Here is a 54,495-nt window from a genome sequence, read left to right as displayed (position 1 = left end):
CTTGCCGCAGCGGCGCCGCCCCGTCCCGGCACAGCGCGATCACGTTGCCCCGGGTAATGCCGTTGAAGCAGAAATGGTCGCGCGAGGTGAACACCGTGCCATCTTTCACCCAGAACAGGTTGGTCGCATTGCAGCTTGCCACGAAGCCGCGATGGTCAAGCATGATCGCCTCGTCCGCCCCTGTGTCCATCACGTCGAGCAGCGCGCGGATGTAATTCAACCGGCTGTGGGTGTTGAGATGCATGTCGAAGATCTCGGGCGGCGAGGTGCGGATCGAGGACATCGCAAGCGCCAGCGGCCGCGCCGCGGCCGGGCGCCGTTTGAACTCGGCGGTGACCGCGATGGTGGACCTGCCAGTCGTGAAGCGCGGATCCTGATTGATTGTCGCCTTGCGCCCGCGCGTCACCATCAGGCGCAGATGCGCCCCGTCCTCCATCCCGTTGGCGCGCAGGAGCTCCCTCAGGCTGGCGGTCAGTTCCGCGCGTGTCATGCCGATGTCGATGCGCAATGCGGCGGCGCCTTGATAAAGGCGATCGAGATGGGCTTCGAGAAACAGCAGCGCGCCCCTGTGCAGGCGCAGGCCTTCCCAAACCCCGTCACCCAGCCCGAACCCGGCGTCGAACAGCGAAACCTGCGCTTCCCGCGCCGGCACCAGCTGGCCGTCGAGCAGCGCAAGCACGGCGTCGTTGCGGGGATCGGGGGTAAAGTCCTGACTGCCGGGCATAGGCTGGTTTCTCTCGCGGTTTTCGGCCCGGGGTCTATCGGTCATTCAGGCGCGGAACAATCCGGCGTGCGTGCGGTGCGTGATGAAACGGGCACTGAACGGCTCGTAATGCAGGGATCAACGGCCGCCCGGCAAAGCTCGCGGGGGGCTCCTAAATGACGGTCGGGAATGGCCGGGTATGGCAAAACTGGGCGTTCGGGAAACCGTCCACGTACGACGGCTACGCCTATCGCTTCTTCTGGGGCGTGGGCTTCACCGATTACCAGATCCGCGCATGGCTGTGCGCCTTTCCGGTGGTGCTCTTCATGGCGCCTTTCGGCAGCTATATCATGCACAAGCTCAACGTCGAATGGATGCTGCGCGGGATCGTGGCGCTCAACATTTTCCAGATGTTCTGCCTCAACCTTAAAAGCCCGTGCTGGGAGAAACTCTTCCGGTCTACCGGCTTTTGCACCGCGCTATTCGCAATCTTCTGGTTTTCGCGCTCGCATCGCACGGCAGACTGAAAGAAAATAGCTGGGTTTCGGATCAAGCCCGGGACGGGGGAAAGTGCGAATGGGAGAGCGCCTTGTAACCTTAGCAACCCCCACCAGCGAAAGGCACCGCGACACCCTCTCGCGAAAGACCCGACCGATGAAGAAGATTCTCCTTCTGGCGACCACTCATATCGCCGTGCTTGCCTTGGGCTTTGGTCTCGGGGTCTATTTCCTCCCCATCCTCGTCGCCCAGCGCGCGCCCGATGCTGCCGCGCTCGCCCGTGCGGCGAAGAACGCGACCTACACCGCAACCTTCAAGAAAGACCTGCCGGGCAGCGACGCGGTGCACTGGGGCACGGGCACAATTAGCGTGACTCAGCAGCGGATCGTCCATCAGGGAGAGCTTGCACCGGGACCGGACTACAGGATCTACCTCGCGCCCACCTATGTCGACACCGACGAAGGATTCCGCGCAATCAAGGCGCAGTCGGTGCCATTGGGCGCGATCAAGAGCTACCATGGCTTCATCACGCAAGTGCCCGCCGGGGTCGACATCGAAAAGTACAACACGGTGGTGATCTGGTGCGAGGCTTTCGGCAAGCTCATCACCGCGGGGAAATACAGGTAACGCTATACCCAGTCCCGAACTTGACCCGCTCACGCGCGATCCTGAAACCAGCTGCGCAGCTATTGCGCTCCTCAACCCGACACCTGACATTCCGCTGTCGATCAGAGCCGGTCATTCGTGACTGGCAGGTTGAGCGTCAAGCGTTACCAAAAGCCGTCGTTCAGTTTCCGCGATCGCGCAACGGCCGGTGTTCGCTAGCATTCAGAACAGCGGCTTTCGTCGCTTGGGCGCCGGCGAGAGGCAGCGATACGTGAAGTCTCGTAGGCCTTCGGTGGACCAGTTGCGGCCCGACCTACCTCGGCCGCGCCTGACGTAACCGATAGAAGATCCCGCTCTCGTCATATCCGGTCAGTTCCAGCACTCCGCTCACCGTGAACACGCGCGTCTCGCTGGTTGGGAAGGCCGTATCGGCATAGACCTCGATGAACTGGTTGGGCGCAGCATGGAAGTGGAAGGGGCAGCCGGGGGGATAGCCGAGCAACACGAAATGCTTCTGGGTGCGCCCCGCGGAAAGCGGCATCATCCACCCGGCAACAGTGATACGCTTGCCGGCGAGCGCCTTCACCTGTGGTGTGAATTTCGGCTTGGAAACGATGAAGCCCTTGGCATCGGTGCGCGTGGTCTCGCCGGTCGCTTCAAGCACCTTCCACGATACCCCGCCCTTTGGCGTTGCGGCGGGCTTCCACACGTCCTCGACCGCGCGGCCGGCTTTGTAGTCGGGGGCCTGCCTTTCGGCATAGGTTCGCACGGCTGCATCGATAAGAGCCGGGCTGCGCTTGGTTCCCTGTACTGCGGCAGCAATCGTATGGCCCACGTTGACGCTGATCACCGCAGCAAGCATCAGCAGGGTCGCCTTCCAGCTCATTTCGGCAAGATCCTTTCGGTTCATCGTCAACTGGCCCGCGCGAGCACACGGGCGGGATCGAGGCGGTAAACGGCAAGCGCGGGGATCAGCGCGGCGAGTGCGCCAATGCCGACAACCGCAGCCGCCAGCACCGCTTCGGCAGGCAGCGGAGTCCAGGCGGCGAGACCGAGTTCGGCCAGCGCCGGGAAGTTCGCGCGAGCGAGCATGATCAGCCCGTGCGCCGTGATCCACCCCAGCCCAGTCCCGACCAGCGCGGTCAGCACGCCTTCGAGCAGCACGGTGCCGAACACCTGCGCGCGGCTCGCACCCATGACGCGCAACAGCGCGAGATCGCCCTCACGGCTGCGCACCATCCCGACCAGCGCGACCAGAATCGCAAGGCCGCCGGTCGCCGCCAGCAGCCAAGCGAACACCCTGAGGCCTTCAAGGCTCGCGCCAAGCAGGTCGAGCAGCCGCGCAGTCTCGGTCGCGGGAACGGCGGCCTGCAACGCGCTCTGGCGGTTGATCATCGTCGGCACCCGCATCGCGCCGGCGGCACTGCGATAGGTGACGAGCAACGCGGTCAACTCGGATTCGAGCGACTCCCGCCCGGTCGCCATCTTGTGTTCGTGGTGATCGTGCTCTTCACCATCCTCGTGGCGCTCACCCGTCTGGTGATGCTCGTCGATCCCATGGACCTGCCACACGCTTTCGACGCTTGTGAGGATCAGGCGATCCGCCACGCCGCCGGTCGGGGCAAGGATGCCCACGGTCGTGAATGGCGCATGATCGTGGCCCTGTTCTTGGCCTTCTTCCTCGACGAGCCCGTGGCTGCCGATGAACTTCTGCCCGACTTCGGCCCCCGTCGCGCGCGCGACCTCCGCGCCGAGCACCGCTTCCATCGGCGCGTCAAAGCTGCGGCCTCTGGCGGTCGTGAGGCCGTAGAGCGCCGCGAACCCGGCATCCGTGCCGACAATCCGGTAGCCACGGAAGTTGTCACCCAGCGCCAGCGGCACCACCCGCGCAACGCTGGGATCGCGTTCAAGCGCAATGCGCGCTTCGAGCGGGATGTTGCCGGTCGGCTGGTCGACATGGAAGATACTCGAGAGGATCAGCTGCAACGGCGATCCCTTGGCGCCGACCACCAGATCCACGCCTTGCGCATCGCGGTCAAACCGCTCGCTGGCCTGCGCGCTCACCTGCACCAGCAACACCAGCATCGCGACCGCGATGGCGAGCAGCAGCAGATTGAGTGCGGTAGTCAGCGGCCGGTCGCGCAGATAGGCGAGAGCGAGGCCGATCATACCGCGAGCTGCCCTTCTTGCAATGTCAGGGTGCGCGGAAAATGCGGCCGTAGGCGATCGTCGTGCGTGGCAACGATCAGGGTCGCACCGGTCTCCTCGGCAAGCTCGATTAACAGTGCGGCCACCCGCGTGGCATTGCCGTGATCGAGCGCCGAGGTCGGCTCGTCAGCGACGAGGATCGCAGGGCGCACCACGAGCGCGCGGGCGATGGCGGCGCGCTGCGCTTCGCCTTGGCTGAGCTGGTGCGGGCGCGCGTCGGCGCGGTGAACGATGCCAAGCCGATCAAGCATGCGGTCGATAGCGGGCTTGTCGGTGCTCCCGGTTTGAAGCTTTTGGGCGAGCGTGAGGTTGGCGCGCAGGCTCAGCGCCGAGACAAGCCGCAGGGTCTGGAATACAATCCCGAAATGGCGGCGGCGCAGGGTGTCAGCCGCCGTGGTGGAGCGCGAAGAGACCATTGTCGCGCCGTCCAGCGTGACCACGCCATGATCCGGACGTTGAAGCCCGCAAAGACAGTTGAGCAGCGTTGACTTGCCCGATCCCGACGGCCCTAGCAGTAGCAGGCGCTCGCCCGGTGCGGCGTTGAAGTTTACGCCCGAAAGGACGTCGCGGCCCGCATAGGCCTTGGCTAAGTCGCGAACGGCGATATCCATGGGCTTACTTGAAGACGGACTTGTCCTCGAAACCGATCGGGCCGTTGCCGTCATCGGCTTCCCACGCCTTGGACTCGCGCTGTTCCTTGCGTTCGGCGTCGGGCGTATCGCGATCGCTTCGGGGGGCAGGTTTACCGCTGTCGGTTGGCGCTTTCTGCGGCGAACGCTGATCGGGTTCGACCGCGGGTCCGGTCGGATAGCGCACGAAGGGGTTGTAGCGGTGCATGCCCGGCAAACCGTCGAGATCGCAGGCCGATACCGGGGCCGCAAGGGTTAGCGCAGCGATCCCGAGGGATGCCGAAACGAGATGGTTGATGCGGTGTGGGGTGAGCATGATTGAATGATATACCATACCATGAATCGAGTCCACAATACCAGGTCATGGTCATTCTGAGGCAGGGTGACGATGATCCCGCATCGCCATCCAATGGCCGAACAGCAGCAACGTAGCACCGGCAACCGTCATCTCCTGTTCGAACACCTCGCCCTCTACGAACAACCCGCTTAACAGCAGAGCGAAGGCGGCGGCCACCAGCGCAATCCGTCCAGGCTCCGGTGTTCCGCGTAACAATACGGGGCCGCTCACCAGCATGACTGGCAGTATCAAAGCAGCGTGCACCCATTCATTATGGCGCAACGCCTCGGGCAAGGCGGCATGCATCACCATCGGCAGGCTCGCCAGCAACCATGGAAGCGCGATGCAGTGCATGAGGCACAGGGTCGACAGCCCCTATGCCAAGTCGGTGCATTCGTCTGTCTCCGGTCGTTGCGTAGCTAGCCATTGGTCGGTGATGCCCTTGCGTGATGTTACAATATCACATAAGTGCAGCGCGGTGGTTTGCAACAACCAAAGTTTCGAGGCTTCATGATGCGCAAAGATGGCGACGCCCGCCTGCCCGCCACAGCGCTTTCCGGCTTTCTCGGGGCCGGAAAATCCACGCTCCTCGACCCCATCCTTGCCAATTGCGGGGGCAAACGCGGGGCAGCGACCGAAACCCCCTCTCGCCCGCATGCGCCCGTACCGCAATGAGCGGGCAGGAGGTCTTTTTCGCCGACCCCGATTTTGCCGCGCGTTACAGCGAGGGGCCGCCGCGCTTTGTGCCGGGCCACCACGATATGCTGCGGATGGCTACGATGCTGCTGGCAGAGGACGCGCCTCGCGATGCCGCAGTGCTGGTCGTGGGTGTTGGCGGAGGAATCGAGGTGCGACACTTTGCCGAAGCTCACGCGGGATGGCGTTTCGCCGGCGTCGACCCTTCGGCGCAGATGTTGGCGGTGGCGCGGAGCATGCTTGCCGAGCAAGCCTGGCGCTGCGATCTGATTGAGGGCACCGTCGAAGCGGCTTCGCTGGGCCCCTTCGATGCCGCCTCTTGCCTTCTGACGCTCCACTTGATCCCGGACGGCGCCAAGCTCGCCACGCTGCGAGCGATCCGCGCGCGCCTGCGACCGGGTGCGCCGTTCGTGATCGTCGATCATTGCCTCGACAAGGCCGATCCGCAATTCGAGCGCAGGCTTGATCGCTACGCCCGCTTCGCACTCGACTCCGGCGCACCGCCCGAGGACGTCAGGCGGGCCTGCGAGGGCATCCGCCAATCCGTCCCCATGATCAGCCGCGCGCGCGAAGAGGCGCTGCTGGAGCAGTCCGGGTTTCGCGACGCCGAGATTTTCTACGCTGGCCTGCTGTGGACCGGATGGACGGCCCGCGCGTGACCAGGAACAGGTCCAGAGCAACGGCGCTGATGTTGCCCGCAGTCGCATGTGCGATGCCCCTCGCGGCCCAGGACGTCCCGGCGGAGCTTGCGCCTGCGGCGCCAACGCCCGCGCCTGCATCGACCGAAACCTATCCGCGCGCCTTTTTTGACCGCTTCTACCCTCAGACCGCGCTCGAACTGCTGCAACGCGTGCCGGGCTTCAGCCTTGATGCCGGGGCCGAATTGCGCGGCTTTGCAGGCGCGGCGGGCAATGTGCTGGTCGATGGCGAGCGGCCGACGATCAAGTCGGGCGGGCTCGAGGATTTCCTTCGCCGCATCCCGGCCAATGCGGTCGAGCGGATCGAAGTGACCCGCGGCGCTCAGCGTGCCGGGGAAACTGCCGGGCAAAGCCTCGTCGCCAACGTCATCCGCAAGCCGCAGAGCTTTGCGGGCACTTGGTCGGGCGAGCTCGAACGCAACCCTGCCGGCCTTGTCTATCCCCGCGGCGAAGTATCGTTCACCGCGCCGCTCGGAGCGTGGTCGACCACTACCAAGGTCAACGCTTTCTGGGAACAGTTCACCTTCGACAATATTGATCGCATCCGCCGCGATGCTGCGGCGGCGCTGGTCTCATTCGACGAGGAAACGCTACCCTCGACCTTGCGCGATGCCTTCATCGCCACCGAGGCGCAACGCTTGGTGGCGGGCGGGACGCTGACCATCAATGCCCGCTTCGGCAACAGCCGCTTCTATCAGGAGACAGGCCGTGACGGTTTTCTGGGTCGTCTGCCCGATGGCGGTCCGGCCGACCGGCGCAGCGACATCCGCTTCGATTCCGAGTTCTGGGCGGGCGAATTGAGCGCCGATTGGACCGGCAGGGTCTCGCAAGGCTGGGTGCTCAAGCTGCTGGCGCTCGGCTCATTCGAGGATGGCGAGCAGAGTTCCGCCAATGTCGTGGCCGAGCCGCCGGGGGCTGCGCCCGTGATCAACCGCTTCGCTTCGCAAGATCTGCCGATCGAGGTGCTGACCCGCGCCACCATCGGCAAGCTCGAAGGCAGCCTGCGGCCCGAATTCGGGATCGAGACGGCCTACAACCGGCTGGACTCACGCATCGCGCTCGAAGTCGAGGATGCGAGCGGCGTGCGGCCCATCGCTCTGCCCGCGTCGGACGTAAGGGTGGCCGAAGTGCGGGGCGAGACCTTCGGCAACCTGGTCTGGGTTGTCGCCCCGCGCTGGACGGTGGAGGCGGGGCTCGCGGCGGAGCTTTCGAAGCTCACCGTCAGCGGCGATGCGGCGGGGGGCAACGAGTTCTTTTTCGTGAAGCCTTCGCTGGCGGTGACCTTTCAATCCTCTGACGCGCTGCAACTGCGCGCCGCGCTGCGTCGCTCCGTCGGACAGCTCGATTTCGGAGATTTCGCCGCCTCCGCCAACGCCGAGGATGATCGCTTGCTGGCGGGCAATCCCGATCTCGGCCCCGACAAGACCTGGCGCGCCAGCCTCACGGGCGACCTTCGGCTGAAGGGCGGCTACGCGCTCAACGTGCAGGCTTTCCACGAATGGCGCACGGATGTGCTCGAACAGATTGTCCTGCCAAGCGGGGTTCCCGGCCTCGCCAATGCCGGTTCGGCGCGGGTGTGGGGCATCGAAAGCGAGGCGGCGGTGCCGTTGACCGGCCTTATCAAGGGCGGGCTTCTGGAAGTGTCGGCCGACTTCCGCGATGCGGCTTTCACCGATCCGATCAGCGGACAAAGCCGCGTGGTCACCGATCTCACCAACCCCGAAATCACCATCGATTTCCGGCAGGACCTGACCGAAGCGCGCATCGCTTGGGGCGGGCGCTACGAGCCAGCATTGCGCACCACCACCTTCTTCGCCAATGAGGAAATCATCGACCGGCGCGGACGGCGTCTGACCGCCTTTGTCGAGACCACGCGCTTTTTCGGCGTAAAAATGCAGCTCGAAGTCCGCAATATCGGCCAGACCCGCTTCCCGCGCGACCGCCAGCTCTTCGCGCCGGATCGCAGCGGGGCCTTTATCGGCTCGGAGGAGCTCGACCGAGAACGCGGCGAATTCGTGAAGTTTACGATTTCGGACCAATTCTGACGAGCGCGCTCGGCGTGGATCAGAAGCCCGCGGTCGGCAGAGCGATGGTCACCACCGGGTCACCCGCCTCAACCAAAGGGCCGGTGATATGGTAAAGCGCTTAGCCGTTGACCGGAGAGAACAGCCGCTCAACCTCCTTGCCGTATAGTCACATATCCTGCCGACAAGCTCGCCCTTGGCCAACATGCGCGGGAGCGGGCAGCTCTCGGGATCGAGCTCAGGTCCCGCTGATGATCGCAGGTGGATGGAAAGGTGAATGGCGGTTTCTCCTCCAACGTCCGGAGCAGAGATCGCCAATGATACACGATGACATGGCCAATTCCCTGCGCTAATGGCGCTTCCGCAATGACCAGCCTTCGCGCCTTGACCCGCAGAAATGCCCGGCTGACGCTGGTGCTGCTGGCGCTTGTGCTCGCAGTGAAGGCACTGGTGCCGGCGGGCTTCATGGTCGCGCCAGCGGGCGAGCGGTTTCTGACGGTGACGATCTGTTCGGACGCCACCGGCGTGCCCAAGCAAATGCAGATCGCCATCCCCGACAAGCCTGACGCTGGCGGCGATCATGCCGAGGCCGCCGACAAGGGCCAGCCATGCGCATTCTCCGGGCTTGGCCATGCGCTGCTGAGCGGCGCCGATCCGGCCCTGTTGGCCGCTGCACTCGCTTTCATTCTGCTGATCTGGCTGGCGCCGCTGCCGGCCCTGCCCACCCGCGACATCCTGTTTCTGCGGCCGCCCCTGCGCGGACCGCCGACTCTTTTCGTCTGATCGCTGCGGTTCGCGACCTAGCCTGACCGGCTGACCCGCGAACCGTAATAGCTCATCGATCCGGCGTGTCCGGATCGCTGGCGCTGTGCCCTCGCAGGGCCATGCGCCGACGGAAATTCAGGATAAAACCATGCAATTCAATACCGTAAAGCGCGCTCTGCTAGGCGCGACCATGCTTGCCGCCAGCGCAGGCGCTTTCCACGCACCCTTGCAGGCCCAAGGCATCGGCCAGCGGCAGGACGAGATCATCGTCACCGCCAGCCTTCAGGGCACCCCCACCGCACCCACCCCGGAAGCCGCCCGGCAGGAGCTGGAGCGCGTCCCCGGCGCCACCGGCCTGGTCGAGGACGAGGGCTTTGCCGATATCTTCGCGCAATCGATCGGCGATGTGCTGGAACTGACCCCCGGCGTCTTCGCCGACACCAGCGCCCAGCGCGAAAGTCGCATTTCGGTGCGCGGCTCGGGCCTCAATTCCAGCTTCGAGCGTCGCGGGCTCACGGTGCTGCGCGACGGGGTGCCAATCAGCCGCGCATCGGGCGCGACCGAGTTTCAGGAGGTCGACCCGCTGACCGTGCGCTATCTTGAGGTGTACAAGGGTGCCAACGGCCTGCGCTTCGGCGCGGCGTCACTGGGGGGCGCAGTAAACATCGTTAGCCCCACTGGCCGCACCGCGCGTGCTCCAATCGTCCTGCGCGCCGAGGGCGGCAGTTTCTCGACTTTCCGCGCCAATGCCTCCCTCGCGGGCAAGAGCAGCGATGTTGATTACTGGGGCGGCGTCACCGGCCTCACTAGCGACGGCTATCGCGAACACAGCGAAGTGCGCAGCCTCTATGGCCACGCGAACCTTGGTTGGCGGGTGTCCGACACTGTCGAAACGCGCTTTTACGCCACGGCTCTGTCGGACAATTTCGAGCTGGCGGGCTCGCTTCGGCTGGCCGATGCGTTCGCCAATCCGCGCGCGGCGGGCCGACCTGTGACAGCGGGGCCCGTGGTGATCGATCCCGGCCCGGTCGCGGATGATTGGGACCGCAATCTTGATGTCTACCGCATCTCCAACCTGACTGTCATCGACCTTGGCGGCGCCAATCTGGAACTGGGTGCCTGGTATTCGCGCCGCAATCTCGATCATGCGATTACCCGCTTTGCCGGAATCATCGTGCAGGGCGAGGACGAGGTCGGGGCATCGGCGCGGGTGTCTGGCGCATTGCCCTTCCTCGCCGATCAAAGCCGCTGGCAGCTGGTCGTAATCTATGCATCGGCGAGCAACGACGCCAAGACCTTCGCCAACAACTCGGGTGAGCGCGGCGCACTCCGCACCCGCTCGGATCAAGATGCGGACACGCTGACGGTCTATGGTCAGGCCGATTTGGGCCTTACTGACACCGTCACAGTGATCGCTGGCGGGCAATATGCGCGGGCGACCCGCGATGTGACCGCGATCCTCAATGCCGTTACGGGCCGCGGGGCGTATGACCAGTTCAACCCGCGCGTCGGACTACTGGTGGATGCAGGCGCGGACATCCAGTTCTTCGGCAATATCAGCCGCAGCTTTGAGGCCCCCAGCCTTGCCGACCTCACTAGCGGCGGGGCCTTCCCCTTCGCGCCGCTCGACCCACAGCGCGCAACCGTGTTCGAAGTGGGCACGCGCGGGCAGGCGGGGATCGTCTCATGGGATATTGCGCTGTACCGCGCGGAGCTCGAGAACGAGTTTCTCGACCTTGCCGTGCCGGGCGCGCGCGGGCTGGTGACGGTCACCGCCAATGCTGATCAGACGGTGCATCAAGGCCTCGAATTCGGGATCGACCTGCGCCCGTTCAAGGAGGCGCTTGAAGCCAAGGGGCAAGCCCTGCGGTTGAGCGCGGCCTATACCCTCAACGACTTCAGCTTCGATGGAGATGCGGTCTATGGCGACAACCAGTTGGCGGGCGTTCCCCGCCATGTGCTGATTGCCGAGGCGCGGTTCGACAAGGTCGACCGGTTCTACCTCTCCACCACCCTGCGCTGGATTCCGGACGGTCCGTGGGCCGACTACGCCAACACCGAAAGAGCGCCCGGCTACGAGACCGTCCAGATCACCGCCGGGGTGACCCTGACCGAAGGCATAGAGCTGTTCGGATCGGTCGAGAACCTGTTCGATACGGTGTTCATCTCCAACGTCACCACCAACGCCAACCAGCGCCTTACCAACGAGGCGATCTACACCCCCGGACAAGGGCGCGCCGTGTTCGGCGGCCTGCGTGCGAAGTTCTGAGGGAGGCTGCGATGAGCGTGAAGACCAAGACCGCGCGCTGGTCATACTCCAAGCACCAGTGGCTGGGGCTGATCGGCGGGATCAGCCTCCTGGTGTGGGGCCTCTCCGGCCTCACCCATATTGCGATGGTCCTGTTCGGCCCGCAGCAGGCACAGTTCATGCCGCCTGCTGCGTCGGTCGAACTCGAAGGGGCGCGGCCGATTGCAGAGACTTTGGCGCAGCAGGGTATCGGTGAGGCGGTGGCGGTGAAAACCGTTCCCGCCGCAGGTGGCGGCGTGCTGTGGCAGGTGACCGGCGATCCACTGACCGCGCGGCGCTACTTCCGCCCCGACAATGGGAGCGAGGTCGCAGGCGGTGACCGGGCGCAGGCCGAGTTTCTCGCCCGGCATTACCTCGCCACGGACCGCGCGATAACCTCGGCCAAGCTCCAAACGGAGTTTGATGCTGACTATCCGTGGGTCAATCGCCTGCTCCCGGTGTGGAAGTTGGAATTCTCTGGGGACGACGGGTTAACCGCCTACGTCCACACGGAGACTTCCAGTCTGGCAGCGGTGAACAACACCACCAAGAACCGCCTGCAATCGGTGTTCCGCGCGCTGCATACATGGGAGTGGGTGCCGCCGGGGATGGACTGGCTGCGAGTGGTAGTGATCGCTCTGATGGTCGGGAGCCTGCTGGCGCTCGGCCTCACCGGGATTGCCATGCTGGTGACGGTGCGTCGCAAGAAGCGCCTGCCGGGCGCGCGGGGCTGGCACCGGATCGCGGGCTATGTTCTGGCGCTGCCGCTGATCATGTTCTCGGCTTCGGGGATCTACCACCTGATCCAGTCGGCCATGGTTCCGCCGCAGAGCAATCTCGCGATGGGCAAGCCGGTGAATGTCGCGAGCGGGAAGTGGCCGATCGAGGCCGACTGGTCGCTGATCGCCAAGGAGCGCGATATCGCCTCGGTCGCCTTGGTCGAGGGGGCGGCGGGCCAGCCGCTCTATCGCATCGGCCTTGCGCCGCCCAAGGGCAGCATGGGCAGAGGCGAGCATGACCATGGCCCGGCCAAGGCTCCAGCGGAACATGGCATGGAAGGGCACGATCATGCGGCAATGATGGCCGCACAGGCTGCGGCCAAGGTGCCGACCACCGACGCTGAAATCCGCGAGGCACGGTTCGCCGGGATCAAGCCGGATGGCCCGGCGATCTACCTCGAAGCGGCGACCGGCAAGTTGGTGGCATCAGGGGACAAAGACCTCGCCCGCGCCATCGCCCGGCGCTTCACCGGCGCGCCCGACAGTGCCGTGACAGGGGTGGAGCTGGTCACCCGCTTCAGCCACGAATACGACTTCCGCAACAAGCGTCTGCCGGTGTGGCGGGTCGACTATGGGGCGCCGATCAGCGCCAGCCTGTTCGTGGATACCGGCGCAGGCGTGCTGGTTGATCGTGTGGCCGATAGAGAGAAGCCCGAGCGCTTGGTGTTCAGCTTCATCCATAAGTGGAACTTCCTCTTCCCGGTCGGGCGGCTCGCGCAGAACGTGCTGGTCGGTGCCTTCGCCATCGCGCTGATCGGCTTCATGGCGGTGCTGGGGTTGCGGATGGACCTCGTCCGCCGCCTTCGCGTGCGCCGTGATGGCCAGGGGCGGGAGGAACAATCAGGCACTGCATTCATCCACAAGTGAGACGCCGCACCCGGTCTGCCGCCATTCGCAACGGTCTTATGCGAATGGCGGCATTGGCGTCGATTTGAGAATGTCAGCTTTAGGCGACCAAACGGCTTAAGCCGACAAGCCGCTTTCAGGGCCACTTATGACCGCACCTGGGTGGAAACTTGCCGACCCGCGTGACACAGCGACGACCGGACCAGATTCAGCCCGCGTCAAACTCAAGGCGATGCTCAAGTGCAGCAAGGATTAAGCGGGCGCCTACATTGCGTGATGGCGGGCGATGGTCGCTTCGTCGAGTTTCAGGAAGCGCGCTGCATTGTTGTAGAGGATGTCGCGTTTCTGATCAGCGGTGAGGAACGGCGCGTCTTCGATCACCGCGATGCCGCGCTCCATCGTTTCCGGCCAAACCATCTGGTCGGAGCCGAACATGATGCGCTTGCCAAAGCCTGCATCGACCAGCGCGCCAAGGTAGCGGTAGAACGCGGGGCGCGGCTGTGTGTAAACAATCACGCCGGTATCGAGATAGACCTGCGGATGCGCGTAAAGCAGCGCCAGCGTGTCATCGAGCATCGGGAAACCGGCGTGCATGACATTCACGCGCAGCTTGGGGTGGCGCACCAGCACATCTTCCAGCAGCAACGGGCTCGACAGCCGCGCGCGGTAGCCCATGCCCGGCATGTAGGCGATGCCCGGAGGCCCCGGCCCCATGTGGATCGCCACCGGAATGTCGTTGGCTTCGGCAGCGGCCCATAGCGGCTCAAGCCGCGGGTCATCGGGAGCGATGCCTTCATATTGGAAGCCGAGTTCGCCCAGCACCGCGATGCGCCCATCCTGCTTGAGCTGGCCGAGTTCCGTCGCGAAATCGTCGGGGATGGGAAGATCGGGGGTGAGGCTCGGCATCACGCGATCAGGCGCGGCAGCGGCCCACGCCGACAGGATTTTGACCCGCCCGCTCACCACGCCGATGACGTTGTTACGCTCCATCACGTCGAGTGATCGGCGCATGACTTCTTCGGTGGTTTCGGGCGACCAGATCGGGTCAGCGCAAGGCGGGTTCTTGAAGGGAGTGATGAAGTTAGCGATCGTCGGCAGGCCGGTGTCCCAGGTCGGCATAGGGTCGATGGGAACGCACATCGCCATTGGCGGCGGGCCCTGATCGTCAGCGGCGAGCGCATGGACGTGCATGTCGATGATCGGCTCGCGCGCCGATGCGGCCGAGGAAATCATGATCGTCAGCGGCAATGCCAAACAACCGATCAACCTGAGAATGAGAATGCCTTCCTGCACGATTACCCCCCAAACCTCGGCCCACGCGCACGCTCGTGGCACAAGCCGATACCGCCCCCTTTACCCGTCGCGCCATTGGCACTGGATAATGATACCGTGTAGCCTCTTGTCCGGCGAGACACGCAAATGGCAAATGAATAATCGCATGGCGGAAAGCTGGGCCAAGCTCGAAGGCCATAAAAATTGCCTCTCACCTAATCGGCGTGGGTCAAAGTCTCGTGAAAGATATTCCAGTCGGACACGCCGCGCGGTCTGACCCGCTCGATAATCAGCTGCTGGCTGTGGGGCAGTTGCAGCCCCATGCGATGATGGAAGTGATGGAAACCAACCTCGAAGGTATCGAAGACGCGCTCGGTCGCCAACGGATTGGTGCAGATCCCCTGCATGTCGCCGGTCAGCAGTTGCTGCGACAAAAGCTCCATGGCCGCAACATAGCGGCTCGCCTGCCGGGCATAGACATCAACGCCTTGGTTCCAGGCAATCTCAGCTGAATGCAAGGCGGACGCGAGCGCATATTGCGCATGATGACCATTGTCGCGGCAGGTTTCCTGCGTCAGCCCGTCAACCCAGCGCACGGGGTGCGACCAGAAGGCACTGATATTGCCGCCATCGCCATCAATCGGGGGCGGCATGCTGTCTGATTGCAGATAGAAATAGGCCGCGCTGCGCCGTTCCAGTCGCGCGACGCCCAAATCGAATGCGGCGCGGTCTTCGTTGAAAACCGCGATGGCGAGCAAGGCGTTAACCTGGGTCAGATCGACATTGCCGTTCCAAGCGCTGGCCTGCATCAGATGCGGGTAGAAGCTGCGCCGGAACATCGCCTGCAAGGCCGTTGTCCGGCGCGCTGACCAACGCGGATGTTGCCGCATGATCTCCGCAGCCTCCCCCAGCAAGGACCCGAGCCACCCAGCTTGCAGCTTGTCCTGATCGGTCCCGCCAGTGAAACCGGAGAACCCAGCCCAACCATCAATCAGACGAAGCGCCTCCCGGCCATGCCGCTCCGATGCGGTTAGGCGCCAGACAAGCGCATGGGCATAAGTACTGATCGCAAGGCGCTTGGACGCTTCGGCCTCCGCATCAACGCGCGGGTCGATGTCCCCGATCGCGGTCATCTGCGGAACCGCGAGGTCCGACACCTCGTGCAGAGCGCTGGTCCACGGTTCCCGGCCAAGCATGACTTGCGCCGCAATATGGTCGAGACGCTCGGCACTGTTCATGGCGCCGGGGTGGACGAAGCCCCCATCCGCCCGTGCACCGATGGGCTGGACCAACAACAGCAGCGCGATTGAAGCACACCCGATGCGTGCAACTATGCCGCGCATCCTCGCCTTGTCGTGAGAATGCGATGACACGTGGCGTCCCCTCCAAACATGCCAACCTATCCCAGGCGGGACCTAAGAGGAGGATAGTGCCGCAGAGCACCTGCAGCTGCAACAATGCGCTGCCCATAACTCAAGGCTGTGCCTACGCGCTTCCCGAGATGCTGCGATCCTGAAGCCGGCGGACGTTGTCGAATGCGCGCTGGGATCGACGGTGTCATTATGGTTCGGAGGGGTGCTTTCCCCAATTGCCGGGACAAGCAGAGGGTGACATTTCTACCCGTTGTCAGTGGCTAGATCGCCGCATGGTCAACAACAGGGTTGGATGCAACGCCAATGAGGACTGTTCATCTTGCAGCGCAGGTAGCCTGTGTCAGAAAACAAGAACCAGCACGCCAAGCCAGAAGATCGTGCTGAAAGCGATCGCGATCATGATGCCCGAACCATGAGGGAGGCGCGTTACGCGGGATCTGGATCTGGGCCTGGCACTTGTCGCAAGATGCGGGGCGATAGTGGCCATGACGACCGAACCTCCGAAAGACGTTCGTCGCGTTAACTAATCTATATTACATTATCAACCTGCCATTATGACGAGGACGCTTTGCCTCAGCATAGCCCGACCTGCTCGTAAGGCAGACATTGTTGTTGCAAGTCAGCATCTTGTGGTCGCGAAAAACCACAGAGACAGGCGAAAATCAGCGCATCCGGTCAACCTGCGTCGCACCCGAACGCTCTGAAAATCCGATGCTTTCTATGCGCCCGTGATCTAGCTCCGGATATCCATAGATGACCGGATATGATCGACCACATAAGCGTGCAGCGCATGCTCGAAGCGTACGCCGAGGCGCCTGTTTTTGCTCCACATGACGGTCGCACCAATAGGGCCGATCGATCCGATGCGGATCGTCACCCGATCCCCTTGTGAATGCAGGCCGAGTTCATCGTATATCTGGCATCCGTCCTTCGAAAGATCATGAATTGTAACGGTGCTGGCGCCCTTGGCGGTTCGAAGCCGGCCAATGATGGATACGTCATGCCGCTCGGCCGACCGTTCGATGATCGGCCGTTCCGCCTCCGCTTGTGGACCTGCAGGTATCGTTGCATCCGTCTGGTTGGTCGCGGAGGAATCTTGTTCGGAAAGCAGCTCCCTCATTGCTGGCATCACCACATCAGCCGCACCGAGCTTGATCGGAGATTTAGCGTCCAGCCAGCAAGCCCACACCTCTCCCTTGCGGACAACGAAGAACAGACTGTCGTGGTCGTTTGCCATCGTATCTCACGCTAGACGAGACAGAGCCGAACTGACGGCTGGACTGTGACAGGACATTGCCTTTTCTGGCCTTTTCTCCGAAGCGCACTTTTGCGTAGCGGGTGAAAGTTTGTCCCAAAGGGTTGGCGGAGCAGGAGTCCGCCCAGAAAATACCTTATAGATCTGATTAAAATATCATTTTCTTACAGAAATAAGTGCTATTCCCACAAATCTTACCACACCTTGCTCAACTCTATCGCTGGAACGTGGCTTCGCTTTGGTTGCAGAATGCATCCTTAATGGCAGTCAAAGCTACCCCAGTGCCTTCAACGTGCCATATCTCTGGACGCGCTTTGATGTGCTTGATGACCACCGCGATAAGCTGGCCGATTGAAACTCCTTGCGGAAGCTCACACACGTAGGCCAGTTCTGGATCAGCCCACCCCGCTAGCCGGTCACGGCCAAGAATGCCCCGTATGTAGCCGTTGCAAATCAGGCGATTGACGTGCGCCTCGTCTACATCGCAGCTCTGCAAAACGTCGCCTGCCGTGGCAAAACTCACTCCCGCCTTTAGCGGCTCACCTTGAATAGATAGCACCCCGGCGAAAAGCACCGGTAGGATGCGCAAGCTTGTTGTTCCAGAAATCAGCACCATCGCCCCCTGTCGCCCCAACGCACGGCAAGCCCCTCGCCAACCAATTGCGCACCTATCGAGCGCCCTGAACGCGTCACCTTCACCAGCGTTCGCCCGTAGCGGTCCACCCCTTGCGAATGCAGCTCGAAACGCCCGGCGTTCATCAAAGCGGCTAGGCGATAAGTCGCCGCCTGTCCCAGCCTTGCTTCTGCCGTGCATCGCGGTTTGTTTACCTCTGGCGCGTCTATGTCCGCCAGCCGGTATTTGATGCGGTTATGCCAGAAGGTGTCCCCGTCCACCACGCATGTAACGCGCCTCCCTTTGCCGCAGATCGGAAAGCTCGGCTCATCCACCACAAGGGCGAGCGCAAACATTAGTTCAATCATGGTGCGCCCCCAATGTCAGCAAGCCTCAATACCCCGCTCACCCATGCCGTTACCTTGCCCTGCTGTATGCCGGAGAAGCCAAGCCATCGGCAAGGTCCGCATCTGGGAACGCGCTCACGAACGCCTGAGCTGTTTCGACATTGCGAAAATAGAATGCCGCCGTGCTGCAAGCCAAGCCGGGCGCACTGTGGCAGGCAAAATTCGCGGCTGGGACATTCGCCCTAAGCCAAGCCATCATTCTATCGAGCATGGTCCCAAGTCCTGTATCCGGCACGCGGATTTTTACCCGGACCGGAAAGGCCAATTCGTCCCGCTTCGCCTGCCGAATCGAATGCTGCGTCATTGGCAGAACATGAATGGAACAAACGTTGGTCGCAAGCCCCTCGCGCGCGCGAGAAAAACGGTGTTAGCATTTGAATGCAGGAATTGGACCGGTTTACGTCTGGGCAACCATAGAGCTTTGGTCATCCCCCTATAGCTCATGAAAACACGTTCTCTGCTGTGCCGCACTCTAGAGTGGCCGGGAGCTGACACGGGGTTGCAAGTTTTGATTGCAAAGTTGGATTCCTGACGCTAGCACACGCTCAACACGGCCGACCCCCACATCTTCGGATGTGCGCGGGTCGGTTTTCGTTTGTGCATGATGTTCGTTGGAAAAGCCTTATGCCTGAGGCCTACAATAAGACATTTCTGACAATCGATCAGCAAATCGCGAAACTAAAGAGCCGCCTTTTGCCGATCGACGATGACGCGGATGCCTCTGCCAAACTAGAGCATTATGGCTACTACCGGTTAAGCGGATATTGGCATTGTCTCCGCAAGTTTGACCTACTCAGCGGGGCCGCCCTAGACGATTTCAGAGAGGGAACAACCCTATCCCACGCAATCGAATTGCTCGAATTCGACTGCCGATTGCGAGCAGCCTTCCAAGGCGCAGCAGAAAAGATCGAAATCGCTTTACGGGTCCAAATCGCCATTTTGCTTGGCGCACAGGACCCGTGGGCACACCGTCAACCGGATAAGCTTTATAGCGGTTTCACTAGCCGTATCGATCCTAGGACAGGAACCATTCCTTACAACGAATGGATCTCCAAACTCGACCAGCACGAAGCGCGCTCAAAAGAGCAGTTTGCCGTTCATTTTCGTGAAAAATATCTTCAGCCTCCGCCGATTTGGGTCAGCATAGAGCTGTGGGATTTTGGCATGTTGTCCCGCTTGATAGGTGGGCTAACTGTCACAGACCAAAAAGCGCTAGGACAGAAGTATGGCCTTGCACGAAGGGAGTTACTCCCAAGCTGGGTCCGCTCGATAAATCACATTCGGAATGTGGCGGCACACCACTCACGTCTCTGGAATCGTTCGCCTGCAGACCAACCAGTGCCGCCAAAAGCTGGCGAGCTTCCCGAGCTTGATCATCTTGCGAACGACAACTTCGCCCTTGTCCGGCTATATGGGATTGCTGCGCCGATGCAGTATCTCCTGAGGCAGATCGATCCTAGTGCAGCATCAGAATGGGCGGAGAAGCTTAAACTTTTGATGCCAGAGTTCCCCGCTATTCCGGGAGTTCCTGTCACACAAACAGGTTTTCCGACCGGCTGGGAACAATTGGCACTCTGGAACTAAACCGCCTTCAAATTTTGCGACCGTCCCCAACGCTGCCGATAATTGCGCCGCCAGGCTTCAGCAGCTCTAAGCCCGGACAATTCGCTGGGATGGTCAGCCCCTTGTTGAATCAGCTAAATTGTTAGACTCAATGCTCGTTCTTTGTCATTCATCCTCCAAGCTGATGCGGAGTGTCGCACAGTGAACAGGAGGGGTTTTCGATGAAAAGGTCGCTTTCGGCGCTTGCCGCCATATCTTTGCTCACAACGCCAGCTTTAGCTCAGGAAGCCCAGCCGGTCGCCGCGCCGCAGGCAATTCAGCCAGTATCTACGGCCAACGCTGTCCTTCGCGCCGGAACCCCGATCCAGCTTCGCATGATGGAAGAAATCACAACTGAGAAGAAGGCAGCGAAAGTCGGTCAACGCTTCATGCTGGAGGTTGCTGAGCCTGTTGAAGTGAACGGCGTGGAGGTGGTTCCGGCTGGGACGCCAGCGTGGGCCGAAATCACTGAGGTTCGCAATAAGGGTATGTGGGGTAAGTCCGGCAAACTAACTGCGCGCTTGCTCTACATCCGCGTCAACGGGCGACAAATTCGGCTCACCGGTTCATTTGACGACAAGGGCGTGACGGGCACCGCTGGCGTTATCGGCGCGGTCGCCTTGGTTCCTGTCGTCGGCTTTTTCGTTACCGGAACCAGTGCCGTCCTCCCCAAAGGTGGGGCAGTTGGCGGGTTCATTGATGAGGATGTTCAACTCGCTATTGCCAATACCGAACCGGCCCCGATGCAGGTTGGAGGAACGCAAGCGCCAATGAACGTTAACCCAGCTACCGCCAATCCAGACCCCGAGTAATTACCCCGCATTGAAACGATCGAGGGAGGCTAGCGGACCACGCGGCCTCCTTTTTTCGTTGGTTGGCCTAGTTTCTCCATTCGCCTCCATCGCTTGCCGATATGGGGCGGCGCCAGAACAAGCTCAGCCGCTACTGCCGGGTCGTCGCCCTTCGTGAGATAACTCCCCAGCCGCTCTAGGTTCTGCCCACAAAGGTCCGGGCTTGTCAAAGCGCGCTTGGAGAGCAAACGGAAAAGGGCCGCACATGCAAGCGCGGCCCTTCCCATTTCAGCAGGCGCTTAATGCTCAGAACTTGCCGAGCAGCGTCAGAATGCCCTGATTGCGGCTAACGTTAACCCCAGTGTCGAAGCCGAACAGAGCAGGGCTGCCGTAGTCGGAATAGCGGTATTCCAGACGGACCGCATAGTTACTCCCAAGATCGATCTCGCCGCCAGCGCCAATGCGGAAGCCGTCGAAATCGGTTGAGGTGGCGACTTCGCCCGTGCCGTCGTCATATTCGACTTCAATCGAAGCGTTGGTGTAGCCCGCCTTGACATAGAGCAGACCATTCTTGCCGGGGCGGAATCCGAGACGGCCACCGACGTAAAGGTCGCGCCCTGCATTAAGGGAAGCCCGGTCACCTTCAACGTCAATGTCGGTGACGGAAATGCCAAGGCTTGAGTCAGTGTATTCAGCTTCTACGCCGACCACGAGACCGCTCGCGGTTTCGTAGTCATAGCCAGCGGTAAGGCCAAACATCACGTCCTCATCGCTGCTAGAGAAGCCGTCGATTTCGGTCTCAACACTGTCAACGCCCACGATTGCGCCCGCCACGAATTTGCCGCCTGCGGTGCTTTCGTCTTGCGCCATTGCAGGAGCAGCAAGCGCAAAGCTGCTCACAGCCAAACCAACGAAAAATGGCTTCATAAACAGACCCTTTCTATGCCAAAATCGGCGGTGGGCCCGTGATCGAGCTACATAGATGTAACAATAACACAGATTAGAAACGGAGAGGTTCTGTCGCAATAATGGCCCGTCTCACGCGGCCAGCTCTGGCCCGCCAAACGGCGCAGACCATTGCTTCCCAGCACACAAGTTTTGCGTCCGCCCCCACCGCTTGCCGACAATCGTCCCGCCCGGTTTGAGCAGCCCCACACCTAACTCCGCAGCCACCACTCTATCACTGCTCTTGGTGAGATAATTCCCCAACCGCTCTAGGTTCTCCCGGTAAAGGCCCGGGCTTGTCCAAGCGCAATTGAGGCTCCCGCCCACTGGCCTAACCCGGCTCACGCCTTTGCAATATTGTCCGCCTGCCGCCTTGATCCAGCGCCGCGTGAGATAGCCAAGTTTCCAGCCGCGCGGCCAATGCATGGCGATGTGAACGTGCGCGCCGTGACGCGTCCCAATCTCCCGAACCCAAACCGCCGCAAAGCTCCCGCCTCTTGCCCGCGCATATCGGCGCGGAAGATTCAGCAACCGGCCCACGAATGCAGCCCCGTCCCGGTCGGCAATGCCCGCCAATTCGTAATCGACAATCCAGTGACGGGTGAGCGGCATTCCAGCCAGATCGGCATAGGCCATTGCCATCAGAATGCCCTCGGCTTGGCGCTGCGATAGGGCAGTCGTAACCCGGTCCCGACGATTGCGAGCGCCGCCCCATGTCCCGCGCGCACGCGTAATGTTCCGCGTGTCTGTCGTCCATCTCGCGCACGCGCGCGCGCGAGGCTCAAGGTGACACGGTTCGTCCGGTTGCAGCGGGGGAAAGCAATCTAGCGGCTGGGATGACGGGTAACTGTAAGTTTGCATGATGCGTGCCAATCGGGCTCGCGTGCCTGTTTCCCGCCTGTATTAACAGGCGAGCACCCAGCCGCGCTGTCCAAGTTTCAAGTTTTGTCAGGATAGGTCGGGACCACCGCGAAAAGTGGCCCCGCGCCCGTTTTTTACCGTTACTTAAACGGCTCCTGAGCCTCGGCTGGCGACATAGGTGGCAAGCGCCTCTGCCAGTGCCGGGACCGCATCAGGTGGGATTGTCACGCCTTTGCCGGTCGGCGTGGTTCCGCCATCGGCCCACCAGCGCAGCTCGAAGAACGTCTCGCCCTTGAAGCTCCGCTCTCCTGCCAGCACAAGCCCCCCGCGCTTGGGATATTGCCAGACAGGCGGCGAGGTGAAGCCGCTACCCTCCATGACGGTGCTCTCCCGGTATAGTTTGACCGACAAGCGCAATGGCGAGACGGTAGCGGGCGTGGCGATACGGACCTTCAAGCTCAGTCGTGATAGGCAAGCCATCCTCGCGCATGGCGTGGATCGAACCACCCAGCCGGGTATGCCAAGGCAGGGTATCCCATTGCGTAATGCCGCCCGGTGATGCGACAAGCATATCGAGCACGCGGGCGCGCTTACCCCTATATCGCCAAATGCGGCCTTCTGAGTCACAGTATGCAGTCTGAGCTAAGTTGTAGCGCAGATTGCTCTGAGAAGGGCTTACAGCGCATTCTAGGCCACTCTGGTTCTGCCTCGCGGCTGGGATGCTGCCTGTCCGTTCGGCTCCTGGCCTAATCGTGTTGCCATCCCTCTCCGTTTGGGAGTATCCGGGTTCTGCATTTGCTTGCACAGCGATGCTTTGGGGCTTGGACGATGCGACCCGTCCAAGCCCCATTTTCGTTTCAGGCGGTTGCATTGGCACCTCCTGCGATGATCGGAAGGCTAGCGGCCCAAGACTCTGCATCCTCCCGCGTGATGCGCGTTGCGCTGCCAAACTTGCGGAGCGTGATGCGGCCCGCCGCCGCCTCACGATACAACGAGGTTTTGCCGATGCGGTAGCGTTCGCAAAAGTCGGCAACGGTCATCAATTCAGATGGGGCTTGCATAACCCTGTCTCCTGCCCCGGAAGTTAGCGCCGAGGGACGCGCCCGGCGAATGCCAGTGCACCGACAGGGATACGGGGAAACGGCTAGGCCGTCCGGTTATTTGGGTTATTTGGGTTTTTCGCCCCTAAGAGCCCCAAGCAACTTACGTGCTTTCGGTTTGCAAGTTTCGGGCGAGGGTATTGCAACGCCGCGCTTTTCAAAGGATGCTATCAGCATCCTCTCAATTTCAGCCTGAACGCCGCGAGCTTCGATGTTCTCAAACTGAACGTCATGGTAAAAACGGGCGGCAACATCAGCGAATGCGGCTTCCCAATCATAACGCGTCGTCTGTTGCTCGGCTGGTAGGGAAACCCTCAGCCCAAGCAGCCGGTTAAGGGCCGTTGCTTCAATTTCGACGGCATATGCGTCGCTTTCCATATACACAAAACCAATGTCGTCCTCGAAGCCCCAACCGGGCGAGGAATACATTAATGTTCGGCGATGAAAGTGTCCAAGCTCCCAGTCGGCTTTGGTTTGAGTAATGGTGAAGTTATCTCTACCTAGTGAAACCCAGTCACTTGAGGTTTCATTTGGCGTCCCACTCAATTGCACGTAACCAATTTCGTTCAAATCATCAGCGTTTTTACCACGCGTTTTGGTAGCAAATGGAAAGTGGCAGGTATCCAAAATTCCCCTGCGCACTACCTCAGCAAAAATTGCTAAGTCATCTTTTCTTTCAAACTCAGTAGTGCTCATCTTCGGACGGAAGGCCCTTGCTTTAATCAGGTTCGAAGCAATCAGATGCTTCACCTCTTTTCGCCTTTGGATTGTCGCTTCGGTATCAGGCAACTTTGGGCAAGCCTCGCCTATGGCAATCCACTCGCTCACTTCGCCAACCGAACGACATTGCCGCCGCTCGCCCCGTCACAGTAGCTCGCCCAAGCCGCCATTAGCTCCCGACGCTTTTCCAACATTGTCCCGCGCTGATATGCGGCGACCGTCTTGTCGGTCACCACGTGCGCAAGCGCCGCTTCTGCCAGATCGGAAGGCCAATTGGTTTGCTCTGCCACCCAATCGCGGAAAGTGCTGCGAAAACCGTGCGCTGTGACGCTGACTCCCATGTCGCGGAGAGCCTTTGTCAGCGTCATGTCGGACAGAGGTTTGCCGCGCTTCTGGCCCGGAAAGACAAGGTCGGTATATTCCCGGCGATGCGCTTTCATCCGCTCGAATAGCGCCAGCGCTTGCGGAGAGAGCGGCACCACGTGTTCGCGGCCTGCCTTCATCCGCTCGGCGGGCACCGTCCATGTTGCCGCCTCTAGGTCCAATTCGCCCCAAGTCATCAACCGCACCTCACCCGACCGTGCGGCAGTCAGGATAACAGCTTCAAGCGCCAGCCGCCCCATGCTTTCAGTTTCGCGTATTTTAGGGACAAATAGGGGAATATCAGCGTGGGGAAGCGCGGCGTGATGCTTCACCTTGGCGCGCTGCTTGGGGAGAGCCTTATCGATCACCGGCATGGCAAGGCCGCTCGCACGGTATCCCTTGGCGACTGCCCAATCGATCACCGTAGCGATGCGCTGGCGCAACCGGCGCGCAGTTTCCGGCTTTTCCAGCCATATCGCTGCTAGGCAGTCGCGCACCGCCGCCGCGTCAATGTCGGCAACCGAACGATTGCCAAGCGAAGGCACCGCATAGGTTTCGAGCGTATTGAGCCATTGCGCCTTGTGCTTGGGGTTTTTCCAACTTGGCGCGTTCTCGGCATGAACCCTTTTTACGGCTACGGAAAACGTCGGAATGCCCGCCGCTTTGGCGCGCTCTGCCACCGGATCAATCCCTAGCTCGATCTTCTGGCGAACCTCTGCCGCGCGTTCGCGTGCAAGTTTAAGAGGAACCTTACTGGCGCTGCCCAATCCAATGTCGCGCCGCCGTCCGTCCTTTTGGACTCGGACAATCCAGCTTTTGCTGCCGCTTTTGCCCACGATAAGGGCAAGTCCCTCACCGTCGCCATACCGTCCCGGCGCTTTCGCTTTTGCGACTGCCGTTGCTGTCAGATTCCCCATTTCTATTTCCCCACACTCTTTCCCACACATTAGCGCGGATAGCAGGGAACGACAAGGGCCAGCCGGGAACGCGGCCCTTCACTACTTTCCTCTAAAATAGAGAAGTATAGAAACGGCTAGGGTCTGTCAGGATGGGGTAGCTGGCGGAGCAGGAGGGATTCGAACCCTCGATACGCTTTTGACGTATACACACTTTCCAGGCGTGCGCCTTCGACCACTCGGCCACTGCTCCGCATGACTTTCTCGTGCGCTAACGCTTCGCTGGCTGAGCGCAGATTTGTGCGCTCCCGCTTCGCTGCTTGAGCGCCTGAGAAGACAAGCACGCGCCACTAGCCGCGAATGGATTGCTTCGCAAGGCGCGTGGTGGCACCAATGTGGGCATGAGAACTTTGCTTCTGGCGGCTTCGGCTGTGCTCGCCCTTTCCCTGCCGCTTGCTGCACAAGAAGCGGCCAAGCCAGCTGCTCCGGCCCCGTCCGAAATCGTCGCCGCTGCGCCCAAGGCGGACTGGGTGGCGATCCCGGCGGAGGATCTTCTGGTGATGACCCTCGCGCCCGATGCCGACGGCAAGCCGCGGCAGGTGGTGATCCAGCTGATGCCAGCGCCGTTCAGCCAAGGCTGGGTGCACAACATCCGCCTGTTCGCGCGCGCCAAGTGGTATGACGGCATCTCGGTCAATCGGGTGCAGGACAATTATGTCACCCAGTGGGGCGATCCCAACTACGACAACCCGGAAGCGACGGGGAAGCCAAAGCCGCTGCCCGAGGGACTGAAGGTGATGGGGGAGGACGAATACACCGCCAGCCTTGCCGAATGGCAAAACCGCAATGCCGAGCGTGACAGAGCGCGACAGGATAAAGAAGCCGCGGACCTGGTGCTTCGGCCTGCAGAGACAGAGCCCTACCCTGCTTGGCAGAGTATCGACGCCTACGCCAACAATGTGAATTTCTATGACGGCTGGCCAGTCGCCACTGTATGGAGGAACAGCTTCCCACAGGCGTGGTGGCCCACCCACTGCTACGGCATGGTCGGCGTCGGGCGGAACTATTCGCCGGACACCGGATCGGGTGCGGAGCTTTACACGGTGATCGGCCATGCGCCGCGCCACCTGGATCGCAATATCGCGCTGGTCGGCCGGGTGATCGAGGGGATGCAGCATCTCTCGTCACTGCCGCGCGGGTCGGGCGATCTGGGGTTCTATACCGCCGAGGAAAGCGCCAAGCGCACGCCGATCATGTCGGTACGAGTGGCCAACGACCTGCCGATGAACGAACAACCAGCCTTCGAATACCTCTCGACCGAGAGCGAGACATTCGCGACTTATGCCGAGGCCATCGCCAACCGCCGAGATCCCTTCTTTATCACCCCCGCGGGCGGCGCGGACATCTGCAATATCCGCGTGCCGGTGCGGCGGGTGGCGCGATGACGAGGTGACGCGAAGCTACTGCCGTTCCGCCTGCGCCACCGCGTCGCTGGCGCGCAGGGCGGAGATGATGCGGTTGAGATGCCCCACATCCTGCACCTCGACCTCGACATCATAGGTAACGAAGGGGTGGTCGATATGGGCCTGCATCAGCGTGGTGACGTTGGCCTTGTTCTGCGCGAAGATCCCCGCCATTTCCGCCAACGTGCCGAGCCGGTCGTAGATCGTCACCGACAACTGGCCGACCGCGCCGACCGAGCGGTTGCCCCAGGCAAGATCGATCCAGTCGCTGTCCACACCGCTCGCCAGCATCAGGCAGTCGATGGCGTGGACCAGCACGGTCTCGCCCTTGCGGCGGATGCCGACGATGCGGTCGCCGGGGACGGGGTGGCAGCAGGGGGCAAGATCGAAAGCGACGCCGGGGGTGAGGCCGCGGATCGAGATCGCGCTTTCACGCCGCTCCCAATGCTCGTCCTCCTCGATGCCCGCCGTGCAGCCGGGGACGAGCGCTTCCATCACCTCGCGATCGGCAATCTTGGCCGCACCGATCGCGTACATCAGGTCATCAGGCTCTTCCATGCCGAGCCGTTCAACGGCGGCGCGGATCGCCTTCTTGCCGATCCGGGCGGGCACGCGGGCGGCGATTTCATCGAACAGCTTCGAGCCGATCTCGGCCACTTCGGCACGTTCCTTCATCCGCACCGCGCGGCGGATCGCTGCGCGCGCCTTGCCGGTGACGACGAAGGCCAGCCATGACAGCTGCGGGCTGGCGTGGGGGTTCTTAATGATCTCCACCACATCGCCATTGGCCAGCGGCGTGCGCAGCGGCATGTGCCGCCCGTTGATCTTCACGCCTGCCGTCTGCGTGCCGAGGTTGGTGTGCACCGCAAAGGCAAAGTCCACCGCAGTCGCGCCCTTGGGTAGCTGGAACAGCGCGCCTTTGGGGGTGAAGGCGAAGATGCGATCCTGATAGATCGCCATGCGCGTGTGCTCGAGCAGTTCCTCGGCATCGTGGCTGGCGTCCACAATCTCGATCAGATCGCGCAGCCAGCCCACCTCGCCATCGGGCCGGTCACCCTGCTTGTAGGCCCAGTGCGCGGCGAGGCCATATTCATTGGTGCGGTGCATTTCGCGCGTTCGTATCTGCACTTCCACGCGCATCGAGTTTTCGTACATCAGCGAGGTGTGCAGGGAGCGGTAGCCATTCGACTTCGGGGTCGAGATGTAATCCTTGAACCGTCCGGGCAGGAACTGCCACGTGGTGTGGAGGATGCCGAGGGCCTGGTAGCAATCGCCCTCGCTTTCGGTCAGGACGCGGAAGGCCATGATGTCGGTCACCTGTTCGAAGCTGACATGGCGTTCGGCCATCTTGTGCCAGATCGAAAAGGGGTGTTTCTCGCGCCCGTAGACCTCGACCTTGAGGCCCGCTTCGGCAAGGCGCTGCTTCATCGTCAACGCGATCGCATCGACCTGCCCCCCGTCCTGCGAGCGCAGCTGATCGAGCCGGTTGGCGATGGTGGCGTGGGCCTCCGGTTCCAGCTCGCGGAAGGCCAATGCCTGCATTTCATGCATGTATTCGTACATGCCTACCCGCTCGGCCAACGGGGCGTAGATATCCATCGTCTCGCGGGCGATACGCTGGCGTTTTTCGGGCGACTTGATGAAATGCAGCGTGCGCATGTTATGCAGTCGGTCAGCCAGCTTGACCAGCAGCACGCGGATGTCTTCCGACATGGCGAGCAGGAATTTGCGCAGGTTTTCCGCTGCCCGCTCGTTCTCGGGCATGGCCTCGATCTTCGAGAGCTTGGTCACCCCGTCCACCAGCCGCGCGACCTCGGGGCCGAAATGGGCTTCGATATCCTCGATGGTGGCGAGCGTGTCCTCGACCGTATCGTGCAGCAGCGCGGTGATGATGGTGGCCTGATCGAGCTTCAGGTCGGTCATCAACCCGGCGACTTCGACCGGATGAGAGAAATAGGGGTCGCCGCTGGCGCGCTTCTGGGTGCCATGCTTCTGCACGGTGTAGACATAGGCGCGGTTGAGCATCGCCTCGTCGGCGTCGGGATCGTATTCGAGGACCTTCTCGACGAGTTCGTATTGGCGCAGCATCCCGATGAATATGGGGGCGGCGCTGCGGGCGGGCAAGCGCGATTGTTGCGGGGGCGAAGACTGAGTGTTATAACGCGCGTATGAACAAGCCGATCCCCCGCACCCGCAGCCTCAAGATCACCAAGATCGGGAATTCCGCCGGGATTATCCTGAGCAAGGAACTGCTTGCCACGCTCAACGCCAATATCGGTGATGAAATCAGTCTGACCCTGACCGATGAAGGTGTCACTCTGACCCCGGTTGACCCCGAGTTCGAGGAAGAAATGCGCCTCGCCCGCCAGATCATGCGAGAGCGCGTCAAGGTGCTGCGCGAGCTGGCGAAGTAAGCGCATGGCGGGATGGAGGTGGGTCAGCCATCGGGCGGCGCTGACGGCTCACGCCGAACAGATTGCCGAACATGGCGGCGGCACTGGGGTCCGCGACATGGGCCTGTTTGAAAGCGCGATGGCACGCCCGCAGCAATTGGAAGCCTATGGCGAGCCGGATGCGGCAGCTTTGGCTGCGGCCTATGCCTTCGGCTTGGCGAGAAACCATCCCTTCGTGGACGGCAACAAACGCACCGCCAACGTGGTCAGCTTGCTGTTCCTGCTCAAGAACGGATGGCGCGTGGAGGCAGATGATGCCGACATGACGGTGGCCTTCATCGCCCTCGCCGCCGGAGAGCTCTCCGAGGACGAACTCGCCGACTGGTTCCGGCAGCGGGTGGTCGCCTTAAGCTAGCCTCGGTTTAAGCCCACGCTGCGCATCATGACCACGTCGCCCGTGGCGGCAGACTCATCAGGATCGCGTCGATGTTGCCGCCGGTCTTCAGGCCGAAGATCGTGCCGCGGTCATAGACCAGATTGAATTCGGCATAGCGGCCGCGATACTCGAACATCTGCGCCTCGTCGGTGGCGTCGAAGGGCGTGTTCATTCGCTTGCGCACGATCATCGGATACACTGCAAGGAACTGCTTGCCGATATCCTTGATGAATTCGAAATTCGCTGCCCAGCCTGCGTCGTCGCCACATTCGAGATGGTCGGCGAAGATCCCGCCGACCCCGCGGCCCACTTGCCGGTGGGGGATGTAGAAATACTCCTCCGCCCACTTCGAGAAGCGCTCGTAATAATCGGCGCCGTGCGGATCGCAGGCGGCCTGCATCGCGGCGTGGAAGTCTGCCGTGTCTTCCGCATAAGGGATCGGCGGGTTCAAGTCCGCGCCGCCGCCGAACCACGCCTTGGTGGTGGTCAGGAAGCGGGTGTTCATGTGGACGGCGGGCACATGCGGGTTGGTCATGTGCGCCACAAGGCTGATGCCCGTAGCGACAAATCCCGGAGCATCCGCGCTGGCGCCGTTGATGGAGCCGGCAAACTCCTTGGCAAAGCTGCCGCGCACGGTCGAGACATTCACCCCGACCTTTTCGAACACCTTGCCCTTCATCAACCCCTGCACCCCGCCGCCGGGATCGGGATTGCCTTCTTCTTCGCGGTTCCAGGGAGTGTATTGGAAGCTGGCATCAGAGCCCGCCTCACGTTCGATCGCTTCAAATTCCGCGCAGATCTGGTCGCGCAGGCTTTCGAACCACACCTTCGCCTGCGCCGTCTTGTCGGACCAATCCATGACAACAATACCCTCCCGTTCGCCCTGAGCTTGTCGAAGGGCCGCATTTCTTTCAAGCCACCGCGATAGAAGAAAGTGCAGGCCTTCGACAAGCTCAGGCTCAACGGATTCTTTGAGGTTGTGAATTGACTGAGCTTGCTTCAGACGATCCCCATGGTTCCCGCTATGTTCGCCCCCTTCCCCTTCGCCGGGCATGAAATGCTGCTGGGCCCGGCGCGCGCGCTCTATTGGCCAGCGGAACGCGCGTTGCTGGTCGCCGATCTGCATTTGGAAAAAGCGAGCTGGTTTGCGGCGCGCGGCCAGATGCTCCCGCCCTATGACAGCCGTGACACGCTGGAACGGCTGGCGGATGCGGTGCGGGTGACAGGCGCGCGGCGGGTGATCACGTTGGGTGATAACTTCCACGATGACGCGGGCGCTTTGCGGCTGGACGCGCATTCGACCGGGATGCTGGAAGCGCTCACCCGCGCGCTCGACTGGGTGTGGATCACGGGCAACCACGACGAAGAATTGCCCAAGGGCTTCGGCGGGACGATCCTGTCTGAGCTGCAAGTCGGCGGGATCACCTTGCGCCACGAGGCGCGGGCCGGAGAGACCGCGCCGGAGCTGTCGGGCCACTATCACCCCAAGCTGCGCGTGAATGTCCGCAATCGCCACATCGCCCGCCCTTGCGCGGTCATGGGGCGCAGCGCCAGCGGGGCCGAGCGCATGATCCTCCCCGCTTTCGGCACGCTCACCGGCGGCATGGATGCGGGCGCGCCGGAGATCCTGAGCGCACTGCAACCCGCACAGCGGATCGAGGCGCTGATGCCCGCACGTGACCGGATCGCGCGCTTTCCCCTGTGGCAGGCGGCAGCGTAAGACTCTCCCTAGCGCTCGCGCGCATTTCGGACTAAGGAGCGCGCAGCACGTAAGTCACCACAGGAGAACACCCCATATCACGTCCACCCCGGCGCTCAATGGCCCCGCCCGTAAAAAGCGGCCCTCGTTTTGATAACATGATCAATGTCCCCAAGGTCCGCGTCATTGATGACGAAGGCGAAAACCTTGGCGTCATGTTCACCCGCGAAGCGATTGAGCAGGCCAATGAAAAGGGCCTGAACCTCGTCGAAGTGTCCCCCAATGCGGACCCGCCGGTGTGCAAGTACCTTGATGTCGGCAAATTCCGCTTTGAAGCGCAGAAGAAGGCCAACCTGGCGCGCAAGACGCAGAAGACCCAGGACATCAAGGAAGTGAAGATGCGGCCGAACATCGACACGCATGATTATGACGTGAAGATGCGCAACGTCGCCAAGTTCATCGATCATGGCGACAAGGTGAAGATCACCCTGCGGTTCCGTGGCCGCGAAATGGCGCACCAGCACCTTGGGATGGACCTGCTCAAAAAGGTGCAGGACGACGTCGCCGAGATTGCCAAGGTCGAAGCCTTCCCGCGGCTGGAAGGCCGCCAGATGCTGATGGTGCTCGCACCCAAATAAGCGCGCGGATTCAAGCAAGGGCAGAAGGGGGCGGACCGGTACGGTTCGCCCCTTTGTCGTTCAAGCGCGCCGACCAACACCTTGACGCGTCGACAAAATGCTGACGCCGCCCGATTGCGGGCAACACGAACCGCGCGATTTGTGCTATATGATCTCGACAGGGGGCAGGCACGCGGCGGCCCGTTCCCGACCCCGCCTTGCCGCTTCTTGACCCCCGCCAGGCTCCCGCCGGGAGCCCTGCTCTGACAGGACACTTCACGCTTATGCCGTTCCTGCCCATGCGTCTCGCCCGCCCTGCCCTGCTCGCTGGCGTTGCTTTGGCCATCGCCGTTCCGGCCCATGCCCAGACCCCGCTGAGCAATGACGCGCTGGCCACCTTCGCGCCTTCGCAGAGCCCCAACAACGACAAGATCGACTATTCGATCTGGGACGAGGCGATGAAGAACCTCGTTATCTCCATGGGGCCGTCGCTGCGCGAAGGCGCCGGTCGCCCCGACCCGAGCTTCGGCACCCGCCGCCAATACGGCCATGTCTCGCGCTACCGGCTCGAAGGCACGCGGGTGATGTTCAGCTTCCTCGATGCCGATGTGATCGCGAGCTTCACCGAATATCGCAAGGATCTGGAAAAGACCGCCGATATCGTTGATATCCAATCGCTTTCCCGCAATGAGCAGCTGGCCTTCTGGATCAACCTCCACAATGTCGCGATGGTGGAACAGATCGCCAATGCCTGGCCGGTTCGCCAGCCGCGCGAGATCAAGATTGACGGCGTTCCGCTTGACGAAGCGCGCTTTATCACCGTGGAAGGCATCAAGCTCTCCCCGCGCGATATCCGCGAGCAGATCGTCTATCGCCACTGGAAAGACCCGGTGGTGATGTATGGCTTCTGGCGCGGTGAGATTGGCGGGCCTTCGCTCCAGAAAGAAGCCTTCAATGCTGACAACGTCGCTCGCCTGCTGACCCGCGGCGCGGCCGACTTCGTCAACTCGCTGCGCGGGACGCAGGAAGGCGGCGGCAGGCTGCAAGTCTCCGAACATTACCGCGAGGCTGCTCCGTTCTTCTTCCCCGATTTCGAGAAGGATCTGCGCGCCCACCTGACCCGCTTCGCTGATGAGAAGACCGTAGCCCTGCTCGCCAGTGCCAGCGGCGCCGATCCGGTCGTCAACGAGCGGGATATCGCCGATTTGGAAGGCGGCGTGCGCGAGCCGACCTATTCGAACATCACCTCGAACGGCCAGTCCATCAGCTTCCGCATTCCCCAGAGCATGACCGCGCTGCTGCGCGAGCGTGAGGCCAAGTTCCAGGAGATCATCCGCCAAGGCCGCACCGGCACCGTGACCTTCAGCAATATCGACCTGCCCGGCGAGGCAGGCGGACCGGCCGAGGTCGAATAAGCGAGCGCGCCTCGGCAGATATGTCGCGGCAAGCTCGCCGCGCATCGGCACGACAACCGTCCCTATCGTAACCTTGCCGGGCGATGTGCTCGGCGAGGCTGCGGGGTATGCGAACCTGCATGAATTTGCATTCATCGCCGATTTATCGCCATGATATAGCTTGGCTTTCGGACGGGTTCGAATCCTTTGGTGGGAGAGACGATATGCTGCCGAAATCCATGATCGCACTGCTGGCCGGCTCGGCGCTGGCCATGCCAGCCCTTGCTGCGGCGGAGACCCCGGAGACTCATCCCCAATCGGACCGGGATGGACTTCACTTCGTGCATGGCATCGCAACCGCTGACGCGCCGAACGCACGCGCGGATGAGCGGCTGGCGATCTTCACCCCGACCAGCAATCCCATTCGTCACCGGATCGATTACGAAATCTGGGATTACGCGCTCAAGAACATTATCGTTTCGATGGGCCCCTCGACCCGCCAGGGCGCGCCGAGGCCTGACCCCGTGATCGGCTCACGACTGAAAAGCGGGCCGCAGTCGCGCTATCGGCTCGAAGGATCGCTCGTGATGTTCCGGTTCTTCGACAAGGAGGTGATCGAGAGCTTTACCGAGTACCGTCAGGATCTGGAACGGGTGGTCGAAACCCAGGACATCTCGGCCCTGCCGCGCAACGAACAACTCGCGTTCTGGCTCAACCTCCACAACGTCGCGATGATGGAGCAGATCGCCAAGGAATGGCCGGTGCGCGAACCGCGCGACATCATGATCGGCGGCCAGCCGCTCGACGAGGCGAAGTTCATCACCCTGCGCGGTATTCCGGTCTCGCTGCGCGACATCCGCGAGAATATCGTCTTCCGCCACTGGAAGGACCCCAAGGTGATCTACGGCTTCTGGCGCGGCGAGATCGGTATGCCGCACCTGCAATCCTATGCCTTCACCGGCGCCAATGTCAGCTCGCTGCTGGATGTGGCTGCTGCCGATTTCGTCAACTCACTGCGCGGTACGCAGAAGATGTCCGGCAAGCTGGTGGTGTCGGAACTCTACGCCGAAGTCGCGCCGTTCTATTTCCCCGATTTCGACAACGACCTGCGCGCGCATCTCGCCAACTATGCCGAGGAGCCGGTGGTAGAACTGCTGGCGAAGACTGACCAGACCGTCGCCAGCATCCGGGAGGCTGATATTGCCGATCTCCACGGAGGGGCTCGCCCGACGAGCTATCAGCCGGTCATGACCGAGCCGGGACTTGCCAGTGATCGACCGATCTGCACCGAGCGCATGGGTCAGGCCTCTTGTGATGTGCTGTTTGCCCGGTCGCTCAAGCTGCAACGCATGGAGCGGCGCGATCAGCCGACCTCCCGCGTGTTCTTCTCGAACATCGATCTGCCGGGCGACCCGCCGAACAAGAACGCTGTCGAGTGACCCAACGCACCTGAGGCTTGCCGCGACCGGCGCCTTGCTGATAGGCCCCTGCGGTAAGGTCAGGGGAGATCGCCAAGCATGCCAGCGCGCCGGATCGGCCTTATCCTCGGCCCGCTGGCGTTTGGCTTGACGTTTGTGCTCGCCCCGCCCGCCGGAATGCCGCCGGGGGCGTGGCTGGTGGCGGGTTTGGTCCTGTGGATGGCCGCCTGGTGGATGACCGAGGCCGCGCCGCTCAGCGTCACGGCCCTGCTGCCCTTCATTGTCCTGCCGCTGTCGGGCGTTTCGACGGGCGAGGTGGTGGCAGGCACCTACTATTCCCCGATCCTGTTCCTGCTCTTGGGCGGGGCCTTCATCGCGCTGGCGATTGAACGCACCGGTCTCCACCGCCGTCTGAGCGTCGCGATTCTGAGAATGGTGGGCACCAGGGGTGGCCCGGGACGCTTGCTGCTGGCCTTCATGATTGCCGCAGCGCTGCTGTCGATGTTCATCTCCAACACCTCGACCGCGCTGATCATGATGCCCATGGCGCTGGCGGTGCTGGAAGGCGGCGGGAGCGTGCGCGAGGGGGATCGGCTCCCACAAGACGGTATCGCCGGCGCTCTGCCGATGGGAATCGCTTTTGCCGCCAGCATCGGCGGGCTGGGCACCATCGTCGGCTCGCCCACCAATGCCATTGCCGTGGGCCTGCTGGACCAGATCGCGGGCGTGCGGATCACCTTTGCGCAATGGGCGCTGTACGGGGTGCCGCTGGTGCTGCTGAGCATCCCGCTGGCCGCAGGGATCGTGGGGCGGGTTTTGCGGGTGGCCGATCACCCCTTCGATCTCGCCGCCGCGCGCGCGGCGATCGATAGCCACGCGGCATGGACCCTGCCGGAGAAGCGGCTGGTGCCGCTGTTCGCCCTCACCTTTATTGCCTGGGTCACGCAGCCGCTGGTCGCGCCATTGCTGCCGTCCGGGTCCTGGTCGGATGGGACGATTGCGGTGATCGCGGCGCTGGCGCTGTTCTTGCTGCCCGATGGCACAGGACGTCCGCTGCTGGTGTGGAAGGAAGCCGAACGCGCGCCGTGGAGCGTGATCTTCATGTTCGGCGGAGGGCTGGCGCTGGCGGGCGGGATGCAGGCTTCGGGCCTTGCGGGATGGATCGGGCAGGCGCTGCTACCGCTGGCCGGGTGGCCGCTGATACTGGTTGCGCTCACGGTGGTGGCACTGGTGATCGTGGTGACCGAGTTTGCAAGCAACGTCGCGACCGCCACCGGGATCATGCCCGTCATCGCTGCGCTGGTGGTGGCGCTTGGGGCTGATCCGGTGCTGCTCGCGCTGCCGGCTGCGCTGGCGGCCAGCTGGGGCTTCATGCTGCCCGCCGGCACCGGGCCGAACGCCATCGCCTGGGCGACCGGACGCATCCGCATCGACGCAATGGTCAAAGCAGGCGCGCTGCTCGATGTGGCAGGCGTTGCGCTGATTGTGGGCGTGGTATGGGGCATTTCGGCGCTGACGTGACGCGGCGCTCGCATAAGGGAGACAGATGATGACCGACAGCCGCAAGCCGGTGTTCCTTGTGATCGGCGCTGGCGCCGGGATCGGCGGCAACGCCGCGATGCGCTTTGCCGCCGGCGGCTATCACGCGGTGCTGGCGCGCCGGTCGGACGAGGAAGGCCTTGCGCGGATGGTGGGCCAGATCGAAACGGCGGGCGGCTCGGCCAGCGGCACCCTGCTCAATGCGGCGGAGGATGGCACGATCGAGGAGCTGGTCGCCCGCGTCGAAGCCGACATCGGCCCGATCCACGCCGCGCTCTACAACCTCGGCGCGCAGATCGGGAATCGCGCGCTTGACCAGACCCCGCACCGCATCTTTGAGTTGGGCTGGCGGCTTGGCACCTATGGGGTCTTCCGCTTGGCTCACGCGCTGTTCCCGGCGATGGTGGAGCGCGCCAAGGCCGGAGCGCACGGCACGCTGCTGGTCACTTCGGCGACGGCGGCGGTGCGCGGCAATGCAGGGCAGCACAGCCATGCCGCCGCCATGGGCGGTCGGCGAATGTTGTGCCAGACCCTCAACGCCGAGTTCGCACGCCAAGGCGTGCACGTCGCCCACGTGATCGTCGACGGCCCGGTCGACGCGCCCGACACCCTCGGCAAGCTGCTGGGTGACAAGTTTGACGCCTTCAAACAGGGCAAGGGCCACGACGGCGTAATCGACCCGGCTGCTTTGGCCGAGACCTACTGGCACCTCGCCCACCAGCCGCGCAATTGCTGGAGCCACGAAGTCGATGTGCGCCCGTGGACCGACACCCCGTGGTGGAACGACAACCCCGATCCGCAGATCGACTCCAAGGGCAAGGGGTTTGCCGGACCGCGATCCGACTAGACGATCAGCCCCGCCACTCGCGGCGTTCTTCGGCGGCGCGCAGGACTTCATAGCTGGTCTGGATCAGCTGGAACTGCTTGGCTGCGTTGGCATCGCCGGGCTTTACGTCCGGGTGCACTTCCTTGGCGCGGTTGCGGTAGGCTTTCTTCACCGCATTGAAATCGGCGTCGGCTTCCAGCCCCAGCACCTCCAGCGCGCGCATCTCGTCGGCTGAGCGCGATCCGTCGCCCGATCCGGCCCAGCCGTAATGCGCCGATTCGGTATAGCCGGACGATTCCTGCCGCTCCGCATTGGCGCGCTCTTCCTTCTCAGCCTTGTCGAGGCCTTCGAAGTAATCCCACTTGGAATTATATTCCGCCGCGTGCTTCTGGCAGAAATACCACCGTTCAGGGCTGTTGGGGGCTTTGGGCGCGGGGCAATTGCCCGGCTCGTCACAGCCGTGGCGGTCGCAGATGCGCACATTGGTGGCCTCTTGCGAGGAGCCGTAGGGCCTCCAGCGCGGGAAGCCCCAATCCATTGATCGGCGGGCGCGGGTCATGCGCGAATCCGGGGGGCGCGGGGCAGAATGTCGTTGGTCGATTGTCTCACGCGCTCAATCTAGGCGCAGTAGCCCGTAATGGGAAGGCGTGAGACAGCGGGAACCGGTTGCAATGTGAAATGTTGCACCGCAATAGGACCGCCAGCGGCATATGACCCGCCGCACTTGAAAGACCGCATGATGAGCCAGCAATTGACCCTCTCCAGCCTGTTCTGCGTGCTCGCGCTCGCGGGGCTGTGCGTGGTCACCGGCGCGCGCGATCTCACCAGCGGTGCCGTCGGTCCGAAAGTCGCCGAACAGGCCGAGCTTTCGCCCGGCCTGCTCCAAGGCTGACAATCAGTTGATGATCACTGATGCGGCGCGGCGGTTCTGGGCCCAAGCGCTTTCATTCGAAGCCAGTGCCACCGGGCGCTCCTTGCCGTAGCTCACGACAGAAATGCGGTTCGGTGCCACACCGAGGCTGACGAGATAGGCCTTGGCCGCATCGGCCCGGCGTTCACCCAGCGCCAGGTTGTATTCGCGCGTCCCACGCTCGTCGGCATGGCCTTCGATGGTGAAGGTGATCTGCGGATAGCGGGCGAAATACTGCGCCTGCGCCTGCAATGCGGCGGCATCCTGCGAATCGACGTTGTAGCGATCGGTGTCGAAGTAGATCGTGGTCGAGGAACCGACCGCCGCGGCAAAATGCTGCTGCGTCCCGACCGCTGCGCCCGTGGGCGGCGGCGTGGGCTGGGTTTCGGTGCTCGTGTTGTCGACCGGAGCAGGCGGGAGGGTTTCCGGCGCCTTCTTGGCGCAGGCAGCGAGGCCAGTGGCAGACGCCAGCAGCAGGATCGTCGCAATCTTGGTGTTCATCGCTTGTGTTCCTTTCACATAAACAATCAGGGGCGGATCGGGCCCCATGCAGGGTCTGAAGCGTCAACGGGGGTCGGCAGGCGGCGCTCGTTCTGGCCGGTCAGATCGACCTGCCAGATGCCCGAACGCCCGGTGTTCTTTTCGGTGCGGAAGAACTGGATGATGCGGCCATTGGGCGCCCAGGTCGGCGCTTCATCCTGCCAGCCGCGGGTCAGCACCCGCATCCCGCCGCCGCCGGTGTTCATCACCGCGACGTTGAAGTCGCCAGCAATCCGCGTGAAGGCGATCTGATCGCCACGCGGGCTCCATTCGGGCGTGGCGCAGCGCCCACCGAAGAAGCTGATGCGCTTCTGGTTTTTGCCGTCGGCATCCATGACATAGCATTGCTGGCTGCCCGAACGGTCGCTTTCGAACACGATCTTGGAGCCATCGGGCGAGTAGGAACCGCCCACGTCGATCCCCGGATTGTCGGTCAGCTTGACGCTGGCCCCGCCGGTGGCTGGCACGCGGTAAATGTCGGTATTGCCCGCCACGGCCATCGAATAGAGGATGTACTTCCCATCGGGCGACCAGCGCGGGGCGATGGTGGGGTTGCGGTTCTCGCTCACCAGCGTCTGCTTGCCGGTTCCGATGTCATAGACATAGATGCGCGGATTGCCGTCGACATAGCTGAGATAGAGGATCTTCGAATAGTCGGGCGAGTACCGCGGGGTTAGCGCAGTGGCGCTGCCCAGCGTCAGGAAGCGGTGGTTCGCTCCGTCACTGTCCATCACCGCGAGGCGCTTCACCCGGCGATCCTTGGGCCCAGTCTCCGCGATATAGGCGATGCGGCTGTCGAAGAACGGGCTTTCACCGGTGAGGCGGCTGAAGATGAGGTCGGAACACTTGTGCGCCGCGCGCCGCCAATCGGCTGCGGCGACAACCCAGCCTTCACGCACCAGCTCGTTCTGCAGCGCAACGTCGTAGAGGTAGCAGCCGACCACGAGCTTCCCGTCATCGCGCGCGCGGACATAGCCGTGCACCAGCATCTCCGCCCCGCGCCCGCTCCATGTGTCGAAGGTCGGTGCGGTGATCTGGGTGAAGCCCGGCTGCGGCAGGCTGTCGGGACCGACCGGCTTGAACAGGCCGTTGTTGCGCAGGTTGGCGGTTATCACACGCGCGACTTCACGTCCCAGTGCGCCAGTTCCGGCCTCGTTGGCAGGGGTGGCGCGCTCGCGGTCGGTGGCAAAGGCAGGGATGGCGATGCCGATGTCCTGCCAAGCGCTTTCATCGGTGACGGTGAAGGAGATGCCCTCTTCCGCCTGCGCCTGCGAGGCATCGGTGGCCGCGCGTTCGACCGGGCCATCCTCACCAATGGGCGCACCCAAATCCTGCGCCATGAGAGACGCGGGGAACGCGGCGGTGACAAGCAGGGCGGCAAACAGAGCGGGTTTCATCGTGATGTATTCCTGTCAAACCGAGCGCCCCGGACAGTCTTCCAGGCCTCGTAATACTCTTCGGGCAGTTTGAACGGCGCGGCAAGCTGGACGGCACGGATCGCGTTTTCCGCGTGGCGCGCGGCCTGTGCGCGGTTGGAGTCGTTGACGCCGCTTTGGCTGCGCACCCGCGGGCGGCCTTTGAGAGTGCCATCGGGGTTGAGGTCGAAGTCGACCAACGTGACCAACAGGTCGACATCCACCCCCTGCGGCGCGGTCCAATGCGGCTTGACCTGGCGGGCGAGCGCCTGTCCGATGGACGCCTTGGCGGCAGCGCCAATCTGCGCAGCCGGTGCGCGGGTTTCCGTGGTTGTGGTCGAGCTGCCCTTACCTTCAAGGAAGTCGTCGCCGATCCGGCTGCCGCCGCCGCTCTTGGGTGCCGGTTTGGCCGCTGTCGTCGCAGGCTTGGCCGGGGTGCGGTCGGGGCGTGAACGGTCGCGGGTCGGCGCGGGCTGGGTCGTGGGTGTGCGGGTCGTCGGTTTGGGCGGGGTCGGCACCGGCCGCGCGGCAGGCTCAGGCTTGGCCGCTTCGGGCGCAGGCGCAGGGTCGTCCGACAGGGTGGGTGCGATCGCAGCGCGGCTTTCAGGCACCGGATCGGGCGCGGTTGCTTCAAGCCCGACTGCGGGTGTCAGGCTCACCGTCATCCGTTCCGGGAACACCGAAACCTCGCTGCGCACCGTCTGCATCAGCAGCACAGCCACCAGCGCGCCGTGCAGCACGACAGCGGCGGCGAGGCCGACCTTTTCGTCATTCCGGAGCGCGGTTTCTCCCATCCTGTCCTACCGCTATGGGGCCGAAACTGAACCGTCAGTGACTAACGAGATCGAAGTGAAGCCCGCCCGGCCCAACTCACCCATAACCTGCATCACTCTGCCATAATCAAGGCTGCGATCACCGCGCAGCACGATCAGCGGCTGCTCGTCCCCGCGATCCAGTGCTTCCAGCGCCTCGGGAAAGCGGCCCGCGACCACCGCCTCGTTCTCGATATAGATGATGCCCCCTGCGTCGATCGAGATGGTGATCTGGTCGGGCTTTTCCTCCACCGGCGCAGCGCGGCTTTCGGGAAGTTCGACCGGCACCCCGGCAGCGGGGAGCGTGACCGTGACCATGAAGATGATCAGCAGCACCAGCATCACGTCAACCAGCGGGGTGACGTTGATCTCGGCCATCGCCGCGCGGCGCGAGCGCTTGGAGCCCTTGCGGCGGGAGGATATGCCCATACCCATTACGCGCGGTCCAGCTCGCGGCTGAGGCCGGTGTGGAGCTTGTCGGCGAAGCGCTGGAGCACCGCCTCATACCGATCCACCGCCCCGCCGAAGCGGTTGTAGGCGATGACGGCGGGGATCGCGGCGAAGAGGCCGATGGCAGTCGCAAACAGCGCCTCGGCAATTCCGGGAGCAACCACGGCGAGGCTGGCGCTCTGCTGCGCGCCGATCTGGAAGAAGCTGTTCATGATCCCCCACACCGTGCCGAACAGGCCCACGAACGGCGCGACCGAGCCGACGGTGGCAAGGAAGTTCAATCGCCCGGCCAGCTCGTCCGCTTCCTCAGCGATCTGGCTGTCCATCGCGGCGGCGATGCGCTGGCGGGTGGCGTCACGGTCAACCGGCTGCTTGGCGGTCGACTTGCGCCATTCGTCCAGCCCGGCGGCAGCGACCCGCGCGGCGGGGACTTCGTTCCTGACCTGCTTGGTCAGCAGCGCCTCCCGGTCACGCTGTTCCCAGAATTCCGCTTCATACGCGCGCGACTTCTTGCCGAGCGCGCCTATCCGCATCGAGAAGGAGACGATGATCGTCCACACCCATACACTCGCCAACAGCAGGCCGACCATCACCGCCTGTACGATGATATCGGCCTGTAGGAACAGTTCGACCGGATCGAGCCGGGTCGGGGCAGTGGCAGCAGCAGCAGCGCTGAGCAGGGCAAACGTCACGGGTTCGGGTTTCCTTGGTTCATGAATTGGGCAAAAGCCGCGCGCCATTCGGCAGGCTGGCGGCGGGGGCGGCCATCGAGGGTGATGAAGCCGACGCGCAGATGCGCCTCGCACAGCATCTCATCCCCCCGCTGCGCCACCTGATGCATCCGGCACGACGCCGCACCAAGCTCAGTGCAGCGGGTTTCGATCACCACATCATCATCAAGCTTGGCCGGACGCAGGTATCTGAGGTTCACTTCGGACAGCGCATAGGCGCCCTCGCCGCCTTCGATCGCCGCGCGTTGGTCGATCCCGAGCAGCCGCAGCAGATCGCTGCGCGCGCGTTCGAACCAGCGCAAGTAATTGGCGTGGTAGGTAATCCCCGACAGATCGGTGTCCTCGTAATAGACCCGCACGGCATAAAGATGCCGCGCGCCGTCAAGGATGCCGCCAGGAGGGTTGGGAGAGATCATAGCTGCCACCTAGCCGAGCGGGGAATCGCTGCAAAGGCCGCTGTTTGCGTTTTGTCGATGAACAGCAGTGTAACGGGGGCCGAGCGCGCTTACCGCCGCGCGAATATCGGTCGCAATGCGACCGCAAGCGCGACTGCGCGCCCGCTGCGATGCGACCTTCCGGCCTCAAGTAGCGGAGCGATAGGCCGACAAAAAGGTCGCAAGAGCGAGGAAAATGCAGCCCGGATGGGCTCCATTACTTACAAATCATGCGCCCGAGCGGCTCACCACCGAAGATGTGGACGTGCAGATGCGGCACTTCCTGCCCGCCATGCGCGCCGATATTGGCAAGCAAGCGGTAGCCGGGTTCGACCAGCCCCTTGGCCCGCGCCACTTCGCCCACGGCGCGGACGAAACCGGCGATTTCCGCGTCCGATGCCTTGGCGCTGAAATCGTCCCAGCTGACATAGCGCCCCTTGGGGATCACCAGCGTGTGAATCTCGGCCTGCGGGTTGATATCCTCGAAGGCGAAGGCCCAGTCGTCCTCATAGACTTTGCGTGACGGGATTTCCCCGCGCAGGATGCGGGCGAAGATGTTGGTGTCATCGTAAGGCAGGGTCGGGTCGATCGGCATCAGTCTTGGCTCCGTGCGGCTTTTTCAGCGATCCCAGATGTGCCCTCGCGGCGGTCGAGTTCGGCGAGCACATGTTCGAGCGCCACGCCCTTTTCGGCGAGCAGCACCATGAGGTGGAACAACAGGTCGGCGGCCTCGCCCACAAGTTCGGCCTCGTCGCCGGTCAGCGCGGCGATCACGGTTTCGGTCGCCTCCTCGCCCAGCTTCTGGGCGATCTTGGCGAGGCCCTTGGCGTGGAGCTTGGCGACGTAGCTCGCGTCAGGCGAAGCCGTGAGGCGCTGGGCGATGGTCGCTTCGAGGCGGGTGAGGGTGTCGGACAATGTTCAACTCTCGTCATTGCGAGCGCCGCAGGCGCGCGGCAATCCATGGTCGGCTGTTGCCGCAAACGGCACGGTCAGTTCATGGGTTGCTTCGCTACGCTCGCAATGACGAAAACTCAACCGCGCGCCGGCAGCCCTGCCGCTCTGAGCGCCGCGTGGGCCTCGGCGATGGTGTGGGTGCCGAAGTGGAAGATCGAGGCGGCCAGCACCGCGCTGGCATGGCCCTTCGTCACGCCGTCGACCAGATGCTCAAGGCTCCCCACCCCGCCGCTGGCGATCACCGGCACGCTGACGGCATCGGCAATCTCGCGGGTCAGCGCGAGGTCATAACCCCGCTGCGTCCCGTCCCCATCCATGCTGGTAACAAGCAATTCGCCCGCGCCCAGATCGGCAACCTTGAGCGCATATTCGACTGCGTCGATCCCGGTCGGCTTGCGTCCGCCGTGGGTGAAGATTTCCCAGTTCCCCCGCGGCGTGCGGCGCGCATCGACGCTGGCGACCACGCATTGGCTGCCGAACTTCGCGGCAATCTCGCCCACCAGCTCCGGCCGCGCGACAGCCGCACTGTTCACCGCCACCTTGTCCGCACCTGCCAGCAGCAGCGCGCGCGCATCCTCGGCGCTGCGCACCCCGCCGCCCACGGTCAGCGGCATGAAGCACACCTCCGCCGTGCGCAGCACCATGTCGAGCAGTGTTCCGCGTCCTTCGTGGCTGGCGGAAATATCGAGGAAGCACAGCTCGTCCGCCCCCGCCGCATCATAGGCGCGCGCCTGCTCCACCGGATCGCCCGCGTCTTTCAGATCGACGAAATTCACGCCCTTGACCACGCGGCCATTAGCGACGTCGAGGCAGGGGATCACGCGGATACGAACGGTCATCGGGCGGGGCTCAGAGTGACGGTCATTTCAGGCTCCTTGGGCAGGCAATGCTCGCCAACGCAGGTCGGCTCCCCGCGCCATGTGTGGACCGCGACCGGCCACAGGAAACTCAGGAAGAACGCCCCCGCCATGCCGTAGACCAACCCGTTCTTGCCGTAGCGCGGGGCAAGAACATGGTCGGCGGCGAGCGCGAATCCCATGAAGACGATGATGTTGATGAGCGCGATCTCGACCGTGCCAATGGTCACCCCCGCAAGGAAGGTGAGGCACAGGAAGAGAAAGCCCATGAGGCGCATGTCTACACCCGCGCGCCCATCGCAATCGCCGCCGCCAGATCGAGACGACCTTCATACAGCGCGCGTCCGGTGATGACACCCTCGATCCCTTCATGCGCGTGGAGCGCGAGGATGTGGATGTCGTCCAGTCCCTTCACCCCGCCGCTGGCGATCACCGGGATGTCCACGCGACGGGCCAGATCGACCGTGGCCTCGATGTTCACGCCCTTGAGCAACCCGTCGCGGCCGATATCCGTGAACAGCAGCGAAGCGACGCCTGCATCCTCGAACCGGCGGGCAAGATCGGTGACGGGAACGTCGGACACTTCGGCCCAGCCCTCGGTCGCGACCATGCCGTCTTTCGCGTCCACCGCGACAACGATGCCACCTTCCCATTTGCGGGCCATGTCCTTGACGAATTCGGGGTTCTTGAGCGCGGCCGACCCCATCACCACCCGCGCGACGCCGAGGTTGAACCAGCCTTCGACCGCCGCCGCATCGCGGATGCCGCCGCCCAGTTGCACATAGCCGGGGAAGGCTTCGATAATCGCTTCCACCGCCGCGCGGTTGCGGCTTTCACCTGCGAAGCTGCCGTCGAGGTCGACCACATGGAGATGCTCGGCCCCCGCATCGGCGAAGATCAGCGCCTGCGCGGCGGGGTTGTCGCCGTAGATCGTGGCGCGGTCCATATCGCCTTCCGAAAGGCGCACGACCTGACCGTTCTTGAGGTCGATGGCGGGAAAGACGATCACGGATACCACTCCAGAAAGCGCCGGAGCGTCGCCAGCCCGTAAGCTTGGCTCTTTTCCGGGTGAAACTGCACGCCGATGATGTTGTCACGGGCGACGGCGGCGACCAGCCCCTCGCCGTGATCGGTCATGGCGGCGACATCATGCGGGTTGTCTGCGGCGAAGTGGTAGGAATGGAGGAAATAGGCTTCCCCCTCCTCGATCACCGGATGATCCTTCGCGTGGGGGAGCATGGCCACATCGTTCCAGCCCATGTGCGGTACCTTGATCGCTGGGTCGGATGGCTGGATCAACCGCACCTCGCCCGGCACCCATCCGAGGCCGGGGGTCTCGCCGTGTTCCAGCCCGCGATCGGCCAGCAATTGCATGCCCACACATATGCCAAGAAACGGCGCACCGCCCACCTGGACACGCTCGGTCATGGCTTCGACCATGTGCGGGATCGCGCGCAGGCCTTCAGCACAGGCCTTGAAGCTGCCGACGCCGGGCAGAACAATCCGGTCCGCCGCGCGCACCACATAGGGATCAGCGGTGACAGTCACCTCCGCCCCGGCTGCCTTCAAGGCATTGTGCACCGAGTGGAGGTTGCCCGCGCCGTAATCGACCAAGGCAACAACCTCAGGCATTTTTGCTTTCCGCACACCCATCCGGGCGCGCGGTCCTCGCTAGGCGCGCGGCAAAGCCGTGCCCGCTGCGGGCGCGCAGTCGCGCTTGCGGCTGCGGGGCAGCCGTTCCAGCGCTTCTAGGCACTGAAAGCCTCCAGCCCCGGCCCGACAAAGCGCGGGGTCCATTGGATGATGGTAAGGTCGGCCAATTGGTGGAGCATGAACGGGTCGCTCATCAGCAGCGCCTCAGCCTCGGCGCGGCTCGCGGCCTTCACGAAGATCAGCCCGCCATCGCGCGGCTCGCGCGGGCCCCAGGCGAGAAAATGCCCCGTGTCATGACCGGCTTTCAGCCATGCCAAGTGATCGGCCAGCACCGCATCGACCTGTTCGATCGGGACGGTGTAGGTCAGCGAGGCGATGAAGATGCTAGCCACCCAGCTGCCCCTTGGTGCTCGGGATCGCGCCGCCTTTGCGCGGGTCGCGCTCCACCGCCTGCCGCATCGCGCGGGCGAAGCCCTTGTAGAGGCTCTCGCAGATGTGGTGGTTGTTGCTGCCGTAGAGCAGTTCCATGTGCAGGGTGATGCCCGCGCTCTGGCTGACCGAATGGAACCAGTGTTCGATCAGTTCGGTGTCCCATTCGCCGAGTTTTTCTTGCGTGAACTTTGCTTTCCATACGAGGAAAGGCCGCCCAGAAATATCCAGCGCCACGCGGCTCAGCGTCTCGTCCATCGGGGAATAGGCCGCGCCATATCGCCCGATCCCGGCCTTGTCGCCCAAGGCCTGGGTGATCGCCTGCCCCAGCGCAATCGCCGAATCTTCGGTGGTGTGGTGCTGGTCGACGTGCAGGTCGCCCTGCACCTTCATCGTCACATCGATCAGCGAGTGGCGGCTGAACTGTTCAACCATGTGATCGAGGAACCCGATCCCGGTCGACACATCATAGGCGCCCGTCCCGTCGAGATTGACGTGGATGGCGATGGCGGTCTCGGTGGTGTTACGCTCGACCGAGCCGGTGCGCTGAGGGGTTGGGGCGGGGGTGCTGACCATGAGCCGCGCTATAGTCGGCTCGGCGCGCAAGACAAGCATCGCGCGCATCTGCTTGCGAAGCCGCGTCAATCCCGCGCGGCAATGCCCAGCCAAACCGGCGTCAAAGCGGGATGGGGGCTTGACCAAGCCCGCGCGCAGCGTCACCAATCCGCACGTGATGACCAGCGACACACCCGACAGCCTGATCCCCTATGACGAGATCGTGCAGGAAGCTCTGCGCGCTGTGGTTGGCCGAGTCCTTGGCTCGATCGTCAGCGGCGGCGGGATGCTGCCTGGCACGCATCACTTCTACATCACCTTCAAGACCGGAGCGCCGGGCGTATCGATCCCGCCGCATCTGCGCGAACGCTTCCCGGACGAGATGACCATCGTGCTCCAGAACAAGTTCTGGGATCTCGAGGTCTTCCCGCAAAGCTTCACGGTCAGCCTCACCTTCAATCAGGTGCCGGCGAAGTTGCAGATTCCCTTCGCCGCGATCACCGCCTTCGTCGATCCGGCGGTCGACTTCGGCCTCCAGTTCCAAGCGGCGGTGGAGGAGCTGGAGCCCGAAGCCCACGAAGACGCCGAAAATGACGGGCCGGACACGGATCCCGATGGCTCGAACGTGGTCAGCATCGATTTCGGACGCAAGAAGTAGGCCCGATGGCGCGGGGCAAAGGGGCGAGCAGGGGCAGGCGTGGCAAGGCCGCAACTGTGCCGCCCGCTGATGCCGCCAGCAATAAGCCCGCCCCGACCGGTCCCGCCGGTCTGCCGCTGCCCAGTCCGGTGGCCGGCACCAATCTCGTGATCGCCGACATCGTCTTGCGCGCCGCTGGCGGAATGCTGCGCAACCGGATGGAACGCGGGCTGCTCGTCAAAAGCTATGACAAGGCCAAGGCCGACAAGCTGGTCGACGGGCGCGGATTGGCCACCAGCGTAGCCTTGTGGGGTGCCAGCCACCTCGCGCGCCGATCGCCCATCGGGCTGGCGGTGGTGGCAGGCGGGCTGGCGGCCAAGGTGTTCTATGATCGGGGCAAGCGGCTCGAAGCAAAGCGCAAGGCGCGCAAGACACCCACCGGCGAATCCTGATCGCCGCTTGATTTGCACGCCTGTGTTGGTGCAACGGGGCCTATGGGCGACACCTCACACCACGCAGACGACACGCTCCATCGCCGGGGCCTGATGTTCATCCTCTCCTCGCCATCCGGCGCGGGCAAGACGACGCTGTCGCGGATGCTGCTGGCCAAGGACGCCGAGATCAAGCTCTCGGTCTCGGCCACCACCCGCCCGCCGCGCCCGAACGAGGTCGACGGGGTGCATTACCATTTCGTCACCGAGGCCGAGTTTGACCGCATGGTCGAAGAGGACGACTTCTACGAATGGGCGCACGTCTTCGGCCACCGCTATGGCACCCCCAAGGGCAAGATTCGCGCCGCGCTGAAGGAAGGGCAGGACTTCCTGTTTGATATCGACTGGCAGGGCACCCAGCAGCTGTACCAGAAAGACCAGCAGGACGTGGTGCGGGTGTTCATCCTGCCGCCTTCGATCGATGAGCTGCACCGCCGCCTCAAAGGCCGCGCCACCGATAGCACCGAGGTCATCAACGCCCGCATGGAGCGCGCCCGCGCCGAGATCAGCCACTGGGACGGCTATGACTACGTGATCATCAATGATGATGTGAACCTGTGCTTCGACAAGGTGCACGCGATCCTTGAAGCGGAACGCATGAAGCGCGCGCGTCAGACCGGGTTGATCCCGTTTGTGCGCGGCTTGATGGGCTAACCTCTGATCGCAAGGGAGAGGGTCGTTTGTCGCAATTGTGATAAAACGGTCGCAAATGTCATATATCTGACACTCAAACGACATATCCGCGCCTCGCAGCCAGCTTATTGTGAGCGGGCATCTTGCGAAAGCGGTAGTTCATGTCCCGCCCTTCTTTTGGCTTCGCCGCCCGCCTGATCACTGCCAGTCTGCTCGCGAGCACCTGCGCTCCTGCAATGGCGCAGACCGAGTCGCCCGCCGGGTCGCAAGCGCCCGATCAGGCGAACACCATCGCCGATCTTCAGCGTCAGATTGATGAATTGAAGGCGATGGTCAGCGCGCTGCAAGCGACTCAGCCCGCCTATTCGCCTGTCCCGGCACCCGTTGCTGTGCCCGCGCCCGCAGCGCCCGCTCCGATCAGCGCCCCGCCCGCGCCGGAGTCGATCCCGCTCGCCGCCGCCACGCCCAAGCCCAAGCGCGAGGCGTGGTACGAAAAGCTGCGCCTGCGCGGCTACACCCAGATGCGCTTCAACCAGATCGTCTCGGGCGATGCCGACGCACCAGCCGGGGTTTCGCGCCTGCGCTCGATCCACGACAGCGCGGTGAACGGCGACAGCAACTTCACGTTCCGCCGGATGCGCCTGGTTCTCCAAGGCGACCTGAATGAGCACGTGTCGCTCTACTTCCAGCCCGATTTCGCCGCCGCCGTCTCCAACCAGTCGGTCGGTGAACGGCGTGAGGGCACGGTGTCCTTGCGCGACATGTATGCCGATGTCTTCCCGACCGGTGACAAGTCGTTCCGTATCCGCCTCGGACAGTCGAAGGTGCCCTATGGGTGGGAGAACATGCAGTCCTCGTCCAACCGCCTCGCGCTGGACCGAACCGATGCGATCAACTCCGCTGCATCGGGCGAGCGCGATCTCGGGATCGTCGCCTACTACACCCCGCCGCGCGTGCAGGCGATCTGGGACCGGCTGGCGGATGATGGGCAGAAGCTCTTCGGCAATTACGGCGCCTTCGGGTTCGGCGTGTTCAACGGGCAAGGCCTCAACCGCACCGAGACCGATAATGACCTGATGGCGGTGGCGCTGGCGACTTGGCCGTTTGAGCTCGACGGTCTGGGCCTCAATGGTCAGGTGTTCGAGATCGGCGGATCGGTGATGCGCAACACCATCCGCCCGGAAATCCGCACCGGCGGGGTCAGCCCGGTGGGTTTCAAGGACAACCGCGTCAACCTGCATGCGATCCTCTACCCCCAACCCTTCGGCGTTCAGGCGGAATGGAACTGGGGCACCGGGCCGGAATTCGTCCCCGCCACCGGCCGGATCGAGGAACGCCCGGTTGACGGCGGCTATGTGCAGGTGATGGCCAAGATCGACGAGACGCCCATCGGCACGATCCATCCCTTCGCCCGCTGGCAGTATTACCGCGGCGGCTTCAAGGCGGCGATCAACGCACCCCGGCTTGAGACCGAGGAACTGGAACTGGGCCTGGAATTCCAGATCGACCCGGCGCTGGAGATCACCACCACCTATGGCTGGGCCTCACGCAAGGAGGCTGACGAACGGCGCTTCGGGCAGGCCGAAGGGCAGATCCTGCGCGTGCAGGCGCAGTGGAACTACTAAGTCGGATCTACTGATCGGGGTCGCTGATGCCGGGGAACTCCGGCGGTATCTCGTCCGGGCCCCGACCGGGCTCGTCGATATCGGGCGGTGTGGGCTCGGTTTCGTCGGGCGAGGGCGGGAACGGCTCGCTCGGCTGCGGCGGCGCTTCCACCGGCGGCGCGGTGGGTTCGACCGTATCGGGCGTGGGCGTGGGTACTGTGGCCATTGGTGGTCTCCGCTCAGTCGGACTGTGCACACTGCTTCAGCCGTCCCGAATGCCGACCGTGCCGTTGCGCGGCGCGGCTCGCTCTATTCTAGTATAGCGGGCGGCGAATAAGAAGGGCCGGAGGATCGCTCCCCCGGCTCCTTCGCTCAGCTCTGCATGGAGGCTCAGTGCCCGCCGCCGGCCGGATCGGCAAAGTGGTTCGGCAGCAGCGCGTTGACCACGCCGCCGTCAACCGTCAGCGTCTCGCCCACCACATAATCGCCCGCGCGGCTGCACAGGTAGATCGCGGCGGCGGCCATGTCCTCGGCGGTGCCGATGCGCTTGGCAGGGATGCCCGAGGCGCTGGCGTCAGGCGCATCCTTGGCGGCCTTGTTCATCTCCGACGGGAAAGCGCCGGGAGCGATGGAGGACACCACGATATTGTCCTGAATCAGCCGCGCCGCCATGCGCCGGGTCAGCTGGATCACCGCCGCCTTCGACGCCTGATAGGCATAGGTTTCCCACGGGTTGATCCGCTGGCCGTCGATGGACGAGACGTGGATCACCTTGGCCGGATGCCCGGCCTTGCCGCCAGCCACCAGCAGATCGTGGAGCTTCTGGGTGAGGAAGAACGGGGTCTTGACGTTCAGGTCCATCGTCCGGTGCCACCCGGCTTCCGAGAACTCAAGGTAAGGCTGGCCCCACGCCGCTCCGGCATTGTTGATGAGGATGTCGAGCCGCGTCTCGCGCGCCTTCAATTCATTGGCGAGGCTGACCATGCCATCCATCTGGCTGAGGTCGGCAGGGATGCCGATCACCCGGTCCGCGCCGAACTGGTCGATCGTGTCCTGCATCTGGTCACGCTTGCGCGCCGAGATATAGACCTTGGCGCAGCCCGCGGCGAGCAGACCTTCGACGAACATCTTGCCGATGCCCCGCGAGCCGCCGGTGACGAGGGCAATGCGGCCTTCGAGGCTGAAAAGTGATTGAATGTCCATGATTTAATATCCACTCAAGGTCGCCACGCGGTTCGCGTGGAAATAGGCATCGCCCAGGAATTCGGCCAAAGCGCGGTCGCGCTTCATGTAGAGGCCGATGTCGTATTCGTCGGTCATGCCGATGCCGCCGTGCATCTGCACGCCTTCCTGCACCGCAAGCCGCGCGGTCTTGGCGACCTTGGCCTTGGCGACGCTCGCCATCAGATCGGCACTCGGCGCACCGGCATCGAGCAATTGCTGCGCCTTGATGGTGGCGGCGCGGGCAATTTCGACTTCGGAATAGAGATGGCTGGCACGGTGCTGGAGCGCCTGGAACTCGCCGATCAGCTTGCCGAACTGCTTGCGTTGCTTGAGGTAATCGACCGTCATGTCCATCGCGCCCCGCGCAACGCCGACGCCTTCCGCCGCCGCGCCAACCCGGCCCGCCAGCAGCATCGCATCGAGCACGGCGCGCCCGCCGTCGATCTCGCCGATGACCGCATCGCCATCCAATTCGACGTTATCGAGCCGCATATGAGTCGCCATCGAACTGTCAACGAGGCGCACATGATCGTGCGACGCCCCGGCAACGTCCTTGGGCACGGCGAACAAGGTGATCCCGTCCGCATCTTCGTCCCCGCCCGATGTGCGCGCAGCGACCACGATCATGTCGGCGCTACCGCCATGAATGACGAAACTCTTGGCCCCGTTCAGCTTGAAGCCGTTGCCCGACTTTTCGGCGCGGGTGGTGATGCGGCTGGGGCGGTGCTTGGCGGTTTCGTCTATGGCGACCGCGAAGACGCTGTCCCCCGCGATCAGGCCCGGCAGGTAGCGGCCCTTCATATCCGCCGAACTGTGCTTCAGCGCGGTGGCCGCCAGCACGGATGAGGTCAGGAACGGCGAGGGCGTCAGGTTGCGACCGATTTCCTCAAGCACGATCCCGGCTTCGACATGGCCCATACCGAGGCCCCCGTCAGCTTCCTCCACCAGCATCCCCGTGAAGCCCATTTCGGCCATCTGCTTCCACAGCCCGTGGCCAAAGCCGTCCTTGCAATTGCGGTCGCGCCAATGGCGCAGTTGCTTGGCGATGTTGCCTTCTTCCGCGATGAACCCGCGCGCGGTGTCGGCGAGCATCGCCTGATCTTCGTTGTGATACAGGGGCATTGTTTTCCCTCTCCCGGAAAATTTCTGAACGTCATCCCGGGCTTGACCCGGGACCGCTGTGATCTTGGCGCCAAGGGTGATAGCGGCCCCGGGTCAAGCCCGGGGCGACGCCATTTTCAAGCGCCCGGCAGGTCGAGAATGCGCTTGGCGATGACGTTGAGCATAACTTCGCTCGTCCCGCCTTCGATCGAGTTCGCCTTGGTCCGCAGCCAGCTGCGCGACGGCTTGCCGCCTTCGGTTTCCTCGCTGTCCCATTCGAGGCTGCGCGAACCGCCGACCGCCATCATCAGCTCGTGGCGGCGCTTGTTCAGCTCGGTGCCCGCATATTTCATCATGTTCGGCTGCGCGGGATGCGCCTTGCCGACCTTGATCTCGTCGAGGAACTTCTCCCCCATCGCGGTGTAGGCCAGCGCGTCGACATCGAACATCGCCAGCTCCGCGCGCAGCACCGGGTCGAGATCATCGCCGAGCTTGGCCGAATGCCGCTTCATCGCTGCGCCGATCCCGGCGGTCCGGTCGCCGCCATCCGCGCCCGAGATCATCTCGCGCTCATGGCCGAGCAGGTACTTGGCTACGTCCCAGCCGCGGTTGATCTGGCCCACATAGGCCGGGCAATCCTCGCCATAGGATTTGGGCACCTCGACATTGTCGAAGAAGGTTTCGCAGAACGGCGAATTGCCGCTGATCAGCAGGATCGGCTTGGTGGCCACCCCTTCGCTCGCCATGTCGAACAGCATGAAGGTGATGCCGGAATACTTGTCGGCCTTGTCGGTGCGGACGAGGCAGAAGATCCAGTCGGCGTGATCGGCATAGGAGGTCCAGACCTTCTGACCGTTGACGACCCAGTGATCGCCCTTGTCCTCGCCAAAGGTCTGAAGGCTTACGAGGTCGGAGCCCGAACCGGGTTCGGAATAGCCCTGACACCAGCGGATTTCACCGCGAGCGATTTCATTGAGGAAGCGCTGCTTCTGCCCTTCGGTGCCGAAATGCAGCAGCGCCGGACCGAGCATCCAGATGCCGAAGCTGCTCAGGGGCGGGCGGGCACCGATGCGGCCCATTTCCTCGCGCAGCACCTTGGCTTCCGCCGGCGAAAGCCCCGCGCCGCCATAGGCCTTGGGCCATGCGGGCACGGTGTAGCCCTTGGCCACGCAGGCTTCGAGCCACGCCTTTTGCGCGTCATTCTTGAAGGTGGCGCGGCGGCCGCCCCAGTAGATATCGCTTTCATCGCGCACGGGTTCGCGCATCTCGGCCGGGCAGTTCGCCTCCAGCCATGCGCGGGTTTCGCTGCGGAATGTTTCCAGATCAGCCATGGGCCGAGTCTCCTCTCTCGTGTCTCTCACTTGACGCTTACGTTAGTGGCATTTGAAGGGCCCTCGCAAGGGCTCATCGCAGGTTCCGCGATGCCGTAGCGTCAGACCGGGCGCGATTGACGGACGGCGCAATCGGTCTAGGTTCGAAACCGAAGTAGGAGAGAGACATTGGCCGGATTCGGCGATTGGCGTGGCCTGTGGGACGGGCGCGGATGAGCATGATTGCCGGGCCGCTTCCGGGCAGGCTCAAAGTGATGCATGGGTTCGGTGCCGTGGCGTTCGGGGTCAAGGACGGCGGTTTTTCGTTCTTCCTGCTGCCGTTCTACAATCTGGTGCTGGGGGTGGATGCCGGGATCGTCGGCGCGGCGCTGGCGACCGCGCTGATCATCGATGCTTTCGCCGATCCGCTGATCGGGCACTTGTCCGACCGCACCTATACTCGCTGGGGCCGCCGTCTGCCGTGGCTCTACATCGCGCCCATCCCGCTGGCGCTGGCCTGGGTGCTGATGTGGTCGCCGCCCTTCACCGGCGTGCCGACCTATTGGGAGATCGTCGCGCTGGCCGTGGGCGTGCGCCTGCTGCTGTCGGCCTGCGAGGTGCCCTCGATCAGCATGGTGCCGGAAATCACCAATGATTATGTCGAGCGTACCACGCTGTTCCGATACCGCTTCCTGT

The 54,495-nt window shown here is 63.2% G+C and carries 64 protein-coding genes and 1 tRNA gene (1 of these 65 only partly in view); 25 read left to right on the top strand and 40 right to left on the bottom strand.

Features of this window, described 5'->3' with window-relative positions; genetic code table 11:
- On the bottom strand, positions 1-769 hold the 5' portion of the coding sequence (locus GVM20_RS14295; RefSeq protein ID WP_199799629.1) for an aminotransferase class IV. 191 nt of this gene lie to the left of the window's left edge; the window shows 769 of its 960 coding nt (coding positions 1-769); the start codon lies at positions 767-769; the stop codon falls past the left edge of the window.
- Positions 770-879: 110 nt separating this feature from the next.
- On the opposite strand from GVM20_RS14295, the gene GVM20_RS14290 reads away from it, so the two are divergent.
- Positions 880-1,230: a hypothetical protein gene (locus GVM20_RS14290; protein ID WP_166547857.1), complete on the top strand. Its 351-nt coding sequence runs from the start codon at positions 880-882 to the stop codon at positions 1,228-1,230.
- Positions 1,231-1,357: 127 nt separating this feature from the next.
- A complete protein-coding gene (locus tag GVM20_RS14285; protein ID WP_166547856.1) occupies positions 1,358-1,828 on the top strand; it encodes a DM13 domain-containing protein in 471 nt (156 codons plus the stop codon).
- Between the two features lie 292 nt (positions 1,829-2,120).
- Here GVM20_RS14285 and GVM20_RS14280 read toward each other — a convergent pair whose 3' ends face one another.
- Genes GVM20_RS14280 through GVM20_RS14260 form a run of 5 tightly spaced genes read right to left on the bottom strand, consistent with a single transcriptional unit; the run spans position 2,121 to position 5,344 of the window.
- Positions 2,121-2,717, bottom strand: a complete 597-nt coding sequence (locus GVM20_RS14280; RefSeq protein ID WP_234032034.1) for a DUF3299 domain-containing protein — start codon at positions 2,715-2,717, stop codon at positions 2,121-2,123.
- 2 nt (positions 2,718-2,719) lie between these two features.
- Positions 2,720-3,976, bottom strand: a complete 1,257-nt coding sequence (locus tag GVM20_RS14275) for an ABC transporter permease (RefSeq protein WP_166547855.1) — start codon at positions 3,974-3,976, stop codon at positions 2,720-2,722.
- Positions 3,973-4,626, bottom strand: a complete 654-nt coding sequence (locus tag GVM20_RS14270; RefSeq protein ID WP_166547854.1) for an ABC transporter ATP-binding protein — start codon at positions 4,624-4,626, stop codon at positions 3,973-3,975. Before GVM20_RS14270 ends, GVM20_RS14275 begins: the two co-directional genes overlap by 4 nt.
- A 4-nt stretch (positions 4,627-4,630) precedes the next feature.
- Positions 4,631-4,960 (bottom strand): hypothetical protein, encoded by a 330-nt coding sequence (locus GVM20_RS14265; protein WP_166547853.1) that lies wholly within the window; start codon positions 4,958-4,960, stop codon positions 4,631-4,633.
- Positions 4,961-5,011: 51 nt separating this feature from the next.
- A complete protein-coding gene (locus GVM20_RS14260; RefSeq protein WP_286166018.1) occupies positions 5,012-5,344 on the bottom strand; it encodes a MerC domain-containing protein in 333 nt (110 codons plus the stop codon).
- A gap of 147 nt (positions 5,345-5,491) precedes the next feature.
- Between GVM20_RS14260 and GVM20_RS14255 the strand changes: the two genes are divergently transcribed.
- From GVM20_RS14255 to GVM20_RS14230, 6 genes are all read left to right on the top strand, one after another.
- Positions 5,492-5,656, top strand: a complete 165-nt coding sequence (locus GVM20_RS14255) for a GTP-binding protein (protein WP_166547851.1) — start codon at positions 5,492-5,494, stop codon at positions 5,654-5,656.
- Positions 5,653-6,336 (top strand): class I SAM-dependent methyltransferase, encoded by a 684-nt coding sequence (locus tag GVM20_RS14250; RefSeq protein ID WP_166547850.1) that lies wholly within the window; start codon positions 5,653-5,655, stop codon positions 6,334-6,336. Before GVM20_RS14255 ends, GVM20_RS14250 begins: the two co-directional genes overlap by 4 nt.
- A gap of 53 nt (positions 6,337-6,389) precedes the next feature.
- A complete protein-coding gene (locus GVM20_RS14245) occupies positions 6,390-8,420 on the top strand; it encodes a TonB-dependent receptor domain-containing protein (RefSeq protein WP_166547849.1) in 2,031 nt (676 codons plus the stop codon).
- 345 nt (positions 8,421-8,765) lie between these two features.
- A complete protein-coding gene (locus GVM20_RS14240; RefSeq protein ID WP_166547848.1) occupies positions 8,766-9,182 on the top strand; it encodes a DUF2946 family protein in 417 nt (138 codons plus the stop codon).
- A gap of 130 nt (positions 9,183-9,312) precedes the next feature.
- Positions 9,313-11,433 carry a TonB-dependent receptor family protein gene (locus tag GVM20_RS14235; RefSeq protein ID WP_166547847.1) on the top strand — a complete coding sequence of 707 codons (2,121 nt, stop codon included), beginning with the start codon at positions 9,313-9,315 and terminating at the stop codon, positions 11,431-11,433.
- Positions 11,434-11,444: 11 nt separating this feature from the next.
- Positions 11,445-13,097: a PepSY domain-containing protein gene (locus GVM20_RS14230; protein ID WP_166547846.1), complete on the top strand. Its 1,653-nt coding sequence runs from the start codon at positions 11,445-11,447 to the stop codon at positions 13,095-13,097.
- Between the two features lie 243 nt (positions 13,098-13,340).
- Here GVM20_RS14230 and GVM20_RS14225 read toward each other — a convergent pair whose 3' ends face one another.
- The 6 genes from GVM20_RS14225 to GVM20_RS14200 all read right to left on the bottom strand — a co-directional run bounded on the left by GVM20_RS14225 (position 13,341) and on the right by GVM20_RS14200 (position 18,300).
- The gene (locus tag GVM20_RS14225; RefSeq protein ID WP_166547845.1) at positions 13,341-14,309 is read right to left on the bottom strand and encodes an amidohydrolase family protein; all 969 of its coding nucleotides are present in this window, start codon (positions 14,307-14,309) and stop codon (positions 13,341-13,343) included.
- A 254-nt stretch (positions 14,310-14,563) separates the two neighbouring features.
- Positions 14,564-15,643 (bottom strand): alginate lyase family protein, encoded by a 1,080-nt coding sequence (locus GVM20_RS14220; RefSeq protein WP_166547844.1) that lies wholly within the window; start codon positions 15,641-15,643, stop codon positions 14,564-14,566.
- Between the two features lie 811 nt (positions 15,644-16,454).
- Positions 16,455-16,958 (bottom strand): PilZ domain-containing protein, encoded by a 504-nt coding sequence (locus GVM20_RS14215; RefSeq protein ID WP_166547843.1) that lies wholly within the window; start codon positions 16,956-16,958, stop codon positions 16,455-16,457.
- A 232-nt stretch (positions 16,959-17,190) separates the two neighbouring features.
- On the bottom strand, positions 17,191-17,592 hold the full coding sequence (locus GVM20_RS14210) for a Rap1a/Tai family immunity protein (protein WP_166547842.1): 402 nt from the start codon (positions 17,590-17,592) through the stop codon (positions 17,191-17,193).
- Positions 17,583-17,957, bottom strand: coding sequence for a thermonuclease family protein (locus GVM20_RS14205; RefSeq protein WP_166547841.1), 375 nt, complete (start codon positions 17,955-17,957; stop codon positions 17,583-17,585). The genes GVM20_RS14210 and GVM20_RS14205 overlap by 10 nt, the downstream gene beginning before the upstream one ends.
- 49 nt (positions 17,958-18,006) lie before the next feature.
- The gene (locus GVM20_RS14200) at positions 18,007-18,300 is read right to left on the bottom strand and encodes a hypothetical protein (RefSeq protein WP_166547840.1); all 294 of its coding nucleotides are present in this window, start codon (positions 18,298-18,300) and stop codon (positions 18,007-18,009) included.
- A gap of 320 nt (positions 18,301-18,620) precedes the next feature.
- On the opposite strand from GVM20_RS14200, the gene GVM20_RS14195 reads away from it, so the two are divergent.
- Complete coding sequence (locus tag GVM20_RS14195) at positions 18,621-19,580, top strand: Abi family protein (protein ID WP_199799628.1); 960 nt, start codon at positions 18,621-18,623, stop codon at positions 19,578-19,580.
- A 200-nt stretch (positions 19,581-19,780) separates the two neighbouring features.
- Positions 19,781-20,410 carry a hypothetical protein gene (locus GVM20_RS14190; protein ID WP_234032033.1) on the top strand — a complete coding sequence of 210 codons (630 nt, stop codon included), beginning with the start codon at positions 19,781-19,783 and terminating at the stop codon, positions 20,408-20,410.
- Positions 20,411-20,695: 285 nt separating this feature from the next.
- Here the strand turns inward: GVM20_RS14190 and GVM20_RS14185 are convergent, their stop codons facing one another.
- The 7 genes from GVM20_RS14185 to GVM20_RS14155 form a co-directional block, all read right to left on the bottom strand.
- Positions 20,696-21,316 (bottom strand): outer membrane protein, encoded by a 621-nt coding sequence (locus GVM20_RS14185; protein WP_166547839.1) that lies wholly within the window; start codon positions 21,314-21,316, stop codon positions 20,696-20,698.
- A gap of 111 nt (positions 21,317-21,427) precedes the next feature.
- Complete coding sequence (locus tag GVM20_RS14180) at positions 21,428-21,976, bottom strand: hypothetical protein (protein ID WP_166547838.1); 549 nt, start codon at positions 21,974-21,976, stop codon at positions 21,428-21,430.
- Positions 21,977-22,339: 363 nt separating this feature from the next.
- A complete protein-coding gene (locus GVM20_RS14175; protein ID WP_166547837.1) occupies positions 22,340-22,651 on the bottom strand; it encodes a transcriptional coactivator p15/PC4 family protein in 312 nt (103 codons plus the stop codon).
- Between the two features lie 401 nt (positions 22,652-23,052).
- Positions 23,053-23,235 carry a helix-turn-helix domain-containing protein gene (locus GVM20_RS14170; protein ID WP_166547836.1) on the bottom strand — a complete coding sequence of 61 codons (183 nt, stop codon included), beginning with the start codon at positions 23,233-23,235 and terminating at the stop codon, positions 23,053-23,055.
- 126 nt (positions 23,236-23,361) lie between these two features.
- Positions 23,362-24,084, bottom strand: a complete 723-nt coding sequence (locus tag GVM20_RS14165) for a hypothetical protein (RefSeq protein WP_166547835.1) — start codon at positions 24,082-24,084, stop codon at positions 23,362-23,364.
- A gap of 35 nt (positions 24,085-24,119) precedes the next feature.
- Positions 24,120-25,295: a tyrosine-type recombinase/integrase gene (locus tag GVM20_RS14160; RefSeq protein ID WP_166547834.1), complete on the bottom strand. Its 1,176-nt coding sequence runs from the start codon at positions 25,293-25,295 to the stop codon at positions 24,120-24,122.
- A 141-nt stretch (positions 25,296-25,436) separates the two neighbouring features.
- Positions 25,437-25,527, bottom strand: a tRNA-Ser gene (locus GVM20_RS14155).
- A 148-nt stretch (positions 25,528-25,675) separates the two neighbouring features.
- Between GVM20_RS14155 and GVM20_RS14150 the strand changes: the two genes are divergently transcribed.
- Positions 25,676-26,719 (top strand): peptidylprolyl isomerase, encoded by a 1,044-nt coding sequence (locus GVM20_RS14150; protein WP_166547833.1) that lies wholly within the window; start codon positions 25,676-25,678, stop codon positions 26,717-26,719.
- A gap of 15 nt (positions 26,720-26,734) precedes the next feature.
- Here GVM20_RS14150 and GVM20_RS14145 read toward each other — a convergent pair whose 3' ends face one another.
- Positions 26,735-28,825, bottom strand: a complete 2,091-nt coding sequence (locus GVM20_RS14145) for a RelA/SpoT family protein (protein WP_166547832.1) — start codon at positions 28,823-28,825, stop codon at positions 26,735-26,737.
- An 80-nt stretch (positions 28,826-28,905) separates the two neighbouring features.
- On the opposite strand from GVM20_RS14145, the gene GVM20_RS14140 reads away from it, so the two are divergent.
- Both GVM20_RS14140 and GVM20_RS14135 read left to right on the top strand, forming a co-directional pair.
- Positions 28,906-29,151, top strand: a complete 246-nt coding sequence (locus GVM20_RS14140; RefSeq protein ID WP_166547831.1) for an AbrB/MazE/SpoVT family DNA-binding domain-containing protein — start codon at positions 28,906-28,908, stop codon at positions 29,149-29,151.
- Positions 29,152-29,155: 4 nt separating this feature from the next.
- On the top strand, positions 29,156-29,545 hold the full coding sequence (locus GVM20_RS14135; RefSeq protein WP_166547830.1) for a type II toxin-antitoxin system death-on-curing family toxin: 390 nt from the start codon (positions 29,156-29,158) through the stop codon (positions 29,543-29,545).
- Positions 29,546-29,570: 25 nt separating this feature from the next.
- On the opposite strand, the gene hemF is transcribed toward GVM20_RS14135, so the two are convergent.
- On the bottom strand, positions 29,571-30,425 hold the full coding sequence (gene hemF, locus GVM20_RS14130; RefSeq protein WP_166547829.1) for an oxygen-dependent coproporphyrinogen oxidase: 855 nt from the start codon (positions 30,423-30,425) through the stop codon (positions 29,571-29,573).
- 165 nt (positions 30,426-30,590) lie between these two features.
- Here hemF and pdeM point away from each other — a divergent pair, with 165 nt between their 5' ends.
- The 6 genes from pdeM to GVM20_RS14100 all read left to right on the top strand — a co-directional run bounded on the left by pdeM (position 30,591) and on the right by GVM20_RS14100 (position 37,080).
- Positions 30,591-31,286, top strand: a complete 696-nt coding sequence (gene pdeM, locus GVM20_RS14125) for a ligase-associated DNA damage response endonuclease PdeM (protein ID WP_199799627.1) — start codon at positions 30,591-30,593, stop codon at positions 31,284-31,286.
- Positions 31,287-31,384: 98 nt separating this feature from the next.
- Entirely contained in the window at positions 31,385-31,903 is a 519-nt protein-coding gene (gene infC, locus GVM20_RS14120; protein ID WP_160760324.1) for a translation initiation factor IF-3, read from the top strand.
- 263 nt (positions 31,904-32,166) lie between these two features.
- Positions 32,167-33,297, top strand: a complete 1,131-nt coding sequence (locus GVM20_RS14115) for a DUF547 domain-containing protein (RefSeq protein ID WP_234032032.1) — start codon at positions 32,167-32,169, stop codon at positions 33,295-33,297.
- 203 nt (positions 33,298-33,500) lie between these two features.
- Positions 33,501-34,715: a DUF547 domain-containing protein gene (locus GVM20_RS14110; RefSeq protein WP_234032031.1), complete on the top strand. Its 1,215-nt coding sequence runs from the start codon at positions 33,501-33,503 to the stop codon at positions 34,713-34,715.
- Positions 34,716-34,793: 78 nt separating this feature from the next.
- Complete coding sequence (locus GVM20_RS14105) at positions 34,794-36,215, top strand: SLC13 family permease (RefSeq protein ID WP_166547827.1); 1,422 nt, start codon at positions 34,794-34,796, stop codon at positions 36,213-36,215.
- Positions 36,216-36,243: 28 nt separating this feature from the next.
- On the top strand, positions 36,244-37,080 hold the full coding sequence (locus GVM20_RS14100) for an SDR family NAD(P)-dependent oxidoreductase (protein ID WP_166547826.1): 837 nt from the start codon (positions 36,244-36,246) through the stop codon (positions 37,078-37,080).
- A 4-nt stretch (positions 37,081-37,084) separates the two neighbouring features.
- Here the strand turns inward: GVM20_RS14100 and GVM20_RS14095 are convergent, their stop codons facing one another.
- Entirely contained in the window at positions 37,085-37,618 is a 534-nt protein-coding gene (locus GVM20_RS14095; protein WP_160760322.1) for a J domain-containing protein, read from the bottom strand.
- A gap of 180 nt (positions 37,619-37,798) precedes the next feature.
- Between GVM20_RS14095 and GVM20_RS14090 the strand changes: the two genes are divergently transcribed.
- Positions 37,799-37,951, top strand: coding sequence for a hypothetical protein (locus GVM20_RS14090; protein ID WP_166547825.1), 153 nt, complete (start codon positions 37,799-37,801; stop codon positions 37,949-37,951).
- Positions 37,952-37,954: 3 nt separating this feature from the next.
- Here the strand turns inward: GVM20_RS14090 and pal are convergent, their stop codons facing one another.
- The 14 genes from pal to hisB form a co-directional block, all read right to left on the bottom strand.
- Entirely contained in the window at positions 37,955-38,470 is a 516-nt protein-coding gene (gene pal, locus GVM20_RS14085) for a peptidoglycan-associated lipoprotein Pal (protein WP_199799626.1), read from the bottom strand.
- 26 nt (positions 38,471-38,496) lie between these two features.
- Positions 38,497-39,906: a Tol-Pal system beta propeller repeat protein TolB gene (tolB, locus tag GVM20_RS14080; RefSeq protein ID WP_166547824.1), complete on the bottom strand. Its 1,410-nt coding sequence runs from the start codon at positions 39,904-39,906 to the stop codon at positions 38,497-38,499.
- The gene (gene tolA, locus GVM20_RS14075) at positions 39,903-40,718 is read right to left on the bottom strand and encodes a cell envelope integrity protein TolA (RefSeq protein ID WP_166547823.1); all 816 of its coding nucleotides are present in this window, start codon (positions 40,716-40,718) and stop codon (positions 39,903-39,905) included. The genes tolB and tolA overlap by 4 nt, the downstream gene beginning before the upstream one ends.
- A 12-nt stretch (positions 40,719-40,730) precedes the next feature.
- The gene (locus GVM20_RS14070; protein WP_166547822.1) at positions 40,731-41,171 is read right to left on the bottom strand and encodes an ExbD/TolR family protein; all 441 of its coding nucleotides are present in this window, start codon (positions 41,169-41,171) and stop codon (positions 40,731-40,733) included.
- Positions 41,171-41,878 (bottom strand): protein TolQ, encoded by a 708-nt coding sequence (gene tolQ / locus GVM20_RS14065; protein ID WP_166547821.1) that lies wholly within the window; start codon positions 41,876-41,878, stop codon positions 41,171-41,173. The genes GVM20_RS14070 and tolQ overlap by 1 nt, the downstream gene beginning before the upstream one ends.
- Positions 41,875-42,333: a YbgC/FadM family acyl-CoA thioesterase gene (locus GVM20_RS14060; protein ID WP_166547820.1), complete on the bottom strand. Its 459-nt coding sequence runs from the start codon at positions 42,331-42,333 to the stop codon at positions 41,875-41,877. The genes tolQ and GVM20_RS14060 overlap by 4 nt, the downstream gene beginning before the upstream one ends.
- Positions 42,334-42,568: 235 nt before the next feature.
- The gene (locus GVM20_RS14055; protein ID WP_166547819.1) at positions 42,569-42,946 is read right to left on the bottom strand and encodes a histidine triad nucleotide-binding protein; all 378 of its coding nucleotides are present in this window, start codon (positions 42,944-42,946) and stop codon (positions 42,569-42,571) included.
- Complete coding sequence (locus GVM20_RS14050; protein ID WP_166547818.1) at positions 42,946-43,266, bottom strand: phosphoribosyl-ATP diphosphatase; 321 nt, start codon at positions 43,264-43,266, stop codon at positions 42,946-42,948. Before GVM20_RS14050 ends, GVM20_RS14055 begins: the two co-directional genes overlap by 1 nt.
- A gap of 116 nt (positions 43,267-43,382) precedes the next feature.
- Complete coding sequence (gene hisF, locus GVM20_RS14045; RefSeq protein ID WP_166547817.1) at positions 43,383-44,144, bottom strand: imidazole glycerol phosphate synthase subunit HisF; 762 nt, start codon at positions 44,142-44,144, stop codon at positions 43,383-43,385.
- On the bottom strand, positions 44,141-44,431 hold the full coding sequence (locus GVM20_RS14040) for a hypothetical protein (protein ID WP_166547816.1): 291 nt from the start codon (positions 44,429-44,431) through the stop codon (positions 44,141-44,143). The genes hisF and GVM20_RS14040 overlap by 4 nt, the downstream gene beginning before the upstream one ends.
- Before the next feature lie 11 nt (positions 44,432-44,442).
- Entirely contained in the window at positions 44,443-45,171 is a 729-nt protein-coding gene (gene hisA, locus GVM20_RS14035) for a 1-(5-phosphoribosyl)-5-[(5-phosphoribosylamino)methylideneamino]imidazole-4-carboxamide isomerase (RefSeq protein WP_166547815.1), read from the bottom strand.
- Complete coding sequence (hisH, locus tag GVM20_RS14030) at positions 45,168-45,794, bottom strand: imidazole glycerol phosphate synthase subunit HisH (RefSeq protein ID WP_166547814.1); 627 nt, start codon at positions 45,792-45,794, stop codon at positions 45,168-45,170. Before hisH ends, hisA begins: the two co-directional genes overlap by 4 nt.
- A gap of 116 nt (positions 45,795-45,910) precedes the next feature.
- Entirely contained in the window at positions 45,911-46,207 is a 297-nt protein-coding gene (locus tag GVM20_RS14025) for a YciI family protein (RefSeq protein ID WP_353653168.1), read from the bottom strand.
- On the bottom strand, positions 46,200-46,820 hold the full coding sequence (gene hisB, locus GVM20_RS14020; RefSeq protein ID WP_166547813.1) for an imidazoleglycerol-phosphate dehydratase HisB: 621 nt from the start codon (positions 46,818-46,820) through the stop codon (positions 46,200-46,202). Before hisB ends, GVM20_RS14025 begins: the two co-directional genes overlap by 8 nt.
- Before the next feature lie 157 nt (positions 46,821-46,977).
- Here hisB and GVM20_RS14015 point away from each other — a divergent pair, with 157 nt between their 5' ends.
- The 4 genes from GVM20_RS14015 to GVM20_RS14000 all read left to right on the top strand — a co-directional run bounded on the left by GVM20_RS14015 (position 46,978) and on the right by GVM20_RS14000 (position 50,185).
- Complete coding sequence (locus tag GVM20_RS14015; RefSeq protein ID WP_166547862.1) at positions 46,978-47,457, top strand: SspB family protein; 480 nt, start codon at positions 46,978-46,980, stop codon at positions 47,455-47,457.
- Positions 47,458-47,513: 56 nt separating this feature from the next.
- Entirely contained in the window at positions 47,514-47,888 is a 375-nt protein-coding gene (locus tag GVM20_RS14010) for a hypothetical protein (RefSeq protein ID WP_166547812.1), read from the top strand.
- 42 nt (positions 47,889-47,930) lie between these two features.
- Positions 47,931-48,581 carry a guanylate kinase gene (gmk, locus tag GVM20_RS14005; RefSeq protein WP_166547811.1) on the top strand — a complete coding sequence of 217 codons (651 nt, stop codon included), beginning with the start codon at positions 47,931-47,933 and terminating at the stop codon, positions 48,579-48,581.
- 215 nt (positions 48,582-48,796) lie between these two features.
- Positions 48,797-50,185 (top strand): porin, encoded by a 1,389-nt coding sequence (locus GVM20_RS14000; protein ID WP_166547861.1) that lies wholly within the window; start codon positions 48,797-48,799, stop codon positions 50,183-50,185.
- A gap of 7 nt (positions 50,186-50,192) precedes the next feature.
- On the opposite strand, the gene GVM20_RS13995 is transcribed toward GVM20_RS14000, so the two are convergent.
- From GVM20_RS13995 to GVM20_RS13980, 4 genes are all read right to left on the bottom strand, one after another.
- On the bottom strand, positions 50,193-50,390 hold the full coding sequence (locus GVM20_RS13995; RefSeq protein WP_166547810.1) for a hypothetical protein: 198 nt from the start codon (positions 50,388-50,390) through the stop codon (positions 50,193-50,195).
- A 164-nt stretch (positions 50,391-50,554) separates the two neighbouring features.
- Complete coding sequence (locus GVM20_RS13990; protein WP_166547809.1) at positions 50,555-51,367, bottom strand: SDR family oxidoreductase; 813 nt, start codon at positions 51,365-51,367, stop codon at positions 50,555-50,557.
- 3 nt (positions 51,368-51,370) lie between these two features.
- Positions 51,371-52,510 carry an acyl-CoA dehydrogenase family protein gene (locus tag GVM20_RS13985; RefSeq protein ID WP_166547808.1) on the bottom strand — a complete coding sequence of 380 codons (1,140 nt, stop codon included), beginning with the start codon at positions 52,508-52,510 and terminating at the stop codon, positions 51,371-51,373.
- A 116-nt stretch (positions 52,511-52,626) separates the two neighbouring features.
- Entirely contained in the window at positions 52,627-53,820 is a 1,194-nt protein-coding gene (locus tag GVM20_RS13980; RefSeq protein WP_166547807.1) for an acyl-CoA dehydrogenase family protein, read from the bottom strand.
- 212 nt (positions 53,821-54,032) lie between these two features.
- Between GVM20_RS13980 and GVM20_RS13975 the strand changes: the two genes are divergently transcribed.
- The coding region (locus GVM20_RS13975; protein WP_199799625.1) for an MFS transporter at positions 54,033-54,495 on the top strand (463 nt) is incomplete at its 3' end.

This window comes from Porphyrobacter sp. SLTP, from assembly GCF_009905735.1.
In the GTDB taxonomy this organism is placed as follows: domain Bacteria; phylum Pseudomonadota; class Alphaproteobacteria; order Sphingomonadales; family Sphingomonadaceae; genus Erythrobacter.
This window is presented reverse-complemented; position numbering and strand designations above follow the sequence as displayed.

Coding starts and splice junctions, on each gene's coding strand:
- GVM20_RS14285 (WP_166547856.1), top strand. CDS start 1,358: ATGAAGAAGATTCTCCTTCTGGCGACCACTCATATCGCCGTGCTTGCC.
- GVM20_RS13990 (WP_166547809.1), bottom strand. CDS start 51,367: ATGGACATTCAATCACTTTTCAGCCTCGAAGGCCGCATTGCCCTCGTC.
- pdeM (WP_199799627.1), top strand. CDS start 30,591: ATGTTCGCCCCCTTCCCCTTCGCCGGGCATGAAATGCTGCTGGGCCCG.
- GVM20_RS14180 (WP_166547838.1), bottom strand. CDS start 21,976: ATGGCAATGGCCTATGCCGATCTGGCTGGAATGCCGCTCACCCGTCAC.
- GVM20_RS14115 (WP_234032032.1), top strand. CDS start 32,167: ATGCCGTTCCTGCCCATGCGTCTCGCCCGCCCTGCCCTGCTCGCTGGC.
- GVM20_RS14040 (WP_166547816.1), bottom strand. CDS start 44,431: ATGGGCTTTCTCTTCCTGTGCCTCACCTTCCTTGCGGGGGTGACCATT.
- GVM20_RS14000 (WP_166547861.1), top strand. CDS start 48,797: ATGGCGCAGACCGAGTCGCCCGCCGGGTCGCAAGCGCCCGATCAGGCG.
- gmk (WP_166547811.1), top strand. CDS start 47,931: ATGGGCGACACCTCACACCACGCAGACGACACGCTCCATCGCCGGGGC.
- GVM20_RS14255 (WP_166547851.1), top strand. CDS start 5,492: ATGATGCGCAAAGATGGCGACGCCCGCCTGCCCGCCACAGCGCTTTCC.
- GVM20_RS14100 (WP_166547826.1), top strand. CDS start 36,244: ATGACCGACAGCCGCAAGCCGGTGTTCCTTGTGATCGGCGCTGGCGCC.
- GVM20_RS14095 (WP_160760322.1), bottom strand. CDS start 37,618: ATGACCCGCGCCCGCCGATCAATGGATTGGGGCTTCCCGCGCTGGAGG.
- GVM20_RS13995 (WP_166547810.1), bottom strand. CDS start 50,390: ATGGCCACAGTACCCACGCCCACGCCCGATACGGTCGAACCCACCGCG.
- GVM20_RS14275 (WP_166547855.1), bottom strand. CDS start 3,976: ATGATCGGCCTCGCTCTCGCCTATCTGCGCGACCGGCCGCTGACTACC.
- GVM20_RS14055 (WP_166547819.1), bottom strand. CDS start 42,946: ATGCCGATCGACCCGACCCTGCCTTACGATGACACCAACATCTTCGCC.
- GVM20_RS14230 (WP_166547846.1), top strand. CDS start 11,445: ATGAGCGTGAAGACCAAGACCGCGCGCTGGTCATACTCCAAGCACCAG.
- GVM20_RS14140 (WP_166547831.1), top strand. CDS start 28,906: ATGAACAAGCCGATCCCCCGCACCCGCAGCCTCAAGATCACCAAGATC.
- GVM20_RS13980 (WP_166547807.1), bottom strand. CDS start 53,820: ATGGCTGATCTGGAAACATTCCGCAGCGAAACCCGCGCATGGCTGGAG.
- infC (WP_160760324.1), top strand. CDS start 31,385: ATGGCCCCGCCCGTAAAAAGCGGCCCTCGTTTTGATAACATGATCAAT.
- GVM20_RS13985 (WP_166547808.1), bottom strand. CDS start 52,510: ATGCCCCTGTATCACAACGAAGATCAGGCGATGCTCGCCGACACCGCG.
- hisH (WP_166547814.1), bottom strand. CDS start 45,794: ATGCCTGAGGTTGTTGCCTTGGTCGATTACGGCGCGGGCAACCTCCAC.
- GVM20_RS14190 (WP_234032033.1), top strand. CDS start 19,781: ATGAAAAGGTCGCTTTCGGCGCTTGCCGCCATATCTTTGCTCACAACG.
- GVM20_RS14110 (WP_234032031.1), top strand. CDS start 33,501: ATGCTGCCGAAATCCATGATCGCACTGCTGGCCGGCTCGGCGCTGGCC.
- GVM20_RS14060 (WP_166547820.1), bottom strand. CDS start 42,333: ATGATCTCTCCCAACCCTCCTGGCGGCATCCTTGACGGCGCGCGGCAT.
- GVM20_RS14280 (WP_234032034.1), bottom strand. CDS start 2,717: ATGAACCGAAAGGATCTTGCCGAAATGAGCTGGAAGGCGACCCTGCTG.
- GVM20_RS14265 (WP_166547853.1), bottom strand. CDS start 4,960: ATGCTCACCCCACACCGCATCAACCATCTCGTTTCGGCATCCCTCGGG.
- GVM20_RS14195 (WP_199799628.1), top strand. CDS start 18,621: ATGCCTGAGGCCTACAATAAGACATTTCTGACAATCGATCAGCAAATC.
- GVM20_RS14210 (WP_166547842.1), bottom strand. CDS start 17,592: ATGGTGCTGATTTCTGGAACAACAAGCTTGCGCATCCTACCGGTGCTT.
- hisB (WP_166547813.1), bottom strand. CDS start 46,820: ATGGTCAGCACCCCCGCCCCAACCCCTCAGCGCACCGGCTCGGTCGAG.
- GVM20_RS14135 (WP_166547830.1), top strand. CDS start 29,156: ATGGCGGGATGGAGGTGGGTCAGCCATCGGGCGGCGCTGACGGCTCAC.
- GVM20_RS14225 (WP_166547845.1), bottom strand. CDS start 14,309: ATGATTTCCTCGGCCGCATCGGCGCGCGAGCCGATCATCGACATGCAC.
- GVM20_RS14160 (WP_166547834.1), bottom strand. CDS start 25,295: ATGGGGAATCTGACAGCAACGGCAGTCGCAAAAGCGAAAGCGCCGGGA.
- GVM20_RS14185 (WP_166547839.1), bottom strand. CDS start 21,316: ATGAAGCCATTTTTCGTTGGTTTGGCTGTGAGCAGCTTTGCGCTTGCT.
- GVM20_RS14215 (WP_166547843.1), bottom strand. CDS start 16,958: ATGGCAAACGACCACGACAGTCTGTTCTTCGTTGTCCGCAAGGGAGAG.
- GVM20_RS14015 (WP_166547862.1), top strand. CDS start 46,978: ATGACCAGCGACACACCCGACAGCCTGATCCCCTATGACGAGATCGTG.
- GVM20_RS14205 (WP_166547841.1), bottom strand. CDS start 17,957: ATGATTGAACTAATGTTTGCGCTCGCCCTTGTGGTGGATGAGCCGAGC.
- GVM20_RS14250 (WP_166547850.1), top strand. CDS start 5,653: ATGAGCGGGCAGGAGGTCTTTTTCGCCGACCCCGATTTTGCCGCGCGT.
- hisF (WP_166547817.1), bottom strand. CDS start 44,144: ATGACCGTTCGTATCCGCGTGATCCCCTGCCTCGACGTCGCTAATGGC.
- GVM20_RS14240 (WP_166547848.1), top strand. CDS start 8,766: ATGACCAGCCTTCGCGCCTTGACCCGCAGAAATGCCCGGCTGACGCTG.
- GVM20_RS14090 (WP_166547825.1), top strand. CDS start 37,799: ATGAGCCAGCAATTGACCCTCTCCAGCCTGTTCTGCGTGCTCGCGCTC.
- GVM20_RS14145 (WP_166547832.1), bottom strand. CDS start 28,825: ATGCTGCGCCAATACGAACTCGTCGAGAAGGTCCTCGAATACGATCCC.
- pal (WP_199799626.1), bottom strand. CDS start 38,470: ATGAACACCAAGATTGCGACGATCCTGCTGCTGGCGTCTGCCACTGGC.
- GVM20_RS14245 (WP_166547849.1), top strand. CDS start 6,390: ATGCCCCTCGCGGCCCAGGACGTCCCGGCGGAGCTTGCGCCTGCGGCG.
- GVM20_RS14170 (WP_166547836.1), bottom strand. CDS start 23,235: ATGACCGTTGCCGACTTTTGCGAACGCTACCGCATCGGCAAAACCTCG.
- GVM20_RS14270 (WP_166547854.1), bottom strand. CDS start 4,626: ATGGATATCGCCGTTCGCGACTTAGCCAAGGCCTATGCGGGCCGCGAC.
- GVM20_RS14200 (WP_166547840.1), bottom strand. CDS start 18,300: ATGACGCAGCATTCGATTCGGCAGGCGAAGCGGGACGAATTGGCCTTT.
- tolB (WP_166547824.1), bottom strand. CDS start 39,906: ATGAAACCCGCTCTGTTTGCCGCCCTGCTTGTCACCGCCGCGTTCCCC.
- GVM20_RS14290 (WP_166547857.1), top strand. CDS start 880: ATGACGGTCGGGAATGGCCGGGTATGGCAAAACTGGGCGTTCGGGAAA.
- GVM20_RS14150 (WP_166547833.1), top strand. CDS start 25,676: ATGAGAACTTTGCTTCTGGCGGCTTCGGCTGTGCTCGCCCTTTCCCTG.
- GVM20_RS14070 (WP_166547822.1), bottom strand. CDS start 41,171: ATGGGTATGGGCATATCCTCCCGCCGCAAGGGCTCCAAGCGCTCGCGC.
- hemF (WP_166547829.1), bottom strand. CDS start 30,425: ATGGATTGGTCCGACAAGACGGCGCAGGCGAAGGTGTGGTTCGAAAGC.
- tolA (WP_166547823.1), bottom strand. CDS start 40,718: ATGGGAGAAACCGCGCTCCGGAATGACGAAAAGGTCGGCCTCGCCGCC.
- GVM20_RS14105 (WP_166547827.1), top strand. CDS start 34,794: ATGCCAGCGCGCCGGATCGGCCTTATCCTCGGCCCGCTGGCGTTTGGC.
- GVM20_RS14235 (WP_166547847.1), top strand. CDS start 9,313: ATGCAATTCAATACCGTAAAGCGCGCTCTGCTAGGCGCGACCATGCTT.